Source organism: Arthrobacter paludis (assembly GCF_056782315.1).
In genome coordinates this window covers 180,610-236,767 of record NZ_JBXAEW010000003.1, presented here as the reverse complement: position 1 = coordinate 236,767, position 56,158 = coordinate 180,610, and the positions used below count along the sequence as shown (strand labels likewise).

The following is a 56,158-nucleotide window of genomic DNA, read 5'->3' as shown; positions in this document are numbered from 1 at the left end:
CGGGACCACTGGCGGCCCCACCCGGCCTTCGCGGGGGATTGGAACGAGCTCGTCGAGGACTACGTCGACTACGACCTGACCGGCGCCCCACCCCGGCCCGTCCCTGCTCGCGGCGCTGGACGGTCTGGCGCACGATGCGCTGCTGCTGCGCTCGCCCCGCGGGCTCCAGGGGGAGGAACCCGGCCTTTACACGGCCGAGTACGTCCGGGACTGGGCGGGCCGCGTCCCCGGACTGCGGGCGCGCACCGTGGAGGAGACCAACCACTACACGTTCGTCATGGCCGACCACGGCGCCACCGAGGTGGCGGTCCGCGCCCTGCTCACCGACGGGGGCCACGGCGCGGGAGGCGGCAACCGCCCCGCGGCGGCGGCCCGGCGGGCCCCGCCGCCGGGGGTTAGCCGGCTGGCCTGGGCGGACCGTTCGACCGGCTGGAGCCCGAATCGCCAAGTTCTGCAAAGGCTATAGGCCAAGCTGTCATGTGTTGCTACGTTGGACGGGCAAAGAGCGGGGGAGGCTGGCGATTCCCGGCGATCCCGCTTCCGCGGCCCGTGGCGGGGCGCGGCGAATCCACAGCGGAAGGGTGAAGAACCATGCGCATGAGGAGCATCGGGCTGGCCGCACTCGCGGCGGCCTTTGTGGCAGGTAGTACGGGGACGGCGGCGGTCGCGGACCCGCCCGGCGGCACTCCCGACAACTCCGCGGCCCAAATCACCGTGGCCGACTGCCTGGTCGAGTCCTCCAAGGAGATTTCCTACATTGAATACTTCGCGGACGGCGACCTCGTCTCCCGGGACGAGGACGTCGACGAGACCGCCTTCGACCTGTCGCAGGTGGACGGAATCAACGGGATCGACTCGGTGACCGTCAAGTCGGGGACGACCGTCGCCTCGTTCCCCGTCGACTGCGGCGCGGACGCCGAGGAGCCCGGAGATGGTGAAGGCGACGGCGACGGTGAGGGTGAAGGCGATGGCAGCGAGGCCACGATCACGCTGACCAGCTGCCTGCTGGAGTCCTCCAAGGAGATCTCCTACATCGAGTACTTCGCGGACGGCAGCCTCGTCTCCCGGGACGAGGACGTCGACGAGACCTCGGTCGACCTGTCCACCGTGGACGGGATCGAAGCGATCGACTCCGTGAGCGTGAAGGCCGGCACGACGGTGGAGAGCTTCCCCGTCGACTGCGCCCCGGGCGACGGCGAGGGTGAAGGCGACGGCGACGGCGATGGCAGCGAGGCCACGATCACGCTGACCGGCTGCCTGCTGGAGTCCTCCAAGGAGATCTCCTACATCGAGTACTTCGCGGGCGGCAGCCTCGTCTCCCGAGACGAGGACGTCGACGAGACCTCGGTCGACCTGTCCACCGTGGACGGGATTGAGGCGATCGACTCCGTGAGCGTGAAGGCCGGCACGACGGTCGAGAGCTTCCCCGTCGACTGCGCCCCGGGCGACGGGGACGGTGAAGGCGACGGCGACGGTGAGGGCGACGGGTCCGACGACGGGACCGCGGAGATCTCCCTGTCCGGCTGCGTGCTGACGGCCACGAAGGACATCTCGAACATCGAGTACTACTCCGGCGGGACGCTCGTGTTCAAGGACGAGTCCATGAACACCCGCACCTACGACCTGGCGACCGTGCCGGGCATCGGGGACATCGACTCCGTAACGGTCAAGGCCGGCGAGACGGTCGAGAGCTTCGCGATCGACTGCACGGCGGACGCCGAGGACGGCGACGGCGAGGACGACGGCGACGACGCCTAGCCTTCGGTAGCAGGCCGCGAACGGCTCCCGGGCCCACGCCCGGGAGCCGTTTTCGCGCGCCGCCCGCGGCGACAGGGCCTCGCGCCCGGACGCGGCCCGTGCCGCCTGCACCCCGCGTTCCCGGCCGGCCGGGCGCCGCCGGTGGGCGGGCCGCACCTTGACTCGGTGTGGCCCAGACCATAGTTTCGGGTTTGACTTGCGACGACGACGGAAGGCCCTCCATGCCAGCAGCCCCGAACGCGACGGACAACCTCCCGCTGGCCGGACGGCGCGCCCTGGTGACGGGTGGTGCCTCGGGGATCGGTGAGGCGTGTGCCCGCGCGTTCGCCGCCCGCGGCGCGTACGTGACGGTGGCCGACATCGATGGCGAAGCGGCCGGGAAGTTGGCGGCGGACCTTGGCGGCGAGGCGTGGGCGGTGGACCTGTCCGACACGGGGGCGCTCGAGGACCTGGAGCTGGAGGCCGACATCCTGGTCAACAACGCCGGGCTGCAGCGGATCGGGGCGGTGCACGAGTACGAGCCGGCGACGTGGCGGCTGCTGCACCGGATCATGCTCGAGGCGCCGTTCCTGCTGATCCGTGCGGTGTTGCCGGGCATGTACGAGCGCGGGTTCGGGCGGATCCTCAACATCTCCTCGGCGCACGGGCTGCGCGCGTCCGCCTTCAAGTCCGCGTACGTCTCCGCCAAGCACGGCCTCGAGGGGCTCTCCAAGGCGACCGCGCTCGAGGGCGGCCCCCACGGAGTCACGAGCAACTGCATCAACCCCGGCTACGTGCGCACGCCCCTCGTCGAGAAGCAGATCGCGGACCAGGCCGCGGCGCACGGGATCCCCGAGGACGAGGTCCTCGCCCGCGTCATGCTCACCGAGAGCGCGGTCAAGCGGCTGGTCGAGCCCGAGGAGGTCGCCTCGCTGGCCGCCTGGCTCGCGTCGGGGGACGCCGGCATGGTGACCGGCGCGTCCTACACGATGGACGGCGGCTGGACCGCCCGCTGACCGCGGCCCCTGTCCGGCCGGGCCGGGCCTGTGGTACGAATCGCTGACGGGGCCGCGCCGCGGGCCCACCGAGAGGAGGCGGGCGAGATGCCCATCGACAAGACCTTCGCCACCGCCGCGGACGCCGTGGCGGACATCCCCGACGGCGCCTCGCTCGCCGTGGGCGGGTTCGGGCTGTCCGGGAACCCGATGCGGCTCATCGAGGCGCTGCTGGAGCAGGGGGCCACCGGCCTGTCCGTGGTCTCCAACAACTGCGGCGTCGACGGCTGGGGCCTGGGGGTGCTCCTGGAGGCCGGCCGGATCGCCAAGATGACGTCCTCCTACGTGGGGGAGAACAAGGAGTTCGCGCGGCGGTACCTCTCGGGCGAGCTGGAGCTCGAGCTCACGCCGCAGGGCACGCTCGCCGAGAAGCTGCGCGCCGGCGGTTCCGGCATCGCCGCGTTCTACACCCGCACCGGGGTCGGCACGCAGGTCGCCGAGGGCGGCCTGCCGCAGAAGTACGACGCCGACGGCAACGTCGTGCAGGCCTCCCGGCCCAAGGAGGTGCGCGCGTTCGCGCCCGGGGGAGAGGAGCACGAGTTCGTGCTCGAGGAGGCGATCGTCACCGACTTCGCGCTCGTCCACGCGCTGCGCGGGGACCGCCACGGGAACCTCGTCTTCAACAAGGCCACGCGCCAGTTCGCCCCGGTGGCCGCCATGGCGGGCCGGGTCTGCATCGCCCAGGTCGAGGAGCTGGTCGAGCCCGGGCGGATCGACCCGGACCAGGTGCACCTGCCGGGCGTCTACGTCCACCGGGTCGTGGAGGTCGGCACCGGCATCGAGAAGCGGATCGAGAAGCGCACGGTGCGCGGCGCCGGCGCGGGACGGGAGGCCTAGCCGTGGCGCTGACCAGGGAGGAGATGGCCGCCCGCGCGGCCCGGGAGCTGCGCGACGGCGACTACGTGAACCTCGGCATCGGGATGCCCACGCTCGTGCCGAACTACATCCCCGAGGGGATGACGGTGGTGCTGCAGTCCGAAAACGGCATCCTCGGCGTCGGCCCGTACCCCGCCGAGGAGGACGTGGACCCGGACCTGATCAACGCGGGCAAGGAAACGGTCACCGTCAACCCCGGCGCCGCGTTCTTCGACTCGGCCACGAGCTTCGGCATGATCCGCGGCGGCAAGATCGACGCCGCCATCCTCGGCGCCATGCAGGTCTCCGCGGCCGGCGACCTGGCGAACTGGATGATCCCGGGCAAGATGGTCAAGGGCCCGGGCGGCGGGATGGACCTGGTCCACGGGGCGCGCCGGCTGATCGTGCTGATGGAACACACGGCCAAGGACGGCACGCCGAAGATCGTCCGCGAGTGCTCCCTGCCGCTGACCGGGCGGGGCGTCGTGGACCGCATCATCACCAACCTCGCCGTCGTCGACGTCACACCCGGGGGACTCGTGCTGGTCGAGACCGCGCCCGGCGTGTCCGTCGAGCAGGTGCGGGAGGCGACCGAACCGGAGCTCTCCGTGGGGCCGGGCCTGGCCTAACCCGTAGTCACGCGGCCTTTCGGCCGCGCGAAGGCGGGGGAGGGCGACGGCGGCGCCAGGGCGCGCCCGGTCCGCCCGGGCGCGGCCCCGCCGGCCCGGACGGCCACCCTGTGGTGCCCGACACGCGCGTCTGCTGAGCGGAGCGGCCCGTGGCGCCCGATAGAGTGAAGCCGCCGGCGCCGCTCCCTCCCCCAAGCAAAGCCCCGCATCCTTGGCCGCACGCCGGTGGCCCGTGTGGGCAGAACGCCATGATCAGATTCGAGAACGTCACCAAGGTCTACGACCAGAAGTCGCGTCCGGCCCTGGACGGCATCGACCTCGAAGTCGACCGCGGGGACTTCGCGTTCCTCGTCGGGCCCTCCGGCTCCGGCAAGTCGACCTTCATCCGCCTGGTCCTGCGCGAGGAGCGGGCCACCTCCGGCTCCGTCCACGTGGCCGGCCAGAACGTGGCCCGGATCCCCGGGTGGCGCGTGCCGCGCCTGCGCCGCGGCATCGGCGTCGTGTTCCAGGACTTCCGGCTGCTGCCCAACAAGGACGTGTTCGGCAACGTCGCGTTCGCCATGCAGGTGATCGGCCGCAGCCGGGCCATGATCCGGGAGACGGTCCCGGAGGTGCTGAAGACCGTCGGCCTGGAGGGCAAGGAGCGGCGGATGCCGCACGAACTCTCCGGCGGCGAGCAGCAGCGCGTGGCGATCGCCCGCGCCATCGTCAACAAGCCCGGCATCCTGCTGGCGGACGAGCCCACGGGCAACCTCGACCCCGCCACGAGCGTGGGGATCATGAACGTGCTGGACCGGGTCAATCAGAACGGCACGACCGTCGTCATGGCCACCCACGACCACGAGATCGTCAACTCGATGCGCCGGCGCGTCATCGAGCTCGCCGCCGGCCGGGTCGTCCGCGACGAGGCGGGCGGCGAGTACACGGCGCTGATCCCGATCGTGAAGCCCGACGGCTCGCGCGAGCTGCGCACCGTCGGGGCCCCCGACCAGGCGATCGCCCCCTTCGACAGCGAGGAGGACGAACTGTGAGGCTCGCGTTCATCCTCGGCGAGATCGGCTCCGGCCTCCGCCGCAACCTGTCCATGGTCGTCTCCGTCGTCCTGGTCACCTTCATCTCCCTGACGTTCGTCGGCGCCGCCGCGCTGCTCCAGCTCCAGGTGAGCCAGATGAAGGGCTTCTGGTACGACCGGATGCAGGTCGCGGTGTACCTGTGCGGCGAGAACTACGGCTCGCAGACCTGCGCGGAGGGCGCGGTCACGGACCAGCAGCGCCAGGAGATCGAGGCGATGCTCGAGTCGCCCGCCGTCGCCCCCTACGTCGAGGACTACCAGCACGAGACGCAGCGGCAGGCGCTGGCCCACTTCAAGGAGCAGTTCGAGAACTCCCCGATCGTCGACTCCGTGACGGCGGAGCAGCTTCCGGAATCGTTCCGCGTGAGCCTGGTCGACCCCGAGAAGTACGAGATCGTGAACGAGCTCTTCACCCCGATGGAGGGCGTCGACGTCGTCGTCGACCAGCGCGAGCTGCTGGAGAAGGTCTTCTCCATCATCAACATCGCCTCGCTGGTCGCGCTCGGCATCGCGGGCGTGATGATCGTCTGTGCCGTCCTGCTCGTGGCGACGACCATCCGCCTCTCGGCGTTCAGTAGGCGCCGCGAGACGGGAATTATGCGCCTGGTGGGTGCGTCCAAGTCGGTCATTCAGCTACCCTTTGTGTTAGAAGGCGTCATCGCGGCGCTCATCGGTGGGCTCCTCGCCTCCGCGGCACTGTGGGCCGTGGCCCGCTTCCTCATCGAGGGCCGGCTGGCCGTCGACTACCCCGACACCGCCTTCATCTCGTCCTCCGAGGTTTTCCTCGTCGCACCGGCCCTGCTTGCCCTGGGCGCCGTCCTGGCTGGTGTATCGTCCGTTGTAACCTTGAGGCGTTACCTGAAGGTTTAGCAGCCCCTGATGCGTCGGCTACCGTTCGGTCGGCGCCACCGAAAGGAATGCACCGTGCCCCAGCGCTCCCTGCTGCCTCGCGCCGCCGTGTGCGGCGTGCTGGCCACCGCGCTCACGCTCTCGCTGGCCGTCTCCGGCGCCCGGGCCGACAACCTCGACGACCGCAAGGACGAGATCGAGCAGAACCTTGACAACCTCCAGACCGACCTCGAGTTCCTCAACACCGACATCCAGAAGGCCGCGGCGCAGCTGCGCGAGTACCAGTCGCAGCTCCCCGGGGCGCAGGAGGCCCTCGCCCAGGCGCAGGGACGCGTCCAGGCGGCGGGCGACGAGGTCGCCGCGCTGGGGGCCCGCGTCCAGGCCGCCGAGGCCACGCGCAGCGAACTGACCCGCCAGCTGGAGCGCGACGAGGAGGAACTGGCGGAGACGAGGGAGCTCATCGGCCAGATCGCCACCCAGGCCTACAAGCGCGGCGGCGTCTCCAGCGACCTGACGCTGCTCCTGGAGTCCGACGGCGGGGACCTCGCGACCGGCATGGGACTCGTCGACCGGGCGCTGCGCAGCCAGAACGCCGCCCTGGCCGAGGTCAGCCAGCGCCACGCCACGGACCGCAACGCCCAGGCCCGGCTCGCCGCCGTCGAGGAGGAGATCCGGGGCCTGAAGGCCCAGGCCGACGCCGCGCTCGCGCGCGAGCAGGAGGCGCGCGACGCCGCCGAGACCGAGAAGCGGCGCGTGGACAACCTCGTGTCCAAGGCCTCCGCCCTCAGCAAGCGCCTGGAGGCGAAGAAGCCGCAGATCAAGAAGCAGATCGCCGCGCAGCAGGAAGAGCACGACCAGGTCCTGGCCGACATCGCCGAACGCCAGGAGCGGCTGCGGCGCGAGGCCGAGGCCCGCCGGAAGGCCGAGGAGGCGCGGCGCGCCGCCGCCGAGGCCGCACGGCAGCGAGCCGAGGAGGAGGCCCGCCGCAAGGCGGCCGCCGCGGCGGCCGCCAGGGCCGCGCAGGCCGCGGACGCCGCCGAGCGCGAGCGGGAGGCGGCCGCGGCCCGCGACGCCGCCGAGGAGGCGCGGCGCGAGGCCGAGCGCCAGCGGCCGGCCCCGGAGAGCAGTGGCTGGGGCCTGTCGGTCCCGGTGTCCGGCGGATACATCACGTCCGGCTTCGGCTGGCGGCCCACCCCGTCCGGCACGATCGACTACGGGGGAGCGGGCGGCTACGTCCACGCCGGCGTCGACTGGGGCTTCGGCGGCGCCTGCGGCGCGCCCATCCGCGCCGCAGCATCCGGCGAGGTCTGGGCCGCGCACCGGTCCTCCACGTCGGGGAACAAGGTGACGGTCAGCCACGGCGTCGTGCGCGGCCACGCGCTGGCCACGAACTACCACCACATGTCCCACTTCGTGGTCGGGGCCGGCCAGCGCGTCAACAAGGGCGACGTCATCGGCTACGTCGGGACGACGGGCAACTCCACGGGCTGCCACCTGCACTTCGAGACGATCCTTGACGGCCAGGCCGTCGACCCGATGGGCCTGCTGTAGCGTAGGATGGATCGTTCCGGCCGGGCGCCGGATCCCCGTCAGACGCGCTAGGAGGTCGCCATGCCCAAGGACGCCGGGACCAAGGACGGTGGGACCAAGGTCGTCGCGACGAACCGCAAGGCCCGCCACGACTTCGAGATCCTCGATACCTACGAGGCGGGGATGGTGCTCACCGGCACCGAGGTCAAGTCGCTGCGCGAGGGCAAGGCGTCCCTCGTCGACGGATTCGCGCAGTTCTACCGCGACGAGCTGTACATCGAGCAGGTCTACATCCCGGAGTACCTCAACGGCTCCTGGACCAACCACGCGGCCCGGCGGCGGCGCAAGCTGCTCCTGCACCGCGAGGAGCTCGCGAAGATCGCCCGCCGCATCCAGGAGGCCGGCTTCACGATCGTGCCGCTGCAACTGTACTTCAAGGACGGCCGGGCGAAGCTGGAGATCGGCGTGGCCCGGGGCAAGCGCGAGTACGACAAGCGGCAGACCCTGCGCGAGAAGCAGGACAACCGCGAGGCGCAGCGCGCCATGCGGGAACGGAACCGCCGGGCCGGCTAGGCCGGGAATGGATCCGGGGGCGGGTGCGTTACACTGGATGTCCGCGGTACACGCCGCGGCTGCTGGGGCGGGGCGACCCGCCATTGGCAACTGAATACGGGGATGATCGGTTTCGACGATGTGAGTCGCGACAGGAGAAGCGGGCCGAGGATGCAGGGTTATCTCGTAAACGCTCTCTGCAAACCAATAAGTGCCGAATCTAAGCGCACTGACTTCGCTCTCGCTGCCTAAGCAGCCAGACAGTCCGTCAGCCAGGGGTTGCTATCGCCCCTGATCCTGGCGTCGATTAGATAGCCACTGGTGGGGTCCAGTGTCACCGGGGATCCCGCCATATCTAGGTGACTGTGCCCAGGGGAACCCGCAAGGGGCCAGCCGCTTGTTCGCGAGCAGGCTGATGGGGCAGAGAAACCCCGAAGCGAACTGCGCCCGGAGAAGTCCTGGCAACACCACATCGGACGGGGGTTCAATTCCCCCCATCTCCACTTCAGGGATTCCCGGGGCGCCGCATGACGGCGTCCCGGGAATCCGCGTTAACGCCCCGGTCCGCCGACCGGGGCGTTTTTCATGCGCGGGCCCCCACACCGGGGCCCGGCCGGGAGTGCCCTGGCGGCGGCGCCCGGCACGGGAGCCGTGGGGGCGCGGCCGGCCCGTGGCCCCCGCGCGGCACCCGCCCTAGGATGGGGCCATGCTGCCCGAGACCGTGGACGCCGCGCTGGTGCGGGCCGCGGCGCGCCGCATCGCCGGCCTGGCCGCGCGGACGCCGGCCAGGCCGAGCGCGTTCCTGTCCCGGGCGGCGGGACGGCCGGTGTGGCTCAAACTCGAGACGGCGCAGCACGCGGGCTCGTTCAAGGTCCGCGGCGCGGCCAACCGGATCCTCGCGGCGCCCGGCCCGGCTGCGGCCGGCGGCGTGGTCGCCGCCTCCACGGGCAACCACGGGCGCGCCGTCGCCCACGTCGCGCGGTCGCTCGGCATCCCGGCCACGGTCGTGCTCTCCGGGCTCGTTCCCGCGCACCGGCGTGCCGCCATCGCGGAGCTCGGCGCCCGGCTCGTCGTGGCCGGCGCGGACCAGACGGGCGCCCTGGCGCGGGTCAGGGAGCTGGCCGACGCGGAGGGCCTCCTGGAGGTGCCGCCGTTCGACGACCCCCTGGTCATTGCCGGCCAGGGGACCATCGGGCTTGAGCTCGCGGCGCAGGTCCCGGACCCCTTCACCGTGCTCGTGCCCCTCTCCGGCGGGGGCCTGGCCGCCGGGATCGCGGTGGCGGTGAAGGCGCTCCTGCCCGGGACCCGCGTCGTCGGCGTCTCCCCAGAGCGCGGGGCGGCCATGGCCGCGAGCCTGCGCGCCGGCCACCCGGTCGAGGTCGAGGAGGTCGGGACGCTCGCCGATTCGCTGGGCGGGGGGATCGGGCTCGCGAACCGGTACACGTTCCGCCTCGTGCGCGACCTCGTGGACGAGCTCGTGCTGCTCACGGAGGAGGAGATCGCCCTGGGCATGCGCGAACTCTGGCTCCGGGACGGCGTGGTCGCGGAGGGCGCGGGGGCCGTGGGCGCGGCGGCCCTGCTGGCCGGCAAGGTCCCGCTCCCCGCCGACGGCGGCGCTGTCGCCGTCGTCGTCTCCGGCGGCAACGTCGACCGGGCCGCTTTCCGGCACGCCACGTCCGCCGGCACGGGGCGCATGCCGCCCGCCGGAGGGCCTTGACGCAAAGCGACCGTGGCGCCCCGCGTGCTCCGGGGCCGATAATGCCTCATGAGGACACTGGGTCTCGCCCACCGCCGGGCGCTCATCGCGGCGGTCGTGTGCATCGTGGTCGTGGCCATCGCGGCCATTGCCGTCGTCCTGGGACGGGGCGGCCCCGCGCCCCTGCCGGCCGCCACGCCGGAGGGCACCGTCCAGCGCTACACGGAAGCGGCGCTGGCCGGGGACACCGAGGAAGCGTTGTCCTATCTCACGCCGCGCGCCCGCAGCGGCTGCGGCTTCGAGGCCATGACCCCGGCTGCCGGAGAGGACGTCCGGGTCACGCTCGACGGCGCCACCGTGGACGGCGACCGCGCGCGCGTCGACGTCGTCATCGCCTTCTCCGGCTTCCAGGGCCCCTTCGGCGGGGAGGGCTTCGACACGCGCGCGCGTTTCGGCCTGTCCCCGGGTGGCGACGGGTGGCTCATCGACTCCGCCCCGCCGGAGCTGCAGATCTGCCACGAGCCGCCGCCGGCGGAGGTGGAGCGGTGAGCGCCCCGGCCCCCGCGACCCACGCACAGGGTGGGCGCCAGGCGCTGGCCACCGTCCGCCGCGTCGTTGTCTTCGTCCTCTTGGCGGTCCTCGTCCCGACGGCGGCCAACGGGCTGTCCGGCCTGCTGGGGCGCGTGCTGTCCGCGGACGAGGTGCGGTTCGGGCAGGACGCGGCCGCCCTGGCCGCCGACCTGGCCGCCACCCTCGTGGCTGGTCCGCTCGCGGCCGTGCTGCTCTGGGCCGTGTGGCGCGCGGCCGCCGACCCGGGGGAGCGGGCCAGCGTCGCGTGGGCCCTCTACGTGACGGCGGCGGCGACGGTCGCGCTCGTGGTCGCCACGGTCGCTGCGCTGACCACGGTGTCGTCCCTGGCGGTCGGGCAGGCGTCCGGCTGGGGGTATTCCGCAGCGACCGCCGTTGTCTGGGCCGCCGTCTGGTGGCTGCACTGGCACCTGTGGCGCCACCCCGGCCGGGGACCGCTTCGGCTGGGCGGGGTCCCCGAGACCCTGGGCTGGGCCTACGGCGTGGCGCTGGTCCTCGTGAACGGCGTGCAGGCCCTGAGGGGGCTGGTGGACCGGGCCGTCGAGGCCCTTGCGCGTGGCGACGCCTGGGGGCCTCCCTGGTGGGAGCCCCCGCTGATGGCGCTCGTCTGGGCGGCCGGCGGCGCCGCCGTGTGGTGGTGGCACGCGTCCCGGCGCGGCAGCCGGGAACGCACCGGCCTGCAGGACACCGCGGTGGTGGTCGTCGGCACGCTCATCCCGGCCGCGCTGACGGTCGGCGGCGGCATCACCGTCCTGTATGCCGTGCTGGACGGGGCCACCGGAGCCCTCGGGGCCCCGGACGGCCAGGAATGGGACTTGCTGGGCACCGGGCTGGGCATGTTCCTGGTCGGGTCGCTCGTGTGGTCGCTGCACCTCAGGGCGGGCGCCGGGCGCGACACCCGTGGCGCGGCGGCCCGGCTCGTGGTTGCCGGCGTGGCGCTGGCCGCTGCGGCCTCCGGGGCCGGCGTCCTGGCCAACGCAGCCCTGGCGGCCGTGACCCCGCAGCTTGCCGGCGGCGGCGAGGGCGAACTGGCGCTGGGCGGGCTTTCATCACTACTCGTCGGCGGTGCGGTCTGGTGGCCCGTCTGGCGGTCCATCCCACCGGCCGACGCCCGGCAGCGCCGCGTCTACCTCGTCGTCGTCTTCGGTGCCAGCGCCGCCGTCGCGCTCGCGACCCTGCTAGTCATCGGCGCCCGGGTCTTCGAGTACGCGTTGGCGGGTGGCGCCGGCACGGGACTGCTGGAACGGACCCGGGCGCCGCTCGGGCTCCTGCTGGCCGCGGGCGCCGTGGCCGCCTACCACTTCATGGTCTGGAGGGCGGACCCGGGATCACGCCCCGCGGCGCCCGGGCCGCAGCCGGGGACGGTGCGCCGCGTGGTCGTCGTCGCCCCCGACGGCACCGGTCCGTCCCTGGACGCCCTGCGTGCCGCCACCGGCGCCCGCGTCGAGTGGTGGCCGGGGGCCGCGGCGGGGGAGGGCCCCGATTCCGGGCGGGACGCCTGGGGGGATACACCCGACGCGGGAGCCGGGGCGCCCTCCGGCGAGCACCCCGGCCCCGCTTTGGAGGCGGCAGTGCTGGCCGCCGGAACCCCCGAAGTGCTCGTGGTGCTCGGCCCCGGTTCCGCCGTGCGGGCCATCCCGCTGGCCGCCCCGAGGCCCGTGCCGTGGACGGGGGCGCCCGCCCTCGGCGACTAGCGTCCAGTCGCCTCCCACCACTCGCTGCGCTCGCGGCGGGCCCCTCGGCGACTAGCGTCCAGTCGCCTCCCACCACTCGCTGCGCTCGCGGCGGGCCCCTCGGCGACTAGCGTCCAGTCGCCTCCCACCACTCGCTGCGCTCGCGGCGGGCCCCTCGGCGACTAGACTTGTGACCGCCGAGCCGCCCCGGGCGGAGAGGCCCGGACCACGAGAGGGAGAGGCGGACGTATGCAGAGCGAATCCCCGGCACCCCAGCCGCGGCAACACGTGCCGGCGACGGGCGTCCTGGCGTTCGTCCTCGAGGTCTCGATGCTGGGGGCCGCCGGGCTGTGGGCGATCGACGTGCTGCCACTCCATCCCGTGGTGGCCGTCCTGGTCACCGCGGTGCCGCTGGTCGTTTTCTGGGGATTGTTCATGGCACCGCAGGCGGCCCGACGCATCGGCTGGCCGCTGCATCCGGTGATCGCCCACGCGCTGTTCGTGCTCGGCGTCGTACTGCTCTACTCCAGCGGCCACCCCTTCCTCGGCACGTTCATGCTCGTGCTGACGGCCGCCAGCGCCCTGTTGGCGTGGCGCCACCGTGGGCCGGCCGCGGAGGAGGCCCGCGCCCGGGCGGAGGCGGTCCGCCTCCGGCGGGAGGCCCGCCGGCCCGGCGGCCGCCGGGCCGCCCGCTAGGCACGGGCGCCCACCGCACGGCGTCCGCGCGGCCCCCGGACCCGCACGGGGTGGCGGGCCGCTGATGGACGGGTCGGCCCTTGCCGCCCGGGGAGCCGAAGCCCCCTACCCGGCCGCGAGCGCTCCGCCCGCGGCCCAGCCGGCCGCGGCCAGCCCGGTCCCGAGGAGCAGCGTGGCCGCGACGTAGCCCGCGGCCGCCCCGCGGCGGCCGTCCTCCCACAGCCGCGCGCTGGCGACGGCGAACGTGCTGAACGTCGTCAGCCCGCCGCACAGGCCCGCGCCCACCACGGCCGCGGCGACCGGGCCGGCCGCGGCGGCCACGGCCCCCAGCAGCAGGGAGCCCGCCCCGTTGGCCCACAGCGTGCCCCACGGCCAGGGCGTCGCGCGCCGACCCGGGTCGCGCGTCCGCCGAGCGTCGAGGACCGCGTCGAGCCAGACGCGCACCAGCGACCCTGCGGCGCCGGCGAGGCCGACGGCGGCGGCCGTCGCCAGGGCGCTCACGTGCCCGCCCCGGGGGAGCGGCCCGGCGCGCGGCGCGCGAGCGCCCGCCCCGCGGCGAGTCCCGCCGCCGCGGCGGCGAGCCCCGCCGCCAGGCTGGCGGCGGCGTAGGCCGCCGTGCCGGGGCCCCAGCCGGCCGGGGAGAGCTGCAGGGCGACCGCCGAGAACGTCGTGAAGGACCCGAGCAGTCCGGGCCCGAGCGCCGCCCGCAGCCACGGGCGGGTCCCTGGCCGGGTGGTCCACCAGCCGGTGGCGAGGCCGAGCGCCAGGCAACCGGCCGCGTTGAGCGCCAGCACGGGCACGTCGAAGCCCGTGGCCGGGGAAGGGAAGGCCAGCGAGACGGCGTAGCGCAGCAGTGTCCCGCAGAAGCCGCCGACGGCGACCCCCACGGCGACCGCCGCGGACAGCCCGCCACCGGCCCGCCCCGGCCTGGCCGCGGCCGGGCGGGCGGGGGCGCCCCGCCCCGTCATCCGCGCCGGACCCAAACGGCCGCGGCGTGGGACTCCGGCAGACCGTGGGCCGCGGCGTCGATCCGGCGACCCGGGACCACGCCCGCGGCCGCGCAGTCCCGCAGGACGGCGGGGTCCGCGTCGCTGACGCGCAGCACGACGGCGGGGCCCGCCGCGACGCGGTCCAGCCGGTCGGCGGCGGGGCTGGGGACGGTCCCGTCGGCCCGGGGGATCGGATCCCCGTGCGGGTCCTCGGCGGGGTCGCCCATGAGGCGCGCCAACCGTTCGATGAACCGCGGCGTCGCGGCGTGCTCGAGCAGCTCGGCGTCGTCGTGCACCTCGTCCCACGCGTAGCCGAGCTCGCCGACGAGGAACGACTCGATGAGTCGGTGGCGCCGGACCACCGACAGGGCCAGGCGCCGGCCCTCGGCCGTGAGCGAGACGGCCCCGTAGGGCGGGTGCTCCAGCAGGCCCCGGCCGGCGAGCTTGCGCACCATCGCCGTCGCGGACGCGGGCGCGACGCCGAGCCGGGCGGCGAGCGCCCCCGTCGTCACCGGCGCCGACTCCCACTCGCCGAGCCCGTAGACCGCCTTGAGGTAGTCCTCCTCGTTGCTGCTCAGGCCCATGCCGCGCTCCTGCGGCGCAGCGCCGAGGAGACGACGCCCTGCCGGGGCCCGAACAGGTAGGCGAGCGCGAAGAACGCGGACTGGGCCAGGACGACGGAGGCGCCCGTGGAGAGGTTGGCGTAGTAGCTGGCGTAGATGCCGACGACGGCGGAGGCCGCGCCCAGCCCGGCCGCCACGGCGAGCATGCGCCCGAACCGGCGGGTGAGGAGGAACGCGCTCGCCCCCGGAATGATCAGCATCGCCACGACGAGGATGATACCCATCGCCTGCAGGCTGGTCACGACGGTCAGGGCCAGCAGCCCGAGCAGGACGCCCCCGAGGATCCGCGTGTTGAGCCCGATCGCGTGCGCGTGCACGGGATCGAACGCCAGCAGGGTCAGGTCCTTGCGGAGGTAGAGGACGACCGCGAGCGTCACCGCGGCCAGGACCCCCACCTGCGCCAGCTGCGCCGGGGACGTGCCCAGGACGTTCCCGAAGAGGATGTGCCCCAGATCCACCTGGCTCGGCGTGCGGGAGACGATCGCCAGGCCCAGCGCGAAGAGCGTGGTGAACACGACGCCGGTCGCCGCGTCGGGTTTGAGCCGGCTCGAGGCGCGCAATCCGCCGATCAGGTACACGGCCGCCAGCGCGAAGGCGATCGCCCCGACCGAGAACGGCAGCCCCAGCAGGTAGGAGATGGCGACGCCCGGAAGGACCGCGTGGGAGATGGCGTCCCCCATCAGGGCCCAGCCCATGAGGACCAGCCAGCACGAGAGCACCGAACACACCAGCGCCGCGGCCAGGGTCACCGCCAGCGCGTTGGTCATGAAGCCGTAGCCGAAGGGCTCGGCGAGCCACTGCACCGCGTTCATGCCGCCTCCCGTGCCCCGGTGCCGAACGCCAGCGCCAGATTCGACTCGGTGAGGACGTCGCCGGGCGGTCCGGCGGCCAGCACGGTGCGGTGGAGCAGGATGGCGCTCGTGCACAGGCGGGGCACGCCCGCCAGATCGTGCGTGGAGATCAGGACGGTGCGCCCGTCGGCGCACAACGCGGCCAGCAGCCCGCGCACGAGGGCCTCGGAGGCGACGTCGACTCCCGCGAACGGCTCGTCGAGCAGCATCAGGTCGGCGTTCTGGGCCAGGCCCCGGGCCACGAAGGCGCGCTTGCGCTGCCCGCCGGACAGCTCGCCGATCTGGCGGTGGGCCAGGTCGGCCAGGTCCACGCGCTCGAGCGCCTCGTCCACCGCGGCCCGGTCGGCGGCCCGCGGCCGCCGCGAGCGGCCCATGAACCCGTAGCGGCCCATCATGACGACGTCGCGGACGCTGACGGGGAACGTCCAATCGACGGCCTCGGACTGCGGGACGTAGCTGATCCGGCCGCTGCGGCGCGCGCGCAGCGGGTCCAGGCCGAACAGCGACACCGTGCCGGCATCGGGGGCGACGAGGCCCATGAGGGACTTGAAGAGCGTGGACTTGCCGCTGCCGTTGACTCCGACGAGCCCGCACAGCTCCCCGCGCGCGACGCGCACGTCCACGTCTCGCAGCGCCGTCGTCGTCCCATAGCGCACGGCGAGCCCGCCCACGTCGATGGCCGCGTTCGTTTCAGGCATCGGCATTGCCCACTCCCTCCAGGATGAGCTCGAGGTCGTACTCGAGCAGTTCGATGAAACCGGGGACCGGGCCGCCGGGGCCCGACACCGAGTCGACGTACAGGGGGCCCATCAGCTCGGCCCCGGTCTCCGCGGCCACGCGCCGCTGGGCGTCGTCGTTGACCGTGGACTCGCAGAACACGGCCGGCACGTCGTGCTCGCGCACGAAGTCGATCTGCTCCCGGATCTGCCGGGGCGTGCCCTCCGCGTCGGAGTTGACCGGCCACAGCGAGTGCTCGCGCAGGCCCAGATCCCGGGCCAGGTACGAGAACGCACCCTCGCACGTGACCAGGGAGGCGCCCTCGGGCGGGACGGCCTGGCGGACGTGCCGCTCCAGCCCCAGGAGGCGGTCCCGGAGGGCGTCGGCCCGCTGGGCGAAGTACTCCGCGTCCTCCGGGCTGAGCCGGGCCAGGGCGGCCTCCGCGTTGTCCACGTAGATCCGGGCCTGGACCGGGGACATCCACGCGTGCGGGTTGGGCAGCCCGGCGTAGGCCCCGGAGGCGATGCCCACCGGCTCGATCCCCTCGGACAGGACCGCGTGCGGGGCGTCCAGCCCGGCGACGAAGCGTTCGAACCAGCGCTCGAGCCCGAGCCCGTTGTCCAGCACCAGGTCGGCCTCCGCGACGCGGACGAGGTCCGACGGGGTCGGTTCGTAGCCGTGGATCTCCGCGCCGGGCTTCGTGATGGACGCGACGGTGACGCGGTCGCCCCCGATCTCGGCCACGAGGGAGGCGATGACGCTGAACGTGGTGAGGACGACGGGGCGGTCCCCGTCCTCCGGCGTCGCCGACGCCGTGGGGGCGCAGCCCGCGCTCGCAGCGGCGACGGCCGCCGCCGCGAGGGCGGCCGCGGCGCGCCGTCGAAAGAATTTAGCCATGGCTAAATTTTGCACGCCAGTGGCCCCGGACACAAATTCGCGGCACACCCCGGACGCACGCGTGCCCCGGCCGCGGGGCCGGGGCACGCCAGGGGAGCGGGGGGGGCGGGCGCTATCCGCGGGCGAAGAACCCGAGCGCTTCCTCGTGCAGGAGCCCGTTGGTGGCCAGGGCGTTGCCGCCGTGGCACCCCTCCTCGCCCTCGAGGGACGTGAAGCGGCCGCCGGCCTCGGTGACGATCGGCACGAGGGCGGCCATGTCGTAGAGGTTCAGCTCCGGCTCGCACGCGATGTCGACGGCGCCCTCGGCCACCAGGCAGTAGGACCAGAAGTCGCCGTAGGCGCGCGTGCGCCAGACCTTCTCGTGCAGGTCGAGCATGTCGTCCAGCTGGCCGCGTTCGCGCCAGCCGCCGAGCGACGAGTAGGAGAGGGAGGCGTCGGACAGGTCGCGCACGCCGGAGACGGCCAGGCGCGTCGCCTGGGCCAGCGACTTGCCGGTGTAGGCGCCGGTGCCCTCGGCCGCCCACCAGCGCCGGCCCAGGGCCGGCGCGGACACCAGGCCGACGACGGGGCGGCCCTCGTCCATCAGGGCGATGAGGGTCGCCCAGACGGGCACGCCCCGCACGAAGTTCTTGGTCCCGTCGATCGGGTCGATGACCCATTGCCGCGGGCCGTGCCCCGTGCTGCCGAACTCCTCGCCGAGCACGGCGTCCCGGGGGCGGGCGCGGGCCAGCTGCGCCCGGATCGACTCCTCGGCCGACTTGTCCGCGTCGGAGACCGGCGTCAGGTCCGGCTTCGTCTCCACCTGCAGGTCCTGGGCCTTGAAGCGGGACAGCGTCGTGGAGTCCACCGAATCGGCGATGACGTGGGCCAGCCGCAGGTCGTCGTTGTAGGTCATTACGTCGCGGATCATGGGCTCCAACCTACCGGAGGGGCCGTCCCGCGCCGGCTAGACCGCGCCGAGCTCCTTGGCGTCCCCGCTCTCCTCGGCGCCCAGCAGCCGGCGCAGGGAGGCGAGCCGCGCCTGGACGGTGGGGCCGCCGCGGGCCGCCCACGCGTCCAGCGCGCACCCCGGTTCCCCGGCGCGGTGCGTGCAGCCGCGCGGGCAGTCGGCGATCCCCGGGCCGAGGTCGTCGAACGCCTCGATGATCCGCGACGGGTCCACGTGGGCCAGCCCGAAGGAGCGGATCCCGGGCGTGTCGATGATCCACGTCCCGGGTCCGGCGTCCGCCACGCGCAGCGCGACGGCGGAGGAGGACGTGTGCCGGCCGCGGCCCGTCACCGCGTTGACCCCGCCCGTGGCCCGCTGGGCCCCCGTGAGGGCGTTGACGAGCGTGGACTTCCCGACGCCGGAGGGCCCCAGCGCGACGCTGGTCCGGCCGTCCAGCAGCCCGCGCAGGCGCTCGACGGCGTCCGGGTCCAGGCTCGCGGAGGTGCCGTCCGCGGAGCGCGCGTCGATGCCCCCGGAGCCGGCGCCGGCCGTGCGGCTGACGACGGTCTCCAGGTCGAGGTGCCGGTAGGCCTCCAGCAGCGGCCCGGGGTCGCGGACGTCGGCCTTCGTGACGCAGAGGAGGGGATCGATGCCGGAGTCGTAGGCCGCCACGAGGGCGCGGTCGATGAAGCCGGTGCGCGGCTCCGGGTTCGCCGCGGCCACGACGATGACCAGCCGGTCCGCGTTGGCGACGACGACGCGTTCCACCGGGTCCGTGTCGTCGGCGCTGCGGCGCAGCACCGTCGTGCGGTCCTCGATGCGCACCAGCCGCGCCAGGGAGCCGGGGGAGCCGCTCGTGTCGCCGACCAGCCCGACCCGGTCGCCGGGGACCACGGGGGAGCGGCGCAGCTCGCGCGCCCGGGCGGCGACGACGAGGCGCTCGGAGGCCAGGTCCTCGTCGACGATCACCGTGTACCGGCCCCGGTCGACGGTGATGACCCGGGCGGGGACGGCGTCCTCGTGGGCGGGGCGGTCCTTGGTCCGGGGGCGGGATCCGCGCTTGTTGGGGCGGATGCGGACGTCCGCCTCGTCCCAGGAGCGGGGGTCGCGTGCCATCGCGGGCCCTAGACGGCGCCGGCCGTCGCGGCCAGGGCGGTCCAGAGGTCGGGGAACTCGGGCATCGTCTTGGCCGTGGTGGCGATGTCCTCGACGGCGACGCCCTCGACCGCCAGCCCGATGATCGCCCCGGCCGTGGCCATGCGGTGGTCCGCGTAGCTGCGGAACACGCCGCCGTGCAGCGGGCGGGGCCGGACGACCAGGCCGTCGTCGGTCTCCTCCGCGTCCCCGCCGAGCCGGTTGATCTCCGCGACCAGCGCCGCGAGCCGGTCGGTCTCGTGCCCACGCAGATGGGCGATGCCGCTCAGTCGGGACGGGCCGTCGGCCAGCGCGCACAGCGCGGCGGCCGTGGGGGCCAGCTCCGAGGAGTCCGCCAGGTCGATCGCCCGGATCGCCGGGCCGCCGCGCACGGTCAGCGTCCCGTCCTCGAGGGCGACGTCCGCTCCCATCCGCGCCAGGATGCTGCGCCACTGGTCGCCGACCTGCGTGGTCCGCTCGGGCCAGTCCGGGATCCGGACCGTGCCGCCCGTGGCGAGGGCCGCGGCCAGGAACGGGCCGGCATTGGACAGGTCCGGCTCGACGCGCACGTCGAAGGCGGCGATCGGGCCGGGCGAGACGCGCCAGCGGCCCGGCACCGAGTCGTCGACCGCCACTCCCGCGGCGCGCAGGACCTCCACGGTCATCCTGATGTGGTCCAGGCTCGGGACCGACGGGCCCTCGTGGCGCAGGTCGAGCCCCTCGTCGAAACGCGGGGCGGCCAGGAGCAGGGCCGAGACGAACTGCGACGAGCCCGAGGCGTCGATGGCCAGCTCCCCGCCGGGCACGCGACCGGTCCCGTGGACCGTGAAGGGCAGGCGGCCGGACCCACCGTCGTCCACCCGGACCCCGAGCCCGCGCAGCGCGTCGACGACGGGGCCCATGGGACGCTCCCGGGCGGCGGGGTCGCCGTCGAACGCCGTCGCCCCCGCCGCTAGGGCCGCGAGGGGCGGCACGAAGCGCATGACCGTGCCCGCCAGCCCGCAGTCGACCGCGCGCTCGGCCGGGGCCCCGGGCGCGCCGAGCGGGTGCACGCGCAGGTCGTCGCCGAACGGCCCGTCGCCGGGGACGCGCTCGATCCGCGCGCCGAGCGCCTCGAGCGCGCGGACCATCAGCGCCGAGTCCCGCGAATGCAGGGGGGAGCGCAGCAGGGACGGCCCGTCGGCCAGCGCGGCGAGGACCAGGTAGCGGTTGGTGAGTGACTTGGAGGCGGGGACGCGCACGGTGGCGTCCACCGGGCGGGTCGCGCGGGGGGCCGGCCAGGCGGAAGTGGGGTGAGGCATCGGGCGGGCCTAGTGGCCGATCACCCCGCCGGCGGCCTTCCGCGCGTCGCGCGCGGCATCCCGGGCCTCGTGGGCCGTGCTGCGGACGGCCTGGGAGACGTCCTTGTTGGTGCGCTCCAGTTGCTTGCGGGCGTCGTGCACGAGGTGCTGGGCGCGCCACGCCAGGGACGGGCTGCCCGCGGTGTCGACGCTGGCGAGCAGGACCCCGCCGGCCAGGGAGGCCTGCTTGGTCCACTCCGCTGCCGTGTTCTGCCCGTGGCGGCCGACGACGGCGTCTACGGCGGTCGTCCCGACGAGCAGGGCCGCGGCCAGCCGGGGCATCTTGCCGGTCGCGAAGAGCACGCCCGCGCCGACCTGGACGCCGCCGAGGACCCGGGCGAGGAGCGTGGCGTCGATGGCCGCGTCGCGCACCTGCGGGATCCGGCGCTCGAGCCGCTCCAGGCCGGGCCGCAGGGACTCGGCGGCCTGGACGGGGCGGCGGAGGCGCTCGACCCCGGACCAGATGAAGTTGGAGGCGAGGAGCGGGCGGGCGAGCAGGCGGACGGGTGACATGGGGGACCTCCGTGTCGTCGGTAGCGGTTCGCTGCCCCTAGTCTTGCACCTTTTCGGTGCAGGGGAACGGCGGCGGGCCCGGGGGCCCGGGGGAATAGGGCCCGTGCGCCCGGCGTTGGAACGGGCACAGAGGACGCCGCGCGTGCGGCGGTCCCGGGGTTGCGCGCGAAGCGGAAGGGAGGCGCCGATGGCCGGTGTGGCGTGTGCCGTCGAGCCGCGGCAGGCGGCCCTCTCCCGCGTAGACTGGGCCGCGATGACCGAGAGCCAGCAGACGAACGAACCCGTGCCGGACGGCGCCGAGAGCGACGCCGAGCGCCGCGCGCGGTTCGAGCGCGAGGCCCTGCAGTACGTGGACCAGCTGTATTCGGCGGCCATGCGCATGGCCCGGAACCCCGCGGACGCCGAGGACCTCGTCCAGGAGGCCTACACGAAGGCCTACTCCGCGTTCCACCAGTACAAGCCGGGGACCAACCTCAAGGCGTGGCTGTACCGGATCCTGACGAACACGTACATCAACCTCTACCGCAAGCGCCAGCGCGAGCCGCAGCGGACGAACACGGACACGGTCGAGGACTGGCAGATGGCCCGGGCGGCCGAGCACTCGCCGGCGGGACTGCGCTCGGCGGAGACCGAGGCGCTCGACCACCTGCCCGACTCCGACGTCAAGAGCGCGCTGCAGGCCATCCCCGAGGAGTTCCGGTTGGCGGTCTACTTCGTGGACGTGGAGGGGTTCTCCTACAAGGAGACGGCCGGGATCCTCGGCATCCCCATGGGGACCGTGATGTCCCGCCTGCACCGGGGCCGCAAGCAACTGCGGGAGCTGCTGGCCGACTATGCGGCGGAGCGCGGCGGCAAGACGACAAGCGGCCAGGGGGCCGGACGGGAGATGGACTAATGGGCGACTGCCATTCGCTGGGCGACTGCGACGACGACCGCATCGTCCGGCTGTACGAGTACCTGGACGGGGCGTTGACGCTCCAGGACCTCAACGACGTCAAGGCCCACCTCGAGGGGTGCCGCGAGTGCGCCCACGAGTACGACCTCGAGTGCATCATCCGCTCGGTCGTGCGGCGCAGCTGCCGGGAGTCGGCCCCTGACGCGCTGAAGGCGCGCATCATGACGCGGATCAGCGAGATCCGGGTGGAGACGGTGCACCGCTAGCCCGCGCGGGACCGCGGGACTCGGCCCCGCGGTGCGGTCCTGGCAGAGACGCGGAAGGGCACGCCCGGTGGGCGTGCCCTTCGCGTTGTCGGCCGTGGCCTTTAGGTGTTGGGGCGCTTGCCGTGGTTCGCCCCGCCGCGCTTGCGGTCACGGCGCTTGCGTGCACGCTTGCTCATGGCTGTCTCCTCACTGTCGAACGAATGGACCGCCCACCAGTCTCCCACACCCGCGTCGGGTGCGGTGAATCCCGGTGAACCGGGTCAGGACGCCGCGGGCTCCGGGAGCTCAAGCCAGCGGTACCAGCCGCGGTGCAGCACGAGCCACGCGATGAGCCCGTGCCCGGCCTGGCCGGGCAGGCCGCCGTTCGCCGCCAGGTCGCTGCGCCACTGCTCGTGGTGCTGCAGCGGGGTAAACGTGTCCACGAACGCGTGGTGGCGCCGCGAGGCGACGTCTCCGTAGGCGGCCGAGAGGTCCGCGAGGCGGGCGTTGCGCTCCGCGTCCAGGCCGGGCGTCGGCCCGACGACGAGGGCCTTGATGCTCATCTGCGACGCGGCGTCCAGGATGTTGGCCAGGTTCAGCCGGCTGCGCGCCGTGGAGAGCCCCAGGTCGAGGTCGGCGTCGGAGAGCGCGACGACCAAGCGGTTGTCGCACCCGTCCCCGAATCGCCGGCCGGCCTCCTCCAGCCAGCGCTGGGCCAGGGACTCGGTGCCCTCGGACGGGGCGGCAAGCATGTAGCTCTCGACGCGCGCGGCGTCGTTCGGCGTGCGGGCCAGAACGCGCCCGTACCAGCCCAAGGCGCGCGGGTCGCCATGGCCGGCGAGCAGCTCGTTGCCGATCGCGGCCAGGCGGATGATGCGTTGTTCCACGGAAGACCTTTCTGACTGCTGGGGGCCACACTAACAGCCCGGAAATGCGGAGGGCGGGACCGTGGTCCCGCCCTCCTGGGGTGCGTCTGCCGGCCTAGCCGCGGCGGAATGCCTCCTGCAGCAGCTGGGCCTGCTCGACCTCGTGGCGCTTGTGCGATCCGGTCGACGTGGCCGCGGACGCGTGGCGCGACGCCAGGGTCAGCGGGCGGTCCAGCTCCGGGGCGAGGTTGATGCCGATGAACGGCCACGGTCCCTGGTTGCCGGGCTCGTCCTGGGCCCACACGAGCGCGGCGTTCGGGTACTTCGCCAGCTCCTTCTTGATCCGCTCGGTCGGGAGCGGGTAGAGCTGCTCGACGCGGAGGATCGCGACCTTGTCGTCCTCGGCCTTCTGGCGGGCCTTCTCCAGGTCGTAGTAGAGGCGCCCGGAGACCAGGATCACGCGCTCGACGCGCTTGCCGTCCAGCTTCTGCGTGTCCGGGATGACCTCCTGGAAGCCGCCCTGGGTGAACGCCTCGACCGGGCTGGCGGCCGCCTTGAGGCGCAGCAGCTGCTTCGGCGTGAACACCACGAGCGGGCGGCGCGGGCGGGCCTTCGCCTGCCGGCGCAGCAGGTGGAAGTGGTTGGCGCCCGTCGTCGGGTTGGCGACGACCAGGTTGTCCTCGGCGCACAGCTGCAGGAACCGCTCGATCCGCGCGGACGAGTGGTCGGGGCCCTGCCCCTCGTAGCCGTGCGGCAGCAGCATGACCAGCGACGAGCGCTGGCCCCACTTCTGCTCGGCGGAGGAGATGAACTCGTCGATGACGATCTGCGCCCCGTTGACGAAGTCGCCGAACTGGGCCTCCCACAGCACGAGCGCGTCGGGGCGCTCCACCGAGTAGCCGTACTCGAAGCCCAGGGCCGCGTACTCGGAGAGCAGCGAGTCGTAGATCCAGAACTTCGCCTGGTCCTCGGACAGGTGCTGCAGCGGGTTCCACTCGTCGCCGGTGGCGCGGTCGTGGAAGACCGCGTGGCGCTGCACGAAGGTGCCGCGGCGGGAGTCCTGGCCGGCCAGGCGGACGGGGACCCCCTCCATCATCAGCGAGCCGAACGCCGCCAGCTCCGCGAAGCCCCAATCGATGCCGCCCTCGCGGGCCATCTTCTCGCGGCGCTCCAGGAGGGCCTTGAGCTTCGGGTGGACCGTGAACTCCTCCGGGATCTCCAGGTGCGCGGCGCCGATCCGGGCGAGCGTCTCCGCCGTCACGGTCGTGTCAGTGCGAGACGGCGTCGCGTCGTCCGCGACCTGGCTGCCCGGCAGCTCGAGGTCGTTGACGGTGCCGTCCGACGAGATGACGGGGATCGGCGACGTCTGGGCGGCGTGGGTCTCGGAGAAAACGCGCTCCAGCCGCTCCTGGTAGTCGCGCAGGGCCTGGTCCGCCTCGTCCTGCGTGATGTCCCCGCGGCCGACCAGCGCCTCCGTGTAGAGCTTGCGGGTCGAGCGCTTCGCCTCGATGAGGTTGTACATCATCGGCTGCGTCATCGACGGGTCGTCGCCCTCGTTGTGGCCGCGGCGGCGGTAGCAGACGAGGTCGATCACGACGTCCTTGTGGAACATCTGGCGGTACTTGAAGGCGAACTGGGCCACGCGGACGACGGCCTCGGGGTCGTCGCCGTTGACGTGGAACACCGGGGCCTGGACCATCTTGGCCACGTCCGTCGAGTAGACGGAGGACCGGGACGCGGTCGGCGCGGTGGTGAAGCCCACCTGGTTGTTCACGACGATGTGGATCGAGCCGCCCGTGCGGTAGCCGCGCAGCTGCGAGAGGTTCAGCGTCTCGGCCACGACGCCCTGTCCGGCGAACGCGGCGTCGCCGTGGACCAGGATCGGCAGGACGTCGAAGCCCTCGTCCCCGCGGTCCAGGCGGTCCTGCTTGGCGCGGACGATGCCCTCGAGCACCGGGTTGACGGCCTCGAGGTGCGACGGGTTCGCGGCCAGGTAGACCTTCGTCTCGTTGCCGTGCTCCGAGGTGTACTTGCCCTCGGTGCCCAGGTGGTACTTGACGTCGCCGGAGCCCTGGACGGACCGCGGGTCCTGCGTGCCCTCGAACTCGCGGAAGACCTGCGCGTAGGTCTTGCCGGCGATGTTCGTCAGGACGTTGAGCCGGCCGCGGTGGGCCATGCCGATGGCCACCTCGTCGAGGCCCTCGTCCGCCGCGTCGGAGATGACGGCGTCCAGCAGCGGGATCAGGGACTCGCCGCCCTCGAGGGAGAAGCGCTTCTGGCCGACGAACTTCGTCTGCAGGAACGTCTCGAACGCCTCGGCGGCGTTGAGCGTCCCGAGCACCCGCAGCTGCTCCTGGCGGGTCGGCTTGTTGTACTCGTGCTCGAGCTCGTTCTGGAACCACTGGCGCTCGGCCGGGTCCTGCAGGTGCATGTACTCGATGCCGGTCGTACGGCAGTACGCGTCGCGCAGGACGCCCAGGATCTTCCGCAGCGTGAGGCGCGGGGCGCCGCCGAACCCGCCGGTCACCCACTCGCGGTCGAGGTCCCACAGGGTGAGCCCGTAGGTGTTGATGTCGAGGTCCGGGTGCTTGCGCTGGACGTACTCGAGCGGGTTCGTGTCCGCCATCAGGTGGCCGCGCACGCGGTAGGCGTGGATCAGCTGCTGGATGCGCGCGATCTTGTTGACCTGCAGCTCGACGTCGACCTGGTTGTCGACGACCCAGCGCACCGGCTCGTAGGGGATGCGCAGCGCCTCGAAGATCTCGTCGTAGAAGCCCTGCTCGCCGAGCAGCAGCGACTCGACAAGCCGCAGGAACTCCCCGGAACCGGCGCCCTGGATGACGCGGTGGTCGTACGTGGAGGTCAGCGTGATGATCTTGCCGATGCCCTGGGCGGCGACCGTCTTGGCGCTGGCGCCGCGGAACTCGGCAGGGTACTCGAGGGCGCCGACGCCCACGATGGTGGCCTGGCCCTTGGAGAGCCGGGGCACGGAGTGGACCGTCCCGATGCCGCCGGGGTTCGTCAGGGAGACCGTCGTGCCGGCGTAGTCGTCCGCGGTCAGCTTGTTGTCGCGGGCCCGCTTGATGAGGTCCTCGTAGGTGTTCCAGAACTCCGAGAAGTTCAGGGACTCCGCGGCCTTGATGTTCGGGACCACCAGCGAGCGGGAGCCGTCGGGCTTCGGCATGTCGATGGCGATGCCGAAGTTCACGTGGGCCGGCTGGACGGCGTGCGGCTTGCCGTCGATCTCCTGGTAGGTGACGTTCTGGGAGGGGAACAGCTTCAGGGCGCGGACGACGGCGAAGCCGATGAGGTGGGTGAAGGAGACCTTGCCGCCGCGGGCGCGCGCGAGGTGGGAGTTGATGACGATGCGGTTGTCGATCAGCGCCTTCGCGGGCACGGCGCGGACGGTGGTCGCCGTCGGCACCTCGAGGCTGGCCTCCATGTTGGTGGCGATCGCCTTGGCCGGGCCGCGCAGCGGGGTCTTGCGGTCCTCGTCGGTCCGTGCGGGACGGTCGGACTTCGGCAGCTGGGCCGGGATCGGCTGCGTCTTCGGGGCGTCGCCCTTGGGCTCCGCCTTGCCGGACTCCGCCTTCGGGGCCGGCGCCTTCTGCCCCGGGGCGGCCTGCGCGCGGTCCGCCGGCTTCTCGGCGGGCACGCGGGACGCGGCGCCCTTGTCGGAGGCCGTGCTCTCCGCGGAGGCGTCGGCCGTGTCGGAGGTCGCGTCGACGACGCGGGCCTGCGATGCGGCGCGCGGGGCGGGCCGTGCCGCCTCCGGGCCCGTGCCGGACTCGGCCGACGGCGCGGACTTGCCGTCACCGAACGACTCGAAGATGTCCCACCACTTCTTGTCGACCGAGTTCTTGTCCTTGAGGAACTGTTGGTACAGCTCGTCGACCAGCCACTCGTTTCCGCCGAATTCCTCGGTCAGCCGGTGGTGTGGTTGTTCTGGCACGGTTACGCCTCATTCCCTGAATTGCCTCTGTCGCCCGGTGCCCGGATCAGCCACGACGGCACTGCGACTCGGTTCCTTGACCACGGGCCAGTCTACTGACATGCACCGGGCCCCGGCCAACCCCCGCGGGCGTGTTCCCGGACATGCCCGCGGGCCCGGATCCGGTAGAATGGGCCTTCCTATGGACAGCCACTCACCGTGCCGGCCCGCCGCCTCCGGGCGCCGCGCCGGCGCCTTCTGCCCTTGTCCGACCGACGGTCCGGCGCCCCAGGAGCCTTCCAGACCCGTCCGCACCCACCTGGCGGTGGCGCTGTAGATGGAATGGCTGCTGCTGGCCTGCGGATTCCTTTTGATCCTCGGGACCGGCTTCTTCGTCGCCGTTGAGTTCTCCCTCGTCGCGCTGGACCAGGCCAGCGTCCAGCGGCTCGTCCAACAGGGCGACCACGGGGCAGTGGCCCTCCTGCGCTGCCTGAAGACGCTCTCGACCCAGCTGTCCTCGTGCCAGCTCGGCATCACGCTCACCACGCTGCTGACCGGCTATGTGATGGAGCCCTCGGTCGGGCGCCTGCTGACGCCGGTGCTCGAGGCCGCGGGGATGGGGGCCGCCGCGGCCCCCGCCTCCCTCGCGGCCGCCATGGTCCTGGCGACCCTGGTGTCGATGCTCATCGGCGAGCTGGTCCCCAAGAACCTCGCCATCGCCCGGGCCCTGCCGCTGGGCCGGGCCCTCGCCCGCCCGCAGTTGGCGTTCACCGCCGTCTTCAGGCCCGCGATCGTGCTGCTCAACGGGTTCTCCAACCGCGTCCTGCACCTCTTCGGCCTGGAGGCGCAGGAGGAGATCTCCGGGGCGCGGACCCCGGCGGAGCTGGCGTCGCTCGTGCGCCGCTCGGCCGAGTTGGGCACCCTGGACACCGGGACCGCGATCTTCCTGGCCCGCACCCTGCGGTTCTCGGAGCGCTCCGCTGCGGACGTGATGACGCCGCGCATCCGCATGCAGACCGTCCACGCGGACGAGCCGCTCGAATCCGTCATCGACCGGGCCCGGCGCACCGGATTCTCGCGCTTCCCCGTCATCGGCGAATCCGCTGACGACGTCATCGGCGTCTGCCACGTGAAGAAGGCCGTCGCGGTCCCGCGCGCCAAGCGGGCGGGGCTCGTGGCCGCCAATATCGTCTCCGACGTCGTTGCCGTCCCCGAGACCGTGCACCTGGACTTGCTGATCTCGGACTTGCGCGAGGCCAACCTGCAGGTCGCCATCGTGCTCGACGAGTACGGCGGCACGGCCGGCATGGTCACGCTCGAGGACCTCGTCGAGGAGATCGTGGGCGAGGTCGCCGACGAGCACGACCGGCGCCAGCCGGGGGTGCTGCAGTCCGCGGCCGGGCTCTGGTACTTCCCGGCCCTGCTGCGCCCGGACGAGGTCGGGGACCAGGTGCCGGGGCTGCGCATCCCCGACGACGCGGCCTACGAGACCGTGGGCGGCTACATCATGTCCGTGCTCGGCCGGATCCCCGTCATCGGCGACCGCGTCGACACGGGCGCCGGCCTGCTCGTGGTGGAACGCATGGACGGCCGGCGCGTGGACCGGCTGCGGTTCGAGCCGGCGACCGCGGCGGCGGGGGAGGGCTCCCTGTGAGCGACTGGACCGGAATCCTGTGGCTGGTGGTGCTGCTGGTCGGCAACGCGTTCTTCGTCGGCGCGGAGTTCGCCGTCATGGCGGCCCGGCGCAGCCAAATCGAGCCTGCGGCGGAGCAGGGGCGCCGCGGCGCCCGCACGGCGCTCTACGCCATGGAGCACGTCTCCCTGATGCTCGCCGTGTGCCAGCTGGGCATCACCGTCTGTTCGCTGCTGATCCTCAACGTGGCCGAACCGGCGATCCACCACCTCTTCGCCGCGCCCCTCGAGGCCATCGGCGTGCCGGCCGGGGTCGCGGACACGTCGGCGTTCGTGCTGGCGCTGGCCATCGTGACCTTCCTGCACGTGACGTTCGGCGAGATGGTCCCGAAGAACATCTCGGTCTCCGTCGCCGACCGCGCGGTGATGCTGCTCGCGCCGCCGCTCGTGGGCCTGGCCAAGCTGCTGCACCCGATCGTGTGGCTGCTCAACGCGTCGGCCAACGCGCTGCTGCGGCTGCTGCGCGTCGAGCCCAAGGACGAGGTTGCCTCGTCGTTCACGCTCGAGGAGGTGCGCTCGATCGTGACCGAGTCGCAGCGGCACGGGCTGGTCGACGACGAGTCGGGGCTGCTGTCCGGGGCGCTGGAGTTCTCCGCGTACACGGCGGCGAACACGATGGTCCCGGTGGCCGACCTGGTGGCGCTGGAGGCCGACACCACGCCCGAGCAGTTCGAGCGGGCCGTCGGGCGCACCGGCTTCTCCCGCTTCGTCATCCGCGACGAGGACGGCGAGCTGGCCGGGTACCTCCACCTGAAGGACGTCATGGTGATCCCGGAGTCGCGGTACGGGGACCCGATTCCGGTGTCCCGGCTGCGCTCGCTGGCCAACCTGCGCCCCGACGACGAGATCGAGGACGCCCTCGCGATCATGCAGCGGACCGGCTCGCACCTGGCCCGCGTCAACGACGGCGCCGGGCGCACCGTGGGGATCCTGTTCCTGGAGGACGTCCTCGAGCAGCTGGTGGGCGAGATCAGGGACGCGACGCAGGCGCACGGGCTGCGGCGCCACAACACCTCGAATGAAAATGAAAACAATTCGCATTTAGGTTAGGATGGTCGACGGCGTCCCGCCGCCCCGACCCCGAAAGGCCCCCCATGCCCCGCCCCGCCCTGCCGCTCCTGCTCCTGGCCACCGCCGTGGCCGCCTCGGCCTGCGGCTCGCCCGCGGGCGGGCAGGAGGACGACGGCGGGGCCCTGGAGGTGGTCGCGTCGACCAGCGTCTACGCCGACGTGGTGGAGGCCGTGGGCGGGGACCAGGTCGAGGTCGACGCCATCATCGACAAGACGTCCCAGGACCCGCACTCCTACGAGGCGACGGCGCAGGACAAGCTGGCGCTGTCCAAGGCCGACCTGGCCGTCTACAACGGCGGCGGGTACGACGTCTTCATCGAGCAGCTCGCGGGCGACCTGGAGCTGGGGCCGGACCGGCTCCTCGCGGCCGTGGACCACGCGGAGGCCGGACACGCGGGCGACGGCGGGGACGCCCGGCCCGCAGAGTCCCACCCCGGGGAGACCCACCCCGGGGAGTCCCACCCCGGGGAGGCCCAGCCCGAGGACGCCCACACGGGAGAGGACGCTCACGCGGGGGAGGACGCTCACGCGGGCCACGACCACGCCGCCGGCAACGAGCACGTCTGGTATGACGTGCACACCATGGGCGCCCTGGCCGGAGCGGTCGCTGAACGCCTCGGCGAGCTGCGCCCCGAGGCCGCCGCGGAGTTCGACGCCAACGCCGCGGAGTTCACGGCGGAGGTCGACGGCCTGGCCGGGCGGCTCGACGCCCTCGCGGCCGACGCCGGCGGCCGGAAGTTCGCGATGACCGAACCCGTGCCCTACTACCTCCTGGTCGAGGCCGGCCTGGTGGACGGGACCCCGGAGGGGTTCAGCGCGGCCATCGAGTCCGGCTCGGACGCCCCGCCCGCCCTCGTGAAGGAGCTGAACGACGCCCTGGCCGGCAGCGAACTCGCGCTGCTCGCGTTCAACCCCCAGACCTCCGGCCCCCAGACCGAGGCGATCGCCCGTTCGGCCGAGGAGGCCGGCGTGCCGGTCGTCGAGTTCACGGAGACCCTGCCGGAGGGCCAGGACTACGTGTCCTGGATGGGGTCCAACGTCGATGCCCTGGAGACCGCCCTTGGACGCTAGCCACCCGGCCGTCAGCCTGCGCAACGCCGGCCTCGCCTTCGGGGACCGCCGCCTCTGGCACGGCCTGGACGTGGACGTGCGGCCGGGCGAGTTCCTCGCCGTCCTCGGCCCCAACGGCTCCGGCAAGACGACGCTGCTCCGCGTGCTGCTCGGCCTGCAGGAGCTCAGCGAGGGCACCGTGGAGGTCGCCGGCCGGCCCGCCACGCGCGGGTCGCGGCTGATCGGCACCATCCCGCAGCAGCGGGCGCTGCCGGAGGGCACGCCGTTGCGGGCCCGCGACCTCGTCGCGCTGGGCCTGGATGGGCACCGCTGGGGCATCCGGCTGCGCGGCCGCCGCGCGCTGGAGCGCCGGGTCGACGAGCTGCTCGAGCTGGTGGGCGCCGGTGGCTACGCGGACCGGCCCGTCGGGCTGCTCTCCGGCGGCGAGCAGCAGCGCCTGCGCGCCGCGCAGGCCCTCGCCGACGACCCGCGCCTGCTGCTCTGCGACGAGCCCCTGCTGTCCCTGGACCTGAACCACCAGCAGGCCGTCTCCGCCCTGATCCACCGGCAGGCCGCCGAGCGCGGCGCCGCCGTCGTCTTCGTCACCCACGAGATCAACCCCGTCCTGCAATACGTCGACCGCGTCCTGTACCTGGCCGGGGGGCGGTTCCACATCGGCACCCCGGACGAGGTCATGACGTCCGAGGTGCTCAGCGACCTGTACGGGGCGCCCGTCGAGGTGTTCCGCAGCGGCGGGCGGATCGTCGTCGTCGGCATCCCGGAGACGCTCGAGCACCACCACGGGGACGACGAGGCGGGGGAGGCCTGATGGAAACGCGCGAGATCCTGGACACCGTCTTCACGTTCGAGAACTACGGGGAGCTGTTGCCGCTGGTGGCCAATTCCCTCTGGGCCGGGGCGCTGCTGGGCCTGGTCGGCGGGCTCGTCGGCGTCTTCGTGATGATGCGGAACATGGCGTTCGCCGTCCACGGCATCGCGGAGCTGAGCTTCGCCGGCGCGGCGTTCGCGCTGCTGGTCGGGGCCAACGTCGTGTTCGGGTCCCTCCTCGGGTCCGTGCTGGCGTCGCTGATGCTGGGCCTGATGGGCTCGCGGGCCACGGACCGGAACTCGATCATCGGCGTGCTGATGCCGTTCGGGCTGGGCCTCGGCATCCTGTTCCTGGCCCTCTACGAGGGCCGCAGCGCGAACAAGTTCGGCCTGCTCACGGGGCAGATCGTCGCCGTCGACGACGTGCAGCTCGGCCTCCTGGCCGGGTGCGCCGCCGTCGTCCTCGCGGGCCTGGTGGCGATCTGGCGGCCGCTGGCGTTCGTCAGCGTCGACCCCACCGTGGCCGCGGCGCGCGGCGTGCCGGCCGGCCGGCTCTCGGTGGTCTTCATGGTGCTGTTGGGCCTCGCCGTGGCCCTGTCGATCCAGGTGGTGGGGGCGCTGCTCGTGCTGAGCCTGCTGATCACCCCGGCCGCGGCCGCGCTGCGCGTCTCCGCCCGCCCGGGCGTGACGGTGGCGCTGTCCGTCGCGTTCGCGATGGCCAGCGTGGTGGGCGGGATCCTCCTGGCCCTCGCGGGGCGGCTGCCGATCAGCCCCTACGTCACCACGATCTCGTTCGCGATCTACCTCGTGTGCCGGCTGGTCGGGCGGCAGCGCCGCCGGTCCGGGCACGGAACCCCCGTCCGCGCGGGCGCGGCGTAGCGCGGGGGCGTCAGAGCCCCGTGCCCGAGCACGCCGGGCAGAGTCCGTAGATCTCCACGGTGTGGGTCGGCTCGGTGAACCCGTGCTGGGCGGCGACGCGCGCGGCCCAGGTTTCGACGGCGGGGGCCTCCACCTCCACGCCCTTGCCGCACCGACGGCACACGAGGTGGTGGTGGTGGTGCTCCGCCTCGCAGCGGCGGTACGACGCCTCGCCCTCGGCGGTCGGCACGGAGTCCACGAGCCCGTCGTCGGTGAGGGACTGCAGGATGCGGTAGACCGTCGCCAGGGAGACCTTGTCCCCGCGGTCCTGGAGCAGGCGGTGCAGCTCCTGGGCGGTGACGAAGTCGTCGATGTCGCGCAGCGCGGCCTCCAGGGCAATCCGCTGGCGCGTGACGCGCTTGGCGGGGGCGGTCATGCGGGGCGCTCCTCGGGCTCGACGGGATCCGGCCGCGCCGTGCGGCCGGTGGTCCAGCCTACCAGCGGGACGCTGGCGGCCGGGCCTCCCCGGACGTAGGGTCGGGTCCATGAGGCTCACGAAACACGGCCATTCCTGCGTCCGGCTCGAGCGGGGCGGCCGGGTCCTCGTCATCGACCCGGGCACGCTCACGGACACGGGGGCGGCGCTGGCCGGCGCCGAGGCCATCCTGGTCACGCACGGCCACCCCGACCACATCGACGCCGACGCCGTGCTGCCCGTGCTGTCCCGGACGGCGGGCCTGCACCTGCACGCGCCCGCGGCCGTCGCGGACGAGCTCGCCCGGCACCCGGCTGCGGCCGGCGCCGGCGACCGCATCCACGCGATCGGCCCCGGTGCCCACGCGCACGTCGCGGGCTTCGACGTCCGGGCATTCGGCGGGCAGCACGCCCTGATCCACCCGGAGATCCCCGTCGTGCCCAACCTCGGCTACCTCGTGGAGGGCGTCTACCACCCCGGCGACTCGTTCACGGTCCCGCACGGCGCCGACGTGGACACGCTGCTCGTGCCCCTGCACGCGCCCTGGTCCAAAACGGCGGAGGTGATCGACTTCGTCGTCGCGGTCCGGGCGGCCCACGCCCACCCGATCCACGACGGGCTCCTCAACGAGCAGGGGCTGCCGATCGTCGAGAAGCACGTCGAGCGGTTCGCCGGCCTGCACGGGACGCGCTACCGCAGGCTCGAGGTCGGCGAGTCGGCCGAGGCCGGCGGGCGGTGAGCCGGGCTCGGACGGTGGCGCGCGAGGACGTGCTCGTCGACGCGGCCGCCCTGCGCCGGCGCCTGGCTGCCGGGGAGCCGACGGTCCTGCTCGACGTGCGCTGGCGCCTCGGCGATCCCACGGGCACCGCGACTACCTGGCCGGGCACCTGCCGGGCGCGGTCTTCGTCGACCTGGAGCGCGAGCTCGCCGGGCCGCCCGGGCCCGGCACCGGACGCCACCCCCTGCCGGAGCGGGCGGCGTTCGCCGCGGCCGCGGCCGGGTGGGGCGTGCGCCCGGGCGCCCTGGCGGTCGCGTACGACGACGCCGGCGGCACGGCCGCGGCGCGCGCCTGGTGGCTCCTGCGCCACGCCGGCGTGCCGGCCGTGCTGCTCGACGGCGGACTCGCCGCATGGCGCGATGCCGGCGGGCGGCTCGAGGCCGGCCCGGGGACGGTGCCGGCAGGCGGGCAGGAGCCCGCGGACTGGGGACACATGCCCGTGGTGGATGCCGACGGCGCCGCGGCCTGGCCGGAGGCCGGCATCCTCTTGGACGCCCGGGCCCCGGAACGCTACCGCGGGGACCACGAGCCCGTGGACCCGCGCGCCGGGCACATCCCGGGCGCCGCCAGCCTCCCGACCGCCGGGAACCTGGACGGCGGCGGACGCTTCCTGGCGCCGGACGCCCTCGCCGCGCGGTTCGCCGCCGCCGGGGTTTCCGCCCGGCGACCCACCGCCGTCTACTGCGGTTCCGGGATCACCGCTGCGCACCAGGTGGCGGCCCTGGCCGCCGCCGGATTCGGCGCGGCCCTCTACCCGGGCTCCTGGTCCGAGTGGTGCGCCGACCCGGACCGGCCCGCCGCCACCGGCCCCGGCGGCGGGGGCGCGGTGGGGTAGGTTCGGGGCAGACCCGCCGCGCGAGAGGAAGGACACCACGGCATGAGCACGCTGTTCACCAAGATCATCGAGGGCGAGCTGCCCGGGCGCTTCGTGTGGAAGGACGACGACGTCGTCGCGTTCCTCAGCATCGGCCCGCTGACCGACGGGCACACGCTCGTCGTGCCGCGCCGCGAGGTCGACCGCTGGACCGAGGCGGACCCCGCCCTCGTCGGCCGCCTCGTCGAGGTCGCCCGGCTCATCGGGGCCGCGCAGGTCGAGGCGTTCGGCGCGGAGCGGGCCGGGCTCATGGTCGCCGGGTTCGAGGTGCCCCACCTGCACGTTCACGTCTGGCCCACGAACTCGCTGGCCGACTTCGATCTGTCGCGGGCCGACCACGACGCGGACGCGGCCCGGCTGGACCGCAACGCCGAAACGCTGCGGGAGGCCCTGCGGACGGCCGGCCACGGCGACCGCGTCCCGGACGCGTAAGGCGCCCCCGCGGCCCCCGCGGCGCGGTCGCCTGACCGCCGCGGGCCCTACGCTGCCGCCTCCCGCAGCGCGGTGCGGATCCGCTTCTCCGAGACGGAAAACGCCGTGCCCAGCTCCTGGGCGAACAGGCTCACGCGGTACTCCTCGAGCATCCACTTCACGCGGGCCAGGGCCGCCGGCGTGCGCACCCCCTCCGGCAGGGCTTCCAGGGCGGCGTCGTACGCGTCCTCGAGCCCCTGCACCGAGAGCATCGCCGGATGGTCGCGGCCCACCTGGCCGGCCTCCAGCCTGTCCATGCGCCGCTCGATCGCCGCGAGGTAGCGCGGCAGGTGCTCCAGCTGTCCCGCGCCGGTCGCCGCCACGAACCCCGGGTACACCAGCTGCCCGAGCTGGGCGCGGATGTCCGAGGCCGCGTGCGCGAGCGCCAGCGAATTCATGCGCTTGAGCCGCCGCTCCACGCTCCGGGCCGCCGACAGGACGCGCTCGACCGTGGCCGTGACGGAGAAGACCGTGTCGATCAGCTCCGCGCGGACGGTCTCGTAGAGGGCGTCGAAGCCTGCCTTCGTGAACGGCGGCTCGGCGGGGACGAGCCGGTCGACGGCGGCGTGCGCGCAGTCGGCGACCAGCGACTCGACCGACCCGTGCGGGTTCTGCATGAAGACCAGCTTCTCCTTGTTGTTCAGGTGCTCCAGCACGTAGCGCGTGGGGGAGGGCACCTTGAGCAGCAGCAGGCGCACGACGCCGGAGCGGTGCGCCGCCAGCTGCTCGCCCGGGTTCCGGAACACGGTCAGGGAGACGTCGGCGCCCCGGTCCACGAGCGCCGGGTGGGCCGTGACGCGCTGTCCGGCGAGGTCCGTCGAGACGGTCCGCTCGATCGTGCCGCCGTCGCCGAGGTCGGCCGGCCAGTCGACGAGGTGGTCGCGTTGCCAGGGGTTCGCCGCCGCGCCGGCCCGGCCGCCGGCGGCCGACGTCGGGCGCCCCGGGCGGCCGCCGTCGCGCCCTCCAGCGTCGCGCCCGGCGCCGCGGCCGGCCCGGCCGCCGCCCCGCGGGGGCGCCGGGACGCCCGGCAGGCCGGCGACGAGCTTCTCCCCGCCGGGTCCGAGCGAGGCGGCCAGCGCCGCCCGGTTCTGCGGGGCCAGCCGCTCCTGCAGGGCGGGCAGGTCCTTGGACTCCCCGAGGACCTTGGCGCCCGGATCCACGACCTCGAACGTGGGCAGCAGGTACCCGGGCACCGCGGCCCAGTTCCAGGCCCCCTCCGGGACGATCTCCCCGCGCAGCCGGCGCAGCGCCAGCGCCAGGGACGGTTCGAGGCCGTCCTCCGCCGGGTTGAAGTCGGACTCCAGGACGGCGACGGCCTGGCGGGCGACGTCCGGGGCCGGGACGAAGTTCTTGCGCACCTGCTTGGGCAGCGACTTGATCAGCGCCGTCGCCAGTTCCGCGCGCAGCCCCGGGATCTGCCACTTGAAGCGCTCCGGGTCCAGCTGATTCAGGAACACGATCGGCACCCGGACGGTCACGCCGTCGGCGTCGCCCGCCGGGTCGTACTCGTAGCGCAGGTCCAGCTCGAGGGAACCGTGCCGCCACGTGCGCGGGTAGGCGGACTCGTCCAGCTGGTCCGCTTCGGCCTGGAGCAGGGCGTCCGGGTCGAAGTCCAGCAGGCCGGGCTCGGACCGGCGCGCCTTGCCCCACCAGCGGTCGAAGTGCCGCTCGGAGACGATCCCCTCCGGCAGGCGCTCGTCGTAGAACGCGAAGAGGTCCTCGTCGCTGGCGCGCAGGTCCCGGCGCCGCATCCGCGTCTCGAGCTCCTCGACCTCGGCGAGCAGCTGGCGGTTGCGGTGGAAGAACTTGTGGTGTGTGCGCCAGTCGCCCTCGACGAGGGCGTGCCGGATGAACAGCTCGCGCGCCAGCACGGGGTCGACGCGCCCGTACTGGATCCGGCGCTGCGGGACGACGGGCACCCCGAACAGCGTGGCCCGCTCGTAGCCCATGACGGATCCGGACTTGCGCGACCAGTGCGGCTCGGAGTACGTGCGCTTGAGCAGGTCGGGGGCGACCCGCTCCACCCACGCGGGGTCGAAGGCCGCCACGGTCCGCGCCCAGAGCCGGCTGGTCTCCACGAGCTCCGCGGCCATCACGAACTCGGGGTTCTTCTTGAACAGGGCCGAGCCCGGGAAGACCGCGAACCGGGTGCCGCGCGCGCCCGCGTAGTCCCGCTTGCGCTCGTCCCACGCGCCGATGTGGCTGAGCAGGCCCGCGAGCAGGCTCGTGTGGACGGCCTCGTGCAGGCCGACCGGGTCCACGGGGCCGGGGGAGATCGTGATCCCCAGCGGCTTGGCCAGCTGCCGCAGCTGCGTGAAGAGGTCCTGCCACTCCCGCACGCGCAGGTAGTTGATGAACTCGGCCTTGCACAGGCGACGGAACGCCGAGGAGGAGAGCTCCTTCTGCTGCTCGCGCAGGTGCCGCCACAGGTTCAGGTAGCCCGTGAAGTCGGACTTCTCGTCCGCGAACCGGCGGTGCAGCTCGGTGGCCTTCTGCCGCTGGCCCGTCTCCTCGGACGGCCGTTCCCGCGGGTCCTGGATCGTCAGGGCCGCCGCCAGGACCATGACCTCCTTGGCGCAGCCGCGCTCCGCCGCCTCGAGGATCATCCGGCCCAGGCGCACGTCCACGGGCAGCTGCGCCAGGCGCCGGCCGACCTCCGTGATGCCCGCGTCCCCGGCCGGCTTCACGGCGCCCAACTCCCGCAGCAGCGTCACGCCGTCGTTGACGGCCCTGGAGTCCGGGGGCTGCACGAATGGGAAGTCCACGACCTCCTTCGGCGCCCCGACGACCCCCATCGCCGCCATCTGCAGGATCACGGCCGCGAGGTTCGTGCGCAGGATCTCCGGGTCCGTGAACTCCGGGCGGGTCTCGAAGTCCTCCTGCGAGTACAGCCGGATGGCGATGCCGTCCGCGACGCGGCCGCACCGGCCCGAACGCTGGTTGGCGCTGGCCTGGGAGATCCGCTCGATCGGGAGGCGCTGGACCTTGGTGCGGTGGCTGTAGCGGGAGATGCGGGCCGTGCCCGTGTCGACGACGTACCGGATCCCGGGGACGGTCAGCGACGTTTCCGCGACGTTGGTGGCCAGCACGATGCGCCGGTGCGGCCCCGGGTGGAAGACCTTGTGCTGCTCGGCGAGGGAGAGCCGGGCGAACAGCGGGAGGATCTCCGTGCCTGCCAGCCGCCGCTCGCGGGCGACGACGGAGCGCAGCGCGTCGGCCGCGTCGCGGATCTCGCGCTCGCCGGAGAGGAAGACGAGGATGTCCCCGTCCGGCTCGGCCGCGAGCTCCCGGACCGCGTCGCAGATCCCGTCGATGGGGTCGCGGTCCTCCTCCAGCTCGTCGACGTCGGGGTCGTCCGGGTCCACCCCGTGCGGAAGGCTCAGGGGGCGGTACCGGATCTCCACCGGGTAGGTGCGGCCGGAGACCTCGATGACGGGGGCGGGGACGACGGCGCCGCCCCCCTCGGCCGGGACCGCGCCCTCGTCGCCGGGCCCGGCCGGCGTGCCGAAGTGGCGCGCGAAGCGGTCCGGGTCGATCGTGGCGGACGTGATGACCAGGCGCAGGTCCGGACGCCGCGGCAGGATCCGCTTGAGGTGCCCCAGGAGCACGTCGATGTTCAGGCTGCGCTCGTGGGCCTCGTCGAGCACGATCGCGCTGTAGCGCTTCAGCAGCCGGTCCCGCTGGATCTCCGCGAGCAGGATGCCGTCCGTCATCAGCTTGATCCGGGTCGCCGCGGACACCTCGCCGGTGAAGCGGACCTGGAAGCCGACCTCCTGGCCGACCGGCGTGTCCAGCTCCTCGGCGATGCGCTCGGCGACGGTGCGCGCCGCGAGCCGGCGGGGCTGGGTGTGCCCGATCGTGCCGCGCTCGCCGTAGCCCATCTCGAGCAGCATCTTCGGCAGCTGCGTCGTCTTCCCGGACCCCGTCTCGCCGGCGACGACGACGACCTGGTGGTCCCTGATCGCCGCCATGATGTCGTCGCGGCGGCCGCTGACGGGAAGGGCCTCGGGGTATGCGATCGTCACAGCCATGGTGGCCCCATCCTACTTGGGCCGGGCAGGTGGTCCGGTGTACGGATGAGGTCCCGGGGCCCCCTCCGGCGGCCGGTGCGTCTGCGAAGGATCACGAATCGCTATCGGATGTCCAGCCCGGGCCGGAATGGATCGACATTGTGACATGACTCACGGGTAGTATCGAGGTGCCTGCGGGTCATCGCTTCGTCTTGGGGGGATCCGCGGCCGGACGGCCCGGAGTGGCCGGCCCACACGCGCCCGTTCTTGAAAGGACCACCATGAAACTCACCACAGGGGCCCGCCTCGCCGCCGGCCTGACGGCCACCACCCTGCTGGCCACGGCCTGCGCCGGGGGCGGCGGGGGCGAGGGCGGCGGCTCGGAGCCCGCCGCGGAGGGGCCCGTGGACATCGGCATCACGCAGATCGTGAGCCACCCGTCCCTCAACGCCACCGTCACCGGCTTCAAGGCCGCCCTCGAGGAGGCCGGCGTCGAGGCGAACTACGACGAGCAGAACGCCCAGGGCGACCAGGGCACCGCGGCCTCGATCGCGGGCAAGTTCGCGAACGACGACCTGGACCTCGTCCTGGCCGTTGCGACGCCCACCGCCCAGGCCGCGGTCCAGGCCATCCAGGACACCCCCGTGCTCTTCTCCGCCGTGACCGACCCCGTCGCGGCGGGCCTCGTGGAGAGCCTGGAGGCCCCGGGAGGCAACGCCACCGGGACCTCGGACCGCAACCCGGTCGCCGAGCAGCTCGCGCTGGTGAAGGAGCTGGACCCGGACGCCAAGAGCGTCGGGATCGTGTACTCCTCCGGCGAGGTCAACTCCACCGTGCAGGTGGAGTGGGCCAAGGAGGCCGCGGCCGAGCTCGGGCTCGAGATCGAGGAGGCGGCCGTCAGCACGTCCAGCGAGGTCCAGCAGGCCGCGCAGTCCCTCGACGTCGACGCCTTCTACGTGCCGACCGACAACAACGTGGTCAGCGCGCTCGAGTCCCTGATCCAGGTCGCCGAGTCGAAGGACATCCTGATGATCTCGGCCGACGGCGAGTCGGTCGAGCGCGGCGCCGTCGCCACGTACGGCCTGAACTACGAGAAGCTGGGCCGGCAGACGGGCGAAATGGCCGTCAAGATCCTCAACGGCGAGGCCGAGCCGGCCACGATGCCCGTGGAGACCGTCACCGAGCCGGAGCTCTACGTCAACCCGGAGGCCGCGAAGCGCATGGGCGTCACCCTGCCGGACGGGTTCGAGGACGGCGCGGACCACGTCGTCGAGTAGCAACACCGCAGCACCCGGGCCGCGGGTGCCGGACCGCCACCGCGGCCCGGCCCCCGCGGCCCGTCCACCCACGAGAAGAAACCAAGGTCCCACCCTATGATTACCGCGGTTGAACTCGGCCTGATCTACGCGGTCATGGCCCTGGGGGTCTACCTGACCTTCCGCATCCTCGACTTCCCCGACCTCACGGTCGACGGCAGCTTCACGACCGGCGGGGGAATCGCCGCCATCTCCATCATCAACGGCATCCCGCCGGTCGGCGCGACCGCGCTCGCCGTCGTGGGCGGCCTGGCCGCCGGCACCATCACCGGCCTGCTCCACACGAAGGGCCGCATCAACGGCCTGTTGGCCGGCATCCTGACGATGATCGCCCTGTACTCCATCAACCTCCGCATCATGGGCCGGGCCAACCTGCCCCTGCTGCGGGAGGACACGCTCATCACCCCGCTGCGCGAATCGGGCCTGCTCGGCACGTGGATCAGCATCGCGGCCCTCCTGGCCGTCGCGCTGGTCGTCAAGTTCGCCATGGACTGGTTCCTGCACACCGACACCGGGCTCGCCATGCAGGCCACCGGCGACAACGAGCAGATGATCCGCTCGTTCGGCGTGAGCACCGACAACCAGAAGATCCTCGGCCTCGCCCTGTCCAACGGCCTGGTCGCCCTCTGCGGGGCGCTCATCACCCAGTACCAGGGCTTCGCCGACATCGGCATGGGCATCGGCCTGATCCTCGCCGGCCTCGCCTCCGTCATCATCGGCCAGGCCATCTTCGGTGCGCGCGTGGTCATGCTCGCCACCCTTGCGGTCGTCCTCGGATCCGTCGTCTACCGCGTCGTGATCCAGCTCGCGCTCGAGGCCGGCCTCGAGCCCAACGACATGAAGCTCGTGTCCGCGGTCCTCGTCGTCCTGGCGCTCGTCCTTCCCCGCTGGAAGGTCTTCCGGCGGCTGGGCCCCCGGCCCGCGAAGGTCGGCCGGTCCACCACGCCGCGCGACGAAACGAAGGAGGCGGCGGCCTAGCATGCTCGACATCACCAACGTCAACAAGACCTTCTTCCCCGGGACCGTCAACGAGCGGCGCGCCCTGCGCGGCATCGACCTGCACCTGGCGCCCGGCGAGTTCACGACCGTGATCGGCTCCAACGGCGCCGGCAAGTCCACGGTGCTGAACATCGTTTCCGGCAAGCTGACGCCGGACACCGGCAGCGTCCGGATCGACGGGACGGACGTCACGAAGCTCCCGGACCACCGCCGGGCGCGCTACATCGGCCGCGTGTTCCAGGACCCGATGGCCGGTTCGGCGCCGAGCATGACTATCGAGCAGAACCTCGCGATGGCCCTCGAGCGGGGCCAGCGCCGGGGCCTCGCCCGCGGCGTCACCGCGGCGAAGCGGGAGCGCTTCCGCGAGGAGTTGAAGTCGCTCGAGCTCGGGCTCGAGGACCGGCTCAAGGCCAAGGTCGGATTGCTCTCCGGCGGCCAGCGGCAGGCCCTGTCCCTGCTCATGGCGACCTTCAGCGGCCCGAAGATCCTCCTGCTGGACGAGCACACCGCCGCGCTGGACCCGCAGCGCGCGGACCTCGTGTCCCGGCTCACCGGCGAGATCGTCGAGCGGCACGGGCTCACGACGCTGATGGTCACGCACAACATGGAGCAGGCCCTGCGCCTGGGCACGCGGCTGATCATGATGCACGACGGCCAGGTGATCCTGGACCTCGACCGCGAGCGCAAGGACTCGATGACGGTGCCGGACCTGCTGCACGAGTTCGAGAAGATCAAGGGCGGCTTCGACGACCGCACGATGCTGCAGTAGCCCTGGCCCCGGAGGGCCCCGCGCCGCCCGGCGCGGGGCCCTCCGGCTATCCGGGGCCTTCCGGCTCTCCGTGGCCTGACGGCTCCCCGGGACCCGGCTCGAAGTAGAGTCCGGCGTGGAGCTTGCAGCGCGGATTGAACGCCGCCGCGCAGTGCGGGCACCCGTCGGCCGCGAGGTAGGCGCCGATGGCCAGCTCCGTCCCGCACACCCCGCACAGCACGGCGTGCTCGGCGCGGTCCCCGAACGGCCAGGGCACGGCCGGGTGCCCGTCGGAGGCCTCGTCGTGGCAGCGGTGGCAGGGGTAGTACTCCCGGCAGCAGTGGAACCGGATCGCGACGACGTCGAGCCGCGTGCGGTAGTGCACGCAGCGGGTCTGCCCGTCCACCACGGGACCCAGCACGCGGGGCCGGCTCACCGCACGCCCCGCGCGGTGAGCGCCTCGCCGAGCTCGTCGGCGTACTTCAGCGACACGACCAGGAACGGGACGGTGAACGCGGCCAGCCCGCCGCGGCCGCCGCGGGCCCGCTGCGCCTCCCGCACGCCGGCCGCCAAACGGCCCAATACGGGCACCGTCGTGAGCGTGACCGTCAGGAGCAGGGCCACCCGCTGTGGGTCGATCCCGAGACGGGCCGCGGGCGCGAGCACCCGCTCGACGGCCGCCAGCAGTTCCGTCACCCGCGTGGTCGTCGCCAGCAGGCCCGCCAGCAGGACGGCCGCCAGCACGCGGGAGGAATTCGCGACGGCGGCCTCCGGCGCCAGGAAGAGCAGCTGCGCCCCGAGCGTGATCACGACGAGCCAGCGCAGCGCAGCGAGCTGGCGCAGCAGCACCCTGGGGCCGAGCGCGGCGATGGCGTGGCCGACCAGGACCGCGCACCACGCCGCGGCCGCTGCCCACCAGGCGGAGGGCAGGAAGGACAGCGCGAGGACGCCCAGGGCCAGGACGAGCGCCTTCGGCCCCGCCGGCATCCGGTGCAGCGGGCCGTTCCCCGGGAGGTAGGCGCTCAGCACGACAGGCTCCGGTCGTAGGCGTCAATGACCCCGTCGGGCCGGCCGACCGCCAGGATCCGCCCCGCCTCGACGAGGACGGCCGCGTCGCAGCGGGCGGCGAGGGCCAGGTCGTGGGTGACCAGCACGAGCCGGTGCGACCCGGCGTCCAGCAAGTGTCCGGCGACCCGCCGCGCATTGCGCGCGTCCAGCAGCGCCGTCGGCTCGTCCGCGACCACCAGCTCGGGCCGGCGCACGAACGCCCCGCACAACGCGAGCAGTTGCTTCTGTCCGCCGGAGAGTTCGTGGGCCGGCCGGTCCGCCAGGCTGAGCAGCCCGAACCGGTCCAGCGCCGCGTCAACGCGCGCCGCGAGCTCCGCCTTGGCGAGCCGCTCGGACCGCAGGGAGAACCCGACGTCCTCGCGGACGGTCGGCATGATGATTTGCGCGTCCGGGTTGCTGAACACGAACGCCGTGCGGCGCCGGAGTTCGCGCGCCTGCCGGACGGGGTCCAGGCCGTGGACGCGCACGGTGCCGGCGGTCGGGGCCACCAGGCCGCCCACGACCCGGGCCAGCGTCGACTTTCCGGAGCCGTTGTCTCCCACGACGGCGATCCGGCGCGCGTCGAGGGCCAGGGTGACGGAGTCCAGCGCCAGCGCCGTGCCGTGGTCGACGCTCACCCGGTCCAGGTCGATGGCGCTCATCGGACCACCTCGAACACGGCGGCGACGCCGAGACCGCCGCCCACCGACGCGGCGGCCAGGCCCAGCGTTCCCGCCGGTGCCCCGCCGGCGACCAGGCGGTGGAAGAGCCGCACGACGCCGATCGCGCCACTGGCGCCCCACGGGTGGCCGAGGGCGAGGGCGCCCCCGTCCGCGCAGACCCGCGGGTCGTCCGCGGGCAGCCCGAGCCGGGACAGCACGCCCAGTACCTGGCTCGCGAAGGCCTCGACGATTTCGAGGGCGGCCAGGTCCTTCACGTCGGCCCCCGCGGCGCGCAGCGCGCTCGCTGCGGCCGGGGCCGCGCCGATTCCGGGCAGGGCGGGATCGCAACCGACCACCGCGTGGGCGCGCAGCGCCAGGCCGGGCACGCCCCCGCCCCGGAGGGCCGCCGGGGCGAGGGCCACCGCGGCGGCGCCGTCGCTGATCCGGCAGGAGTTGCCCGCCGTGACGGTGCCTCCGGGGAACAGCGGGCGGAAGCGCGGCAGCAGGCGCGCGGCGCCGGCGGGGAACTCGTCGGCGTCCAGGCCGGCCAGCGGGACCAGCTCGCCCCGGAAGGCGCCCCGCGCGGCGGCCGCGAGGGCCAGGCGGTGGCTGCGCGCGGCGTAGTCGTCCTGCAGGCGCCGTGGGGTGCCGTCCGCAGCGGCAAGGTCCTGGGCGGCCTCGGGCATTCCGGGGTCGGGCATCCCGGCCGGGACGAAGGGCGCCCGGTCGTAGGCGGCGCCCGCGACGGAGCGCTCGGGGGCCGTGGACGCGCTCTCCGCGCCGCCGGCCAGCCGCAGGCGGGCATCCCCGGCCCGGATCGCTGTGGCCGCCTCGAGGACCGCGGCGAGGCCGCTGCCGCACTGGCGGTCGACGGTCAGCCCGGGGACCCCGGTGCCGAGCCCAGCGCCGAGGGCCGCGACGCGGGCCGGGTTGCCCCCGGGCCCCATGCAGTTGCCGAGGACGACGTCGGCGACCGGTTCGGCGGCACCCAGCGCCGCCTGCGCGTCGTCGAGCACGGCGCGCAGCACGGGCGCGGCGAGCCGGTCCACCGTGATTCCGGCCAGCCCACGGCCCCTGGTGGCGATGGGCGTGCGCCGCGCGGCGACGACGACGGGGTCGCGCTCAGTCAAGGCGCTCCGCCTCCCCGGACAGGACGCGGCGGGCCGCCTCGGCGCGGGCGGGCTTGCCGCTGGCCGTGCGCGGGAGGTCGCCGGTGAACCAGCGCCGGGGACGGTGGGCCGGTGCCAGCCGTTCGCGCGCCGCGCGGCGCAGCGCCGCGGCGGTCGGCGCGGGGCCGCCCGGGCGCGGCTCGACGACGGCGGCGACCACGGTGCCGATCCGCCCGTCGGGCAGGCCGAGCACGAGGACGTCCGCGACCCCGGGCACCGGGCGCAGGGCCGCCTCCACGTCCTCGGGGGCCACGGTGGCCGAGGCCGTGAGGATGGCCCCGTCGGCCCGCCCCAGCAGGCGGATCCTGTCCCCGTCCCAGACGGCCCGGTCGCCGGCCGTGCACCACCCGTCCCCGTCGCCCAAGGGCCGGGGGAGGGGCCGGCCGTCCGTGTCCTCGGCCAGGTACCCGATCGCCGTGAAGGGGGAGCGCACCCAGAGCAGGTCGTCCCGGACCTCGGCCTCCACGCCGGGGAGGGGGTGGTACCCGTCCCCGTCGTCGACCGCGACGAACGAGAGCTCCGCCGCCCCGTAGTAGGCGACGAGCCGGATCCCCAGGTCGTGGGCCCTGTGCCGGAGGGTGGCGTCCACGTCGCTTCCGCCGACCAGGGCGGTCCGCAGTGCGGGCGGCGCCCCGGCGTCGAGCAGCGTGCGCAGCCCGTGCGGCGTCCCGTGGAAGAGCGTCGCGTCGCGGAGGGCGGGACCGCCGGACCCGGCGGGGCCGGAGAGCGCAGGAGCCGGGCCGCCCTCGAGGGCGTGGGCGAGCGAGAACAGCGTCAGCGACGCGGCGGGGGGCGCCGGCAGGGCCACCACGTCGCCGTCCCGGGCGCCGAGGAGCGACGACACGGCGGCGAAGGACGCCGACCAGGAGGCCGCGGAGCGGAGCACGAGCCGCGGCGAGCCGCTGCTGCCGGAGGTGAGCGCGGCCCACCCGGCGCCGGGCTGCGGCGGTGCCTCGGCGCAGAGCCGGTGGACGCGCCGCCACAGCTCGGGCCCCCACCGGTCGTCGCCGACGAGGGGGATGCCGCTGTCGCGGACGGAGCGGAGCCGGTCCAGGAGTCCGGGGCCGCAGGCGGAGGGGCGCAGGGGAACGATCCGGCCCGGGGCCGCGGGGCCGGCGGTGCCGGTGGCGTGGCCCGCCGGCGCGGTGGCGGGGCGGGGCGCGGCGGTGAGGCCTGGGGACGCCTCGGCCGTCACGGGGTGGGGCCGCCGACGGGGCGGGTCGCCGGCGCGTCCGCGGCGGGGCCTGCCGTCGCGGGCGAAGGCGCCGCGGCCGGGGAAGGGGCCGCGGAGGGGGCCGTCGGCCGGCGGAAGGCCCGCGGGTAGGCCCGGGCGAGGGTCGTGGTGATCGCGACGGCGAGCCCGGCCTTGACCAGGTCGCCGGGAATGAACACGAGGCTCTGCAGGGCGGTGGCCTCGAGCGGGAGCCGCGTGACAAACGACTGGACCGGAATGCCGAACGCGTAGACGACCAGGATTCCCCCGAGGAGGACGCCCGCGGCCGTGCGCGCGGCGGTGATCCTGCGGCCCGCGTGCACGACGAGGCCGATCACGAAGGCGCCCGCGACCCAACCGGCGAGGTATCCGGCCGACGGGCCGACGAAGACGCCGACGCCGCCGCGGCCTCCCGAGAGCAGCGGCAGGCCCAGGGCGACGAGCGTGAGCAGCACGGCCATGGACAGCGCGCCGCGCCACGGACCGAGCACGGCCCCGGCCAGCATCACGCCGAGGGTCTGCGCGGTGATCGGCACGGAGCCGAAGACGGCCAGGCCGCCGGGCAGCCCCAGGACGGCGACGATCGCGGCGAAGACGGCGATGCGGGCGAGGTCGGTGGCATCGAGCCGGAGACGGTTCACGGGGGCTCCTCGGGCGGGGCTGGGCGCGGCATTCCGGGTTGAACACCGTTCAGGGGGTGGAGCCAGCGTACCCGGAGCGTGATCCCGCCGACAAGCAGGGGTGATCGTCGTCGCGCCGGCCCGGAGGCGCGTGGGGGGACTCCGGCCCGGGCCGGAAGCGAGAAGAGGCCCCCGGCCGGTTGGCCGGGGACCTCTCGTGGACGGCGGACCGTCCCGGTGGTGCCCTCGATAGGATTCGAACCTACGACTTTCTGCTCCGGAGGCAGACGCTCTATCCCCTGAGCTACGAGGGCGTGCTCGGTGGCCGGTGGCCGCCGTGGGAACAGAGTAGAGCTTAGCAGGACGGGGCCCGTCGACCGCAAACCGGCCCTCCGGGCGCGCCGCCGCGGCGCGCGTTTCGGCGTGGGTATCCTTGTCGGGTGACTCCCGAAGAACTCTCCCAGGCCATTTCCGCCTGCCTGCGCGACGCCGTCGCCGCGGGCGAATTCGCCGTCGAGCTGCCCGAAACGGTGCGCGTGGACCGGCCGAAGAGCCGGGAGCACGGGGACTGGGCCACGAACGTGGCGATGCAGCTGGGCAAGAAGGCCGGCATGGCGCCGCGGGACCTCGCGGCCGTGCTGGCCCGCCGGCTGGGGGAGCTCGACGGCGTCGCCGCCGTCGACATCGCCGGACCCGGCTTCCTGAACATCACCCTGGACACGGCCGCCGCCGGCGGGCTCGCCCGCACCATCGTCGAGGCCGGCGTTGCGTTCGGCACCGGCACCACGCTGGCCGGCACGCGCATCAACCTCGAGTTCGTCTCCGCCAACCCGACCGGCCCGATCCACCTCGGCGGAACCCGCTGGGCCGCCGTCGGCGACGCGCTGGCCCGCGTGTTCGAGGCCCAGGGCGCCCACGTGACCCGCGAGTACTACTTCAACGACCACGGCGCGCAGATCGACCGCTTCGCCCGGTCCCTGCTCGCGAAGGCCGAGGGCAAGCCCACCCCCGAGGACGGGTACGCCGGCGAGTACATCGACGAGATCACCTCCCGGATCCTCGCGGCCGAGCCGGGCATCCTCGGCGTCGTGGACCCGCAGGAGCGCTTCCGCGCGCTCGGCGTGGACATGATGTTCGGCGAGATCAAGCAGTCCCTGCACGACTTCGGCGTCGACTTCGACGTCTACTTCCACGAGGACTCGCTGCACCGCAACGGCCACGTCGAGCGGCTCCTGGAGCAGCTGAAGTCCAGCGGCAGCCTGTACTTCGCCGACGGCGCCTGGTGGCTGCGCTCGTCCGACTTCGGGGACGACAAGGACCGCGTCGTCATCAAGTCCGACGGCGACGCGGCCTACATCGCCGGCGATATCGCCTACATCCAGGACAAGCGCGAGCGCGGCTTCGACCTGAACATCTACATGCTCGGCGCCGACCACCACGGCTACGTCGCCCGCCTGAAGGCGGCCGCCGCCGCGCTGGGCCACGACCCGGACTGCGTCGAGGTCATGATCGGCCAGATGGTCAACCTGGTCCGCGACGGCAAGCCCGTACGCATGTCCAAGCGGGCGGGCACGGTCGTGACCCTCGAGGACCTGGTCGAGGCCGTGGGCGTGGATGCGGCCCGCTACGCGCTGGCCCGCTACTCGTCGGACTCGAACATCGACATCGACCTGGACCTGCTGACCCAGAAGTCCAACGAGAACCCGGTCTTCTACGTGCAGTACGCCCACGCGCGCTCCCACCAGGCGGCCGGGACGGCCGCCGCCCGCGGAGTCGACCGCAGCACCTTCGACGCGTCCCTGCTGACCGACCCCACCGAGAACGAGCTCCTGGCCCTGCTGGCGCAGTACCCGAACCAGGTCGCGGCCGCCGCCGAGCACCGCGAGCCGCACCGCATCGCCCGCTACCTCGAGTCGCTGGCCGGGGCCTACCACCGCTGGTACGGCGCGACGCGCGTCGCCCCGCTGGCCGAGGAGCCCGTCGAGGACGTCAACCGCACGCGCCTGTGGCTCAACGACGCCACGACGCAGGTCCTGGCCAACGGCCTGTCCCTGCTCGGCGTGTCCGCCCCGGAGAGGATGTAGCCGATGCCCGCCTCCCCCCTTGCCCCCGCCTGGCTGGGCTACCCCGAGGACGCGAACGCCCTGCGCCCCGGCCTTTGGGCCGCCGGCGTCGACCGCGCCGGCGACGGCCGGCTGGCCATCCAGGGGATCCCCGTCGACGAACTCGCCGCCACCTACGGCACGCCGCTGTACGTGGTCGACGAGGACGACTTCCGCGCCCGCGCCCGCGCCTTCAAGACCGCGTTCGACGCCGCCTTCGCCGGACTCTGCGGGGGAGTGGACGTCTACTACGCCGGCAAGGCGTTCCTGTCCCTGGACGTCGCCCGCTGGGTGACCGAAGAGGGGCTGCGCGTGGACACGGCCTCGGGCGGGGAACTCGCCGTCGCCCGCCGCGCGGGCGTGGAGCCCGCCCACATCGGCCTCCACGGCAACAACAAGTCCGACGCCGAGATCGGCGAGGCCCTGCGCCTGGGCCTCGGCCGGATCATCGTCGACAGCCTCGACGAGCTCGAGCGCGTCGGCGCCGCCGCCGCGGCCGCCGGCACCCGGGCCAACGTCATGCTCCGGCTCACGCCGGGCGTCCACGCGCACACGCACGAGTTCATCGCCACGGCCCACGAGGACCAGAAGTTCGGTCTTTCGATGGCCGCGCCGGACGCCGGCCCGGCCCAGGCCGACGGCGGCGCCGCCGCGGACGGTTCGCCCGCGGCCGCCGCCGTCGCCCGCGCCCTGGCGCTGGACGCGGTGAACCTGCTCGGCCTGCACTGCCACATCGGCAGCCAGATCTTCGAGCCGGACGGCTTCGCGCTCGCGGCCGAGCGCCTGCTTGGCTTCCTGGCCCGCGTGAGGGACGTCCACGGCGTCGAGTTGCAGGAGCTGGACCTCGGCGGCGGCTACGGGATCGCGTACACGGAGCAGGACGCCCCCCGCGACCCCGCGGAACTCGCCGCGGCGCTGGCCGCCACGGTCGCCGGCGCGGCCGGCCGCCTCGGACTCGCGGTGCCCCGCATCTCGATCGAGCCCGGCCGCGCCATCGCCGGTCCGTCCACGTTCACGCTGTACACCGTGGGCACGTGCAAGACGGTCCAGGTGGACGCCGATGGCGGGGCGCACCCGCGCCGGTACGTCGCCGTGGACGGCGGCATGAGCGACAACGCGCGCCCGGTCCTGTACGACGCGGACTACAGCGCGGCGCTGGCCTCGCGTGTGACGGATTCGGAGCCGATTGTGTCCCGCGTGGTTGGCAAACACTGCGAAAGCGGTGACATAGTCGTGCGGGACGCCTACCTTCCGGGCGACACCGCGGCCGGCGACCTGCTGGCGGTCCCCGCCACCGGAGCCTACTGCTGGGCCCTGTCGAGCAACTACAACTACCTCGGCCGGCCCGCCGTCGTCGCCGTCTCCGGCGGCCGGCACCGGCTGATGATCCGCCGCGAAACGGAAGACGACCTCTTGGCACGCGACATGGGAGCACAGAAGTAGACGTGAAGACACTGAAGGTCGCCCTCCTCGGGGCCGGCAACGTGGGTTCCGAGGTGGCCCGGATCCTCCTCCAGGACCGCGAGTCCCTCGCGGCCCGCACGGGCGCGGAGCTCGTGCTGTCCGGCATCGCCGTCCGCAACCCCGCCGCCCCGCGCCACGCCGGGTTGCCCGCGGAGCTGCTGACTGACGACCCCGAGTCCCTGATCGAGGGCGCGGACATCGTCGTCGAGCTCATGGGCGGGCTCGACCCCGCGGGGCCGCTCGTGCGCCGCGCGCTCGAGCGTGGCGCCAGCGTCGTCACGGGCAACAAGGCGCTCATTGCGGCGGAGGGCGCGCAGCTGCGCCAGGCCGCGGACGCCCACGGGGCGCAGCTCGCCTACGAGGCCGCCGTCGCCGGCGCCATCCCGATCCTGCGGCCCATCATGGACAGCCTGTCCGGGGACCGCATCACCAAGGTGATGGGCATCGTCAACGGCACGACGAACTTCATCCTCGACGAGATGGACACCACCGGCGCCCAGTTCGGCGACGTCCTGGCCGAGGCGCAGCGGCTTGGCTACGCCGAGGCGGACCCGACGGCGGACGTGGCCGGACACGACGCCGCCGCGAAGGCCGCGATCCTGGCCTCCCTCGCGTTCCACGGCGACTTCCCGCTGGAGGAGGTCCACTGCGAGGGGATCCTCTCCATCACGGCCTCCGACATCGCCGCGGCCCGGACCAGCGGGCTCGTCATCAAGCTGCTGGCCGTGGCCGAACGCGTCGGCGACGGCGCGAGCGTGCGCGTCCACCCCACGCTGCTCTCCCGCGACCACCCCCTGGCCGCCGTGCACGGCGCGTTCAACGCCGTCTTCGTCGAAGCGGAGAACGCCGGCCAGCTGATGTTCTACGGCCAGGGGGCCGGCGGCGCGCCGACCGCCAGCGCCGTGGCCGGCGACATCGTCTCCATCGCCCGCCGCCTGGCCACCGGTGCCCCGGCGCCGGCCCAGGCGGGCGCCCGCGGCGCGCTGACCGCGGTGCCGCTGGGGGAGACGGCGACCCGCTACAGCATCGGCCTGAAAGTGTCCGACGAGACCGGCGTGATGGCCCGCATCGCCGCCGTGTTCGCGGACCACGGCGTGTCCATCGAGGCCATGCGCCAGAGCATCGGCGACAACGGCGAGGACGGCAGCGCGTCGCTGCGGTTCATCACGCACGTGGCCCCCGAGTCCGCCCTCGCGGCGACCGTCCGCGACGTGACCGCGCTCGGCGTCGTCACCGAGATCACATCCGTCCTGCGAGTCGAAGGAAACTAAGTGGCCCACCAGTGGCGCGGAGTCATCCGCGAATACGCCGACCGCCTGCCCGTCACCGAGGCCACCCGCGTGGTCACGCTCGGCGAGGGGGGCACGCCCCTCGTGCACGCGCCCGCCCTGTCCGCGCTCACGGGCTCGGAGGTGTACCTCAAGGTCGAGGGCATGAACCCGACCGGATCCTTCAAGGACCGCGGCATGACCATGGCCATCACGGCCGCCGTGGATGCCGGGGCGAAGGCCGTCGTCTGCGCGTCGACGGGCAACACGTCCGCGTCGGCGGCCGCCTACGCAACGCAGGCCGGAATCAAGTGCGCCGTCCTGGTCCCGGACGGCAAGATCGCGATGGGCAAGCTCTCGCAGGCCATCGCCCACGGCGCGGAGCTGCTTCAGGTCGACGGCAACTTCGACAACTGCCTGGACGTCGCCCGCAAGCTCAGCGAGAACTACCCGGTGTTCCTCGTCAACTCCGTGAACCCCGCGCGCATCGAGGGCCAGAAGACGGGTGCGTTCGAGGTCGTCGACGCCCTCGGCGACGCCCCCGACCTGCACCTGCTGCCCGTCGGCAACGCCGGCAACATCACGGCGTACTGGAAGGGCTACAAGGAGTACGCGGAGCCCTACGAGTCCGCCACGGCAGGCACCCTGCCCGCGGTGGCGACGAAGCGCCCCGCCATGTGGGGCTTCCAGGCCGCCGGCGCCGCACCGATCGTCGCCGGGCACCCGATCACGGAGCCGGAGACGGTCGCGACGGCCATCCGCATCGGCAACCCCGCCTCCTGGCAGCAGGCCGAGGCGGCCCGCGACGAGTCCGGGGGCCTGATCGACTCCGTGACCGACGAGGAGATCCTCGAGGCGCACCGCTGGCTCTCCTCCCGCGAGGGCGTCTTCGTCGAGCCGGCCTCCGCCGCCGGCGTCGCCGGGCTGCTCAAGTACCACGCGGCCGGCCGCGTGGCGTCGGGGCTGCGGATCGTCATCACGGTCACCGGCCACGGGCTGAAGGACCCCCAGTGGGCGTTGCGCAACGCCGACGGCTCCGATGTCGAGCCCACCAAGGTGCCGTTCGACGTGGTCGCCGTGGCCGGCGCCCTGGGCCTGTCCTGACCCGGCCGACGATGGGCGCCGACACCATGCACCACACCGCAGCCGACACCGGCCTCCGCGTCGCCGCGGGACAGTCCGTGACCGTCACCGTCCCGGCGACCACCGCGAACCTGGGCCCGGGGTTCGACTGCCTCGGGCTGGCCCTGGGGCTGCGCGACACGCTCCGCGTCCGGACCGTCGAGGCGGCCGGCGTCGAGGTCCGGGTGCGCGGCGAGGGCGCGGAGACGCTGCCCACGGGCGCCACCCACCTGGTGGCGCGGACGATCCTGGCCCGCTGGGATGCGCTCGGCGTGGCCGCGGCCGGGCTGCGCATCGAGGCCGAGAACAGCATTCCGCACGGGCGCGGGCTCGGCTCGTCGGCGGCCGCGATCGTCTCGGCGCTCACCGCCGCCGACGCGCTCCTGCCCGATGGCGCGGCCCCGGCCCACCGCGGGCGGGACGCGGTGTTCCACGAGGCCGCCCGCCTCGAGGGGCACCCGGACAACGTGGCGCCCGCCGTCTACGGCGGACTCACCCTCTCGTGGCAGGAGGGCGTGCGGATGCACACGCACGCCTTGGCCCTGGACCCGGGCGTCGTGCCCGTCGTCGCGGTGCCGAGCACCGAACTCGCGACGCACCGCGCGCGGGCCCTGCTCCCGGCGACCGTCCCGCACGCGACCGCGGCCGCGAACGGGGCCCGCGTGGGCCTGCTCGTGGCGGCGCTGGCGGGGGAGACGGACCTCCTGCTGGAGGGCACCCGCGACTTCCTGCACCAGGGCCAGCGTGCCGAGGCCATGCCCCACAGTGCCGCACTCATCACGGAGCTGCGGTCGCGCGGGCTGGCCGCCGTCGTCTCCGGCGCCGGGCCCACGGTGCTCGTGCTCGCGCGCGGCGAGGCCGAGGCCGAGGCCGCGGTGGCCGCGGCCGGCCAGGCGGGCGGCGGGGACTGGCGTGTCTGGATGCCCGGTGTGGACGCCACGGGTGCTAAGGTGGAAGTGCACTAGAGGCCGGTGCATCCCGGAGGAACCTGCCCGCACCCTGCGGTGCCGGGACCGGGGACTCCGAATCCGAACGCGCATCCCGCCCGCATCGCGGGCCGGTCCGCGCGTCCCATGTCCGGCCTGGTGTTGCGTTCGCATGGACGGGTCCCGATTTCACCGGTCAGGGGCCGCCATTCCACCGCATGGATCGCACGGGGACACGTAGGGCGGCGACGTCCCGCACCCCACGACCACCGGCTCCGCATCTGACGCGGCAGGCCGACCCACACAATCCGCGGCCCGTTCCGACACGGTCCGCCCGACGAGGGGGAAGGAACCTTCGTGACCGAAACCACCAGCCTGACTGAAGGCGTGGAATCCCAGGCCGCTCCGCAGAACGGCGGACTCGCCGGCCTCAAGCTCGCCCAGCTCCAGGCCCTGGCCTCGCAGCTCGGCATCACCGGCGGATCCCGTATGCGCAAGGGCGACCTTGTCGCCGCCATCTCCAGCCACCAGCGCGGGGGTGCGGTTGCGGACCGCCAGCAGCCGGCCGCCGCCGGGAAGCAGAGCGGGAAGCCGGCGGAGCAGCCGGCCGCCGCGGAGGCCCCCGAGGCGGCCGCCCCGGAGAAGGCGCCGCGGACCCGCACCCGTGGCCGCCGCGCCGCGAGCGCCGACGCCGGCGCGCCGGCCGAGGCCACCGCCGCCACCGAGGCCCCGGCCGAGGCCCCGGCCAGCCAGCCCAGCGAGTCCGAGCCTGCGGAGCGGCCCCGGGCCACCCGCGGCCGGCGGCGCCAGGCCGAGGCGGCCCAGGAGAGCCCGAAGGAGCAGTCCGCCGCGGAGACCCGGTCCGACGCGGAAGCCGCCCAGGAGCGCGGCGAGTCCGAGCGCGGCGGCGAGACCGCCGGCCAGTCCGAGCGCAGCGGGCGTTCGCGCCGCGGCCGTTCCCGCCGTTCCGACGACGCCGAGGCCACCGAGCAGCAGGGCGAGGCCCAGCAGGGCGGCCAGCGCGACGGCGGCCAGCGTGAGCAGGGCCAGCGTGATGGCGGCCAGCGCGAGCAGGGCCAGCGCGAGCAGCGCGACGGCGGCCAGCGCGAGCAGGGCCAGCGCGAGCAGCGCGACGGCGGCCAGCGCGAGCAGCGCGACGGGGACCGCAACGAGCGCGGGGGCCGGAACCGCCGCGAGCGCAACCGCAACCGCAACGACCGGAACGACCGCAACGACCGGAACGACCGCCGGCGCGGCCGGAACCGCAACCAGCCCGAGGTCGACGACACGGAGCTGAGCGAGGACGACGTCCTGCTGCCCGTGGCCGGCATTCTGGACGTGCTCGACAACTACGCGTTCGTCCGCACCTCCGGCTACCTGCCCGGCCCGAACGACGTCTACGTCTCGCTGAACCAGGTCAAGCGCCACAACCTGCGCAAGGGCGACGCCGTCGTCGGCGCCATCCGCGCCCCGCGCGACGGCGAGCAGCAGCAGGGCAACTCGCGCCAGAAGTACAACGCGCTCGTCAAGCTGACCACGGTGAACGGCAAGCCGGTCGAGGAGAACAAGGACCGCGTCGAGTTCAACAAGCTCGTGCCGCTCTACCCGTCCGAGCGGCTGCGGCTGGAGACCGAGCCGAAGAAGGTCGGCCCCCGCGTCATCGACCTCGTCGCGCCGATCGGCAAGGGCCAGCGCGGGCTCATCGTCTCCCCGCCCAAGGCGGGCAAGACCCTGATCCTGCAGTCGATCGCCAACGCGATCACGATCAACAACCCCGAGGTCCACCTCATGATGGTGCTCGTCGACGAGCGTCCCGAAGAGGTCACGGACATGCAGCGGACGGTCAAGGGCGAGGTCATCGCGTCGACGTTCGACCGTCCGGCCGACGACCACACCACCGTTGCGGAGCTGGCCATCGAGCGGGCCAAGCGCCTCGTCGAGATGGGCATGGACGTCGTCGTGCTGCTGGACTCCATGACCCGCCTGGGCCGCGCCTACAACCTGGCCGCGCCCGCGTCGGGCCGGATCCTCTCCGGCGGCGTGGACTCGTCCGCGCTGTACCCGCCGAAGCGTTTCTTCGGCGCCGCCCGCAACATCGAGAACGGCGGCTCGCTCACGATCCTGGCCACGGCCCTCGTCGAGACCGGGTCCAAGATGGACGAGGTCATCTTCGAGGAGTTCAAGGGCACCGGCAACATGGAGCTGCGCCTGTCCCGCCAGTTGGCTGACAAGCGCATCTTCCCGGCGGTCGACGTCAACGCGTCGGGCACCCGCCGCGAGGAGAACCTCCTCTCCCAGGACGAGGTCAAGATCATGTGGCGCCTGCGCCGGGTGCTCTCCGGCCTGGAGCAGCAGCAGGCCCTGGAGCTGCTCACGAACAAGATCCGCGACACGCAGTCGAACGCGGAGTTCCTGATGCTGGTCAACAAGACCACCCTGGGCTCCAAGAACGACGGCTAGCGGCCGTAGGCGCCCGGGGGGGGGCCAAACAGTCCCCCTCCGGGGTCCCGCCCTTCCCGCCCCCGCTGGGCCCCG

The 56,158-nt window shown here is 73.8% G+C and carries 52 protein-coding genes, 1 tRNA gene and 1 other RNA gene; 32 read left to right on the top strand and 22 right to left on the bottom strand.

Going from position 1 to position 56,158, the window contains the following annotated elements:
- The first annotated feature begins 597 nt into the window (after window positions 1-597).
- From AC1Q5D_RS03925 to AC1Q5D_RS03865, 13 genes are all read left to right on the top strand, one after another.
- A complete protein-coding gene (locus AC1Q5D_RS03925) occupies window positions 598-1,758 on the top strand; it encodes a hypothetical protein (protein ID WP_481737258.1) in 1,161 nt (386 codons plus the stop codon).
- 221 nt (window positions 1,759-1,979) lie between these two features.
- Complete coding sequence (locus AC1Q5D_RS03920) at window positions 1,980-2,753, top strand: 3-hydroxybutyrate dehydrogenase (protein WP_481737257.1); 774 nt, start codon at window positions 1,980-1,982, stop codon at window positions 2,751-2,753.
- Between the two features lie 87 nt (window positions 2,754-2,840).
- Window positions 2,841-3,629, top strand: coding sequence for a CoA transferase subunit A (locus tag AC1Q5D_RS03915; protein WP_481737256.1), 789 nt, complete (start codon window positions 2,841-2,843; stop codon window positions 3,627-3,629).
- Window positions 3,630-3,631: 2 nt separating this feature from the next.
- Window positions 3,632-4,276 (top strand): CoA transferase subunit B, encoded by a 645-nt coding sequence (locus AC1Q5D_RS03910; protein WP_481737255.1) that lies wholly within the window; start codon window positions 3,632-3,634, stop codon window positions 4,274-4,276.
- 248 nt (window positions 4,277-4,524) lie between these two features.
- Entirely contained in the window at window positions 4,525-5,307 is a 783-nt protein-coding gene (gene ftsE / locus AC1Q5D_RS03905) for a cell division ATP-binding protein FtsE (RefSeq protein WP_481737254.1), read from the top strand.
- Complete coding sequence (gene ftsX, locus AC1Q5D_RS03900) at window positions 5,304-6,218, top strand: permease-like cell division protein FtsX (protein WP_481737253.1); 915 nt, start codon at window positions 5,304-5,306, stop codon at window positions 6,216-6,218. The genes ftsE and ftsX overlap by 4 nt, the downstream gene beginning before the upstream one ends.
- A 54-nt stretch (window positions 6,219-6,272) precedes the next feature.
- Entirely contained in the window at window positions 6,273-7,748 is a 1,476-nt protein-coding gene (locus tag AC1Q5D_RS03895) for a peptidoglycan DD-metalloendopeptidase family protein (RefSeq protein WP_481737252.1), read from the top strand.
- Window positions 7,749-7,808: 60 nt separating this feature from the next.
- The gene (gene smpB / locus AC1Q5D_RS03890; RefSeq protein ID WP_481737251.1) at window positions 7,809-8,300 is read left to right on the top strand and encodes an SsrA-binding protein SmpB; all 492 of its coding nucleotides are present in this window, start codon (window positions 7,809-7,811) and stop codon (window positions 8,298-8,300) included.
- Window positions 8,301-8,398: 98 nt separating this feature from the next.
- Window positions 8,399-8,785: a transfer-messenger RNA gene (ssrA, locus tag AC1Q5D_RS03885) on the top strand.
- Window positions 8,786-8,985: 200 nt separating this feature from the next.
- Window positions 8,986-9,996 carry a pyridoxal-phosphate dependent enzyme gene (locus AC1Q5D_RS03880; RefSeq protein ID WP_481737250.1) on the top strand — a complete coding sequence of 337 codons (1,011 nt, stop codon included), beginning with the start codon at window positions 8,986-8,988 and terminating at the stop codon, window positions 9,994-9,996.
- 48 nt (window positions 9,997-10,044) lie between these two features.
- On the top strand, window positions 10,045-10,524 hold the full coding sequence (locus tag AC1Q5D_RS03875) for an LpqB family beta-propeller domain-containing protein (RefSeq protein ID WP_481737249.1): 480 nt from the start codon (window positions 10,045-10,047) through the stop codon (window positions 10,522-10,524).
- Window positions 10,521-12,257, top strand: coding sequence for a DUF5671 domain-containing protein (locus AC1Q5D_RS03870; RefSeq protein ID WP_481737248.1), 1,737 nt, complete (start codon window positions 10,521-10,523; stop codon window positions 12,255-12,257). The genes AC1Q5D_RS03875 and AC1Q5D_RS03870 overlap by 4 nt, the downstream gene beginning before the upstream one ends.
- Window positions 12,258-12,485: 228 nt before the next feature.
- Entirely contained in the window at window positions 12,486-12,932 is a 447-nt protein-coding gene (locus AC1Q5D_RS03865) for a YrdB family protein (RefSeq protein WP_481737247.1), read from the top strand.
- A gap of 105 nt (window positions 12,933-13,037) precedes the next feature.
- Here AC1Q5D_RS03865 and AC1Q5D_RS03860 read toward each other — a convergent pair whose 3' ends face one another.
- From AC1Q5D_RS03860 to AC1Q5D_RS03815, 10 genes are all read right to left on the bottom strand, one after another.
- On the bottom strand, window positions 13,038-13,433 hold the full coding sequence (locus tag AC1Q5D_RS03860) for a fluoride efflux transporter FluC (RefSeq protein ID WP_481737246.1): 396 nt from the start codon (window positions 13,431-13,433) through the stop codon (window positions 13,038-13,040).
- Entirely contained in the window at window positions 13,430-13,900 is a 471-nt protein-coding gene (locus AC1Q5D_RS03855; protein WP_481737245.1) for a fluoride efflux transporter FluC, read from the bottom strand. The genes AC1Q5D_RS03860 and AC1Q5D_RS03855 overlap by 4 nt, the downstream gene beginning before the upstream one ends.
- Window positions 13,897-14,505: a metal-dependent transcriptional regulator gene (locus AC1Q5D_RS03850; protein ID WP_481737244.1), complete on the bottom strand. Its 609-nt coding sequence runs from the start codon at window positions 14,503-14,505 to the stop codon at window positions 13,897-13,899. The genes AC1Q5D_RS03855 and AC1Q5D_RS03850 overlap by 4 nt, the downstream gene beginning before the upstream one ends.
- Window positions 14,496-15,356 (bottom strand): metal ABC transporter permease, encoded by an 861-nt coding sequence (locus AC1Q5D_RS03845; protein WP_481737243.1) that lies wholly within the window; start codon window positions 15,354-15,356, stop codon window positions 14,496-14,498. Before AC1Q5D_RS03845 ends, AC1Q5D_RS03850 begins: the two co-directional genes overlap by 10 nt.
- On the bottom strand, window positions 15,353-16,099 hold the full coding sequence (locus AC1Q5D_RS03840) for a metal ABC transporter ATP-binding protein (protein ID WP_481737242.1): 747 nt from the start codon (window positions 16,097-16,099) through the stop codon (window positions 15,353-15,355). The genes AC1Q5D_RS03845 and AC1Q5D_RS03840 overlap by 4 nt, the downstream gene beginning before the upstream one ends.
- The gene (locus AC1Q5D_RS03835; RefSeq protein WP_481737241.1) at window positions 16,086-17,009 is read right to left on the bottom strand and encodes a metal ABC transporter solute-binding protein, Zn/Mn family; all 924 of its coding nucleotides are present in this window, start codon (window positions 17,007-17,009) and stop codon (window positions 16,086-16,088) included. The genes AC1Q5D_RS03840 and AC1Q5D_RS03835 overlap by 14 nt, the downstream gene beginning before the upstream one ends.
- A gap of 112 nt (window positions 17,010-17,121) precedes the next feature.
- Window positions 17,122-17,919 carry a histidinol-phosphatase gene (gene hisN, locus AC1Q5D_RS03830; protein ID WP_481737240.1) on the bottom strand — a complete coding sequence of 266 codons (798 nt, stop codon included), beginning with the start codon at window positions 17,917-17,919 and terminating at the stop codon, window positions 17,122-17,124.
- Between the two features lie 36 nt (window positions 17,920-17,955).
- On the bottom strand, window positions 17,956-19,053 hold the full coding sequence (gene rsgA / locus AC1Q5D_RS03825; RefSeq protein ID WP_481737239.1) for a ribosome small subunit-dependent GTPase A: 1,098 nt from the start codon (window positions 19,051-19,053) through the stop codon (window positions 17,956-17,958).
- A gap of 8 nt (window positions 19,054-19,061) precedes the next feature.
- Window positions 19,062-20,372, bottom strand: coding sequence for a 3-phosphoshikimate 1-carboxyvinyltransferase (gene aroA / locus AC1Q5D_RS03820; RefSeq protein ID WP_481737238.1), 1,311 nt, complete (start codon window positions 20,370-20,372; stop codon window positions 19,062-19,064).
- Between the two features lie 9 nt (window positions 20,373-20,381).
- On the bottom strand, window positions 20,382-20,924 hold the full coding sequence (locus AC1Q5D_RS03815) for a DoxX family protein (protein WP_481737237.1): 543 nt from the start codon (window positions 20,922-20,924) through the stop codon (window positions 20,382-20,384).
- Between the two features lie 253 nt (window positions 20,925-21,177).
- On the opposite strand from AC1Q5D_RS03815, the gene AC1Q5D_RS03810 reads away from it, so the two are divergent.
- Together AC1Q5D_RS03810 and rsrA are read left to right on the top strand one after the other, a co-directional pair.
- Window positions 21,178-21,819, top strand: coding sequence for a sigma-70 family RNA polymerase sigma factor (locus tag AC1Q5D_RS03810; protein WP_481737236.1), 642 nt, complete (start codon window positions 21,178-21,180; stop codon window positions 21,817-21,819).
- Window positions 21,819-22,085: a mycothiol system anti-sigma-R factor gene (rsrA, locus tag AC1Q5D_RS03805; RefSeq protein ID WP_481737235.1), complete on the top strand. Its 267-nt coding sequence runs from the start codon at window positions 21,819-21,821 to the stop codon at window positions 22,083-22,085. The genes AC1Q5D_RS03810 and rsrA overlap by 1 nt, the downstream gene beginning before the upstream one ends.
- Before the next feature lie 101 nt (window positions 22,086-22,186).
- Here rsrA and AC1Q5D_RS03800 read toward each other — a convergent pair whose 3' ends face one another.
- From AC1Q5D_RS03800 to AC1Q5D_RS03790, 3 genes are all read right to left on the bottom strand, one after another.
- Window positions 22,187-22,261: a 50S ribosomal protein bL37 gene (locus AC1Q5D_RS03800; protein ID WP_369299106.1), complete on the bottom strand. Its 75-nt coding sequence runs from the start codon at window positions 22,259-22,261 to the stop codon at window positions 22,187-22,189.
- A gap of 84 nt (window positions 22,262-22,345) precedes the next feature.
- On the bottom strand, window positions 22,346-22,951 hold the full coding sequence (locus AC1Q5D_RS03795) for a GDSL-type esterase/lipase family protein (protein ID WP_481737234.1): 606 nt from the start codon (window positions 22,949-22,951) through the stop codon (window positions 22,346-22,348).
- Window positions 22,952-23,045: 94 nt separating this feature from the next.
- Window positions 23,046-26,882, bottom strand: a complete 3,837-nt coding sequence (locus AC1Q5D_RS03790) for a multifunctional oxoglutarate decarboxylase/oxoglutarate dehydrogenase thiamine pyrophosphate-binding subunit/dihydrolipoyllysine-residue succinyltransferase subunit (RefSeq protein ID WP_481737233.1) — start codon at window positions 26,880-26,882, stop codon at window positions 23,046-23,048.
- A gap of 316 nt (window positions 26,883-27,198) precedes the next feature.
- On the opposite strand from AC1Q5D_RS03790, the gene AC1Q5D_RS03785 reads away from it, so the two are divergent.
- The 5 genes from AC1Q5D_RS03785 to AC1Q5D_RS03765 are packed head-to-tail and all read left to right on the top strand — an operon-like array spanning window position 27,199 to window position 32,380.
- Window positions 27,199-28,515, top strand: coding sequence for a hemolysin family protein (locus AC1Q5D_RS03785; protein ID WP_481737232.1), 1,317 nt, complete (start codon window positions 27,199-27,201; stop codon window positions 28,513-28,515).
- Entirely contained in the window at window positions 28,512-29,603 is a 1,092-nt protein-coding gene (locus AC1Q5D_RS03780) for a hemolysin family protein (RefSeq protein ID WP_481737231.1), read from the top strand. The genes AC1Q5D_RS03785 and AC1Q5D_RS03780 overlap by 4 nt, the downstream gene beginning before the upstream one ends.
- Before the next feature lie 44 nt (window positions 29,604-29,647).
- Window positions 29,648-30,694 (top strand): metal ABC transporter solute-binding protein, Zn/Mn family, encoded by a 1,047-nt coding sequence (locus AC1Q5D_RS03775; RefSeq protein WP_481737230.1) that lies wholly within the window; start codon window positions 29,648-29,650, stop codon window positions 30,692-30,694.
- Entirely contained in the window at window positions 30,666-31,502 is an 837-nt protein-coding gene (locus AC1Q5D_RS03770) for a metal ABC transporter ATP-binding protein (RefSeq protein ID WP_481737229.1), read from the top strand. The genes AC1Q5D_RS03775 and AC1Q5D_RS03770 overlap by 29 nt, the downstream gene beginning before the upstream one ends.
- Complete coding sequence (locus tag AC1Q5D_RS03765; RefSeq protein WP_481737228.1) at window positions 31,502-32,380, top strand: metal ABC transporter permease; 879 nt, start codon at window positions 31,502-31,504, stop codon at window positions 32,378-32,380. The genes AC1Q5D_RS03770 and AC1Q5D_RS03765 overlap by 1 nt, the downstream gene beginning before the upstream one ends.
- 10 nt (window positions 32,381-32,390) lie before the next feature.
- Here the strand turns inward: AC1Q5D_RS03765 and AC1Q5D_RS03760 are convergent, their stop codons facing one another.
- The gene (locus tag AC1Q5D_RS03760) at window positions 32,391-32,795 is read right to left on the bottom strand and encodes a Fur family transcriptional regulator (RefSeq protein ID WP_481737227.1); all 405 of its coding nucleotides are present in this window, start codon (window positions 32,793-32,795) and stop codon (window positions 32,391-32,393) included.
- Window positions 32,796-32,904: 109 nt separating this feature from the next.
- Between AC1Q5D_RS03760 and AC1Q5D_RS03755 the strand changes: the two genes are divergently transcribed.
- The 3 genes from AC1Q5D_RS03755 (at window position 32,905) to AC1Q5D_RS03745 (ending at window position 34,918) form a co-directional block, all read left to right on the top strand.
- Window positions 32,905-33,573, top strand: a complete 669-nt coding sequence (locus AC1Q5D_RS03755; RefSeq protein ID WP_481737226.1) for an MBL fold metallo-hydrolase — start codon at window positions 32,905-32,907, stop codon at window positions 33,571-33,573.
- A 100-nt stretch (window positions 33,574-33,673) separates the two neighbouring features.
- The gene (locus AC1Q5D_RS03750) at window positions 33,674-34,447 is read left to right on the top strand and encodes a sulfurtransferase (RefSeq protein WP_481737313.1); all 774 of its coding nucleotides are present in this window, start codon (window positions 33,674-33,676) and stop codon (window positions 34,445-34,447) included.
- Between the two features lie 42 nt (window positions 34,448-34,489).
- On the top strand, window positions 34,490-34,918 hold the full coding sequence (locus AC1Q5D_RS03745) for an HIT family protein (protein WP_481737225.1): 429 nt from the start codon (window positions 34,490-34,492) through the stop codon (window positions 34,916-34,918).
- 47 nt (window positions 34,919-34,965) lie between these two features.
- On the opposite strand, the gene hrpA is transcribed toward AC1Q5D_RS03745, so the two are convergent.
- Window positions 34,966-38,988 carry an ATP-dependent RNA helicase HrpA gene (hrpA, locus tag AC1Q5D_RS03740; protein ID WP_481737224.1) on the bottom strand — a complete coding sequence of 1,341 codons (4,023 nt, stop codon included), beginning with the start codon at window positions 38,986-38,988 and terminating at the stop codon, window positions 34,966-34,968.
- Between the two features lie 260 nt (window positions 38,989-39,248).
- Here hrpA and AC1Q5D_RS03735 point away from each other — a divergent pair, with 260 nt between their 5' ends.
- From AC1Q5D_RS03735 to AC1Q5D_RS03725, 3 genes are all read left to right on the top strand, one after another.
- Entirely contained in the window at window positions 39,249-40,244 is a 996-nt protein-coding gene (locus AC1Q5D_RS03735) for an ABC transporter substrate-binding protein (protein WP_481737223.1), read from the top strand.
- 96 nt (window positions 40,245-40,340) lie between these two features.
- Window positions 40,341-41,261 (top strand): ABC transporter permease, encoded by a 921-nt coding sequence (locus tag AC1Q5D_RS03730; protein ID WP_481737222.1) that lies wholly within the window; start codon window positions 40,341-40,343, stop codon window positions 41,259-41,261.
- A 1-nt stretch (window position 41,262) separates the two neighbouring features.
- Complete coding sequence (locus AC1Q5D_RS03725) at window positions 41,263-42,051, top strand: ABC transporter ATP-binding protein (protein WP_481737221.1); 789 nt, start codon at window positions 41,263-41,265, stop codon at window positions 42,049-42,051.
- Between the two features lie 46 nt (window positions 42,052-42,097).
- Here the strand turns inward: AC1Q5D_RS03725 and AC1Q5D_RS03720 are convergent, their stop codons facing one another.
- From AC1Q5D_RS03720 to AC1Q5D_RS03690, 7 genes are all read right to left on the bottom strand, one after another.
- The gene (locus tag AC1Q5D_RS03720) at window positions 42,098-42,466 is read right to left on the bottom strand and encodes a CHY zinc finger protein (protein ID WP_481737220.1); all 369 of its coding nucleotides are present in this window, start codon (window positions 42,464-42,466) and stop codon (window positions 42,098-42,100) included.
- Window positions 42,463-43,059 carry a CbiQ family ECF transporter T component gene (locus AC1Q5D_RS03715; protein WP_481737219.1) on the bottom strand — a complete coding sequence of 199 codons (597 nt, stop codon included), beginning with the start codon at window positions 43,057-43,059 and terminating at the stop codon, window positions 42,463-42,465. Before AC1Q5D_RS03715 ends, AC1Q5D_RS03720 begins: the two co-directional genes overlap by 4 nt.
- On the bottom strand, window positions 43,053-43,739 hold the full coding sequence (locus AC1Q5D_RS03710) for an energy-coupling factor ABC transporter ATP-binding protein (protein WP_481737218.1): 687 nt from the start codon (window positions 43,737-43,739) through the stop codon (window positions 43,053-43,055). The genes AC1Q5D_RS03715 and AC1Q5D_RS03710 overlap by 7 nt, the downstream gene beginning before the upstream one ends.
- Window positions 43,736-44,869 carry a thiolase family protein gene (locus AC1Q5D_RS03705; protein ID WP_481737217.1) on the bottom strand — a complete coding sequence of 378 codons (1,134 nt, stop codon included), beginning with the start codon at window positions 44,867-44,869 and terminating at the stop codon, window positions 43,736-43,738. Before AC1Q5D_RS03705 ends, AC1Q5D_RS03710 begins: the two co-directional genes overlap by 4 nt.
- Window positions 44,862-46,103 (bottom strand): AMP-binding enzyme, encoded by a 1,242-nt coding sequence (locus AC1Q5D_RS03700; RefSeq protein ID WP_481737216.1) that lies wholly within the window; start codon window positions 46,101-46,103, stop codon window positions 44,862-44,864. Before AC1Q5D_RS03700 ends, AC1Q5D_RS03705 begins: the two co-directional genes overlap by 8 nt.
- Window positions 46,100-46,762: a biotin transporter BioY gene (locus tag AC1Q5D_RS03695; protein WP_481737215.1), complete on the bottom strand. Its 663-nt coding sequence runs from the start codon at window positions 46,760-46,762 to the stop codon at window positions 46,100-46,102. The genes AC1Q5D_RS03700 and AC1Q5D_RS03695 overlap by 4 nt, the downstream gene beginning before the upstream one ends.
- A 217-nt stretch (window positions 46,763-46,979) precedes the next feature.
- Window positions 46,980-47,055, bottom strand: a tRNA-Arg gene (locus AC1Q5D_RS03690).
- A gap of 126 nt (window positions 47,056-47,181) precedes the next feature.
- Here AC1Q5D_RS03690 and argS point away from each other — a divergent pair.
- The 6 genes from argS to rho all read left to right on the top strand — a co-directional run bounded on the left by argS (window position 47,182) and on the right by rho (window position 56,083).
- Window positions 47,182-48,825 carry an arginine--tRNA ligase gene (argS, locus tag AC1Q5D_RS03685; protein ID WP_481737214.1) on the top strand — a complete coding sequence of 548 codons (1,644 nt, stop codon included), beginning with the start codon at window positions 47,182-47,184 and terminating at the stop codon, window positions 48,823-48,825.
- Window positions 48,826-48,828: 3 nt separating this feature from the next.
- The gene (gene lysA, locus AC1Q5D_RS03680; protein WP_481737213.1) at window positions 48,829-50,286 is read left to right on the top strand and encodes a diaminopimelate decarboxylase; all 1,458 of its coding nucleotides are present in this window, start codon (window positions 48,829-48,831) and stop codon (window positions 50,284-50,286) included.
- A gap of 2 nt (window positions 50,287-50,288) precedes the next feature.
- Window positions 50,289-51,578, top strand: a complete 1,290-nt coding sequence (locus AC1Q5D_RS03675) for a homoserine dehydrogenase (RefSeq protein WP_481737212.1) — start codon at window positions 50,289-50,291, stop codon at window positions 51,576-51,578.
- Window positions 51,579-52,679 (top strand): threonine synthase, encoded by a 1,101-nt coding sequence (thrC, locus tag AC1Q5D_RS03670; protein ID WP_481737211.1) that lies wholly within the window; start codon window positions 51,579-51,581, stop codon window positions 52,677-52,679.
- 26 nt (window positions 52,680-52,705) lie between these two features.
- Window positions 52,706-53,662 carry a homoserine kinase gene (gene thrB, locus AC1Q5D_RS03665; RefSeq protein ID WP_481737210.1) on the top strand — a complete coding sequence of 319 codons (957 nt, stop codon included), beginning with the start codon at window positions 52,706-52,708 and terminating at the stop codon, window positions 53,660-53,662.
- A gap of 318 nt (window positions 53,663-53,980) precedes the next feature.
- Window positions 53,981-56,083 (top strand): transcription termination factor Rho, encoded by a 2,103-nt coding sequence (gene rho, locus AC1Q5D_RS03660; RefSeq protein WP_481737209.1) that lies wholly within the window; start codon window positions 53,981-53,983, stop codon window positions 56,081-56,083.
- Window positions 56,084-56,158 lie beyond the last annotated feature (75 nt).

Excerpts from the sequence above, each read along its gene's own strand:
- rsgA (WP_481737239.1), bottom strand. The coding sequence starts at position 19,053 with ATGGCACGCGACCCCCGCTCCTGGGACGAGGCGGACGTCCGCATCCGC.
- AC1Q5D_RS03845 (WP_481737243.1), bottom strand. The coding sequence starts at position 15,356 with ATGAACGCGGTGCAGTGGCTCGCCGAGCCCTTCGGCTACGGCTTCATG.
- AC1Q5D_RS03755 (WP_481737226.1), top strand. The coding sequence starts at position 32,905 with ATGAGGCTCACGAAACACGGCCATTCCTGCGTCCGGCTCGAGCGGGGC.
- AC1Q5D_RS03725 (WP_481737221.1), top strand. The coding sequence starts at position 41,263 with ATGCTCGACATCACCAACGTCAACAAGACCTTCTTCCCCGGGACCGTC.
- AC1Q5D_RS03850 (WP_481737244.1), bottom strand. The coding sequence starts at position 14,505 with ATGGGCCTGAGCAGCAACGAGGAGGACTACCTCAAGGCGGTCTACGGG.
- AC1Q5D_RS03710 (WP_481737218.1), bottom strand. The coding sequence starts at position 43,739 with ATGAGCGCCATCGACCTGGACCGGGTGAGCGTCGACCACGGCACGGCG.
- AC1Q5D_RS03925 (WP_481737258.1), top strand. The coding sequence starts at position 598 with ATGAGGAGCATCGGGCTGGCCGCACTCGCGGCGGCCTTTGTGGCAGGT.
- aroA (WP_481737238.1), bottom strand. The coding sequence starts at position 20,372 with ATGCCTCACCCCACTTCCGCCTGGCCGGCCCCCCGCGCGACCCGCCCG.
- AC1Q5D_RS03810 (WP_481737236.1), top strand. The coding sequence starts at position 21,178 with ATGACCGAGAGCCAGCAGACGAACGAACCCGTGCCGGACGGCGCCGAG.
- AC1Q5D_RS03770 (WP_481737229.1), top strand. The coding sequence starts at position 30,666 with ATGCCCTGGAGACCGCCCTTGGACGCTAGCCACCCGGCCGTCAGCCTG.
- AC1Q5D_RS03785 (WP_481737232.1), top strand. The coding sequence starts at position 27,199 with ATGGAATGGCTGCTGCTGGCCTGCGGATTCCTTTTGATCCTCGGGACC.
- AC1Q5D_RS03865 (WP_481737247.1), top strand. The coding sequence starts at position 12,486 with ATGCAGAGCGAATCCCCGGCACCCCAGCCGCGGCAACACGTGCCGGCG.
- AC1Q5D_RS03760 (WP_481737227.1), bottom strand. The coding sequence starts at position 32,795 with ATGACCGCCCCCGCCAAGCGCGTCACGCGCCAGCGGATTGCCCTGGAG.
- AC1Q5D_RS03735 (WP_481737223.1), top strand. The coding sequence starts at position 39,249 with ATGAAACTCACCACAGGGGCCCGCCTCGCCGCCGGCCTGACGGCCACC.
- AC1Q5D_RS03745 (WP_481737225.1), top strand. The coding sequence starts at position 34,490 with ATGAGCACGCTGTTCACCAAGATCATCGAGGGCGAGCTGCCCGGGCGC.
- AC1Q5D_RS03840 (WP_481737242.1), bottom strand. The coding sequence starts at position 16,099 with ATGCCGATGCCTGAAACGAACGCGGCCATCGACGTGGGCGGGCTCGCC.
- AC1Q5D_RS03875 (WP_481737249.1), top strand. The coding sequence starts at position 10,045 with ATGAGGACACTGGGTCTCGCCCACCGCCGGGCGCTCATCGCGGCGGTC.
- AC1Q5D_RS03855 (WP_481737245.1), bottom strand. The coding sequence starts at position 13,900 with ATGACGGGGCGGGGCGCCCCCGCCCGCCCGGCCGCGGCCAGGCCGGGG.
- AC1Q5D_RS03835 (WP_481737241.1), bottom strand. The coding sequence starts at position 17,009 with ATGGCTAAATTCTTTCGACGGCGCGCCGCGGCCGCCCTCGCGGCGGCG.
- AC1Q5D_RS03915 (WP_481737256.1), top strand. The coding sequence starts at position 2,841 with ATGCCCATCGACAAGACCTTCGCCACCGCCGCGGACGCCGTGGCGGAC.
- AC1Q5D_RS03815 (WP_481737237.1), bottom strand. The coding sequence starts at position 20,924 with ATGTCACCCGTCCGCCTGCTCGCCCGCCCGCTCCTCGCCTCCAACTTC.
- smpB (WP_481737251.1), top strand. The coding sequence starts at position 7,809 with ATGCCCAAGGACGCCGGGACCAAGGACGGTGGGACCAAGGTCGTCGCG.
- hrpA (WP_481737224.1), bottom strand. The coding sequence starts at position 38,988 with ATGGCTGTGACGATCGCATACCCCGAGGCCCTTCCCGTCAGCGGCCGC.
- AC1Q5D_RS03920 (WP_481737257.1), top strand. The coding sequence starts at position 1,980 with ATGCCAGCAGCCCCGAACGCGACGGACAACCTCCCGCTGGCCGGACGG.
- thrB (WP_481737210.1), top strand. The coding sequence starts at position 52,706 with ATGCACCACACCGCAGCCGACACCGGCCTCCGCGTCGCCGCGGGACAG.
- hisN (WP_481737240.1), bottom strand. The coding sequence starts at position 17,919 with ATGATCCGCGACGTAATGACCTACAACGACGACCTGCGGCTGGCCCAC.
- AC1Q5D_RS03880 (WP_481737250.1), top strand. The coding sequence starts at position 8,986 with ATGCTGCCCGAGACCGTGGACGCCGCGCTGGTGCGGGCCGCGGCGCGC.
- lysA (WP_481737213.1), top strand. The coding sequence starts at position 48,829 with ATGCCCGCCTCCCCCCTTGCCCCCGCCTGGCTGGGCTACCCCGAGGAC.
- ftsE (WP_481737254.1), top strand. The coding sequence starts at position 4,525 with ATGATCAGATTCGAGAACGTCACCAAGGTCTACGACCAGAAGTCGCGT.
- AC1Q5D_RS03775 (WP_481737230.1), top strand. The coding sequence starts at position 29,648 with ATGCCCCGCCCCGCCCTGCCGCTCCTGCTCCTGGCCACCGCCGTGGCC.
- AC1Q5D_RS03730 (WP_481737222.1), top strand. The coding sequence starts at position 40,341 with ATGATTACCGCGGTTGAACTCGGCCTGATCTACGCGGTCATGGCCCTG.
- rsrA (WP_481737235.1), top strand. The coding sequence starts at position 21,819 with ATGGGCGACTGCCATTCGCTGGGCGACTGCGACGACGACCGCATCGTC.
- AC1Q5D_RS03765 (WP_481737228.1), top strand. The coding sequence starts at position 31,502 with ATGGAAACGCGCGAGATCCTGGACACCGTCTTCACGTTCGAGAACTAC.